Source organism: Actinophytocola sp. (assembly GCF_036002505.1).
Taxonomy (GTDB): Bacteria; Actinomycetota; Actinomycetes; order Mycobacteriales; family Pseudonocardiaceae; genus DASYTH01.
Map to the genome: position 1 here is coordinate 1 of NZ_DASYTH010000227.1, position 40,847 is coordinate 40,847.

Consider the following 40,847-nt stretch of genomic DNA (forward strand, 5'->3'; position numbering starts at 1 on the left):
ACCGCACGAGGATGTTGAAACGGATCTGCCCACCCTGCGCTCCGTGGCCGCTGCGACCGAACACGCCATTTCAATGGCCGCCCAGGCCGGTGTCACCGCTATCGGACTTCCGCTGCTGGCCACCGGCGCATTGGGTTTCCCCGTTGCAGAGGTTGCCTCGGTCGCCATTCCGGCCGTCAAGCGGGCGCTCCGGTCCAAGGAATATCCCGCGCTCGAATCGCTGGTGTTCATCTGCATCGACACGACGACGGCCGTGGCTGTACGGGACGCGTGGAACGCACCATCCTCGATAGACGAGCGCACCGCTGCGGAGCAAGCGCCCGCACCGGAGCCGGCAGGCGCGAAAAGCGCGCCGCCTCCGCAGGAGTTCTCCGACACGGAACTGGCCGGCGGTTTGTCGAGCGACCTGGTGAAACCGAATGAAGGAATTCCGCTGGCGCGGGATAATCTCGGTTTCGCGCCGTATGTGTCCATGCTGGCCACGGTGATCGCCGACCGGCAGACGCCGCTGCCCCTGTCGGTGGGAATCTTCGGGGAGTGGGGTTCGGGCAAGCGCTTCTTCATGGGGTTGCTGCGCAATCAGGTACGGGCGCTGACCGAGTCGGGTAGTCCAGCCTATTGCCGGCGCATCGATCAGATCGGGTTCAATGCCTGGCACTACGCCGACGCCAACCTGTGGGCCAGCCTCGGTGACGAGATTTTCCGGCAGCTGGCCGAACCCGGGCCCGGCGTGGAGATGCGGCGCGAGCGGCTTCGTGTCGAGCTCGCTGAGCGGCTGGTCGAGCGCAGGCAACTGGAGGCGACGACCAGGCAGGCGCGGGTCGAGGCGGCGGCCCTGCAGGCGAGCGTGGACGCGGCCGCCGCCAGCCGGGAGTCCGGAGCCCGTGAGTTGATCGTGGCGCTGAAACGGTCGGACACGGCCGGCAAGATGCTCAACCAACTCTGGCGCCGGCTCGGCGTCGCGGACGAAATCGAGCAGGGCAAGCTGCTCGCTGAGCAGATGCGCGGCACCCTGACCGAGGCCGAGGCGCTGCGCCGGGCACCATGGGACCGCCGCGGGAAGATCGCTCTGGCGGCGTGGTCACTGTACTGGCCGGCGCCGGGCTGGTCGCCGTCAACGCCGCCCGGGAAGGCCTGCGGAAGCTGCGGCAGCTCACCGAGGAACTCCATGCCGGGATGTCGCGGGCAGCCGAGGATATCCCGCCGGACGTCGCGGACAAGGTCGACGCGTTGCGCATGGCCGAAGCCGACCAGCGAATAGCCGAGGCACAGCTCAGTGAGGTCGTTTCCCGGATGGGTGTGCTCGGGCGTCAGCTCGCCGAGCTGACGCCGGGGCGGCGGCTCTACAAATTTCTCGCCGACCGGGCGCAGAGTAATTCTTACAGCGGCAACCTGGGCCTCATCTCGACCATTCGCAAAGATTTCGAGCAGCTCGTCGAATTGATGAAAGAATGGCGCGACGAAGGCGCGGATGCCTCGGTCGACGGGGACACACCGGTTGAACGGATTGTGCTCTATATCGACGATCTGGACCGGTGCAGCCCGAAACAGGTGGTCGACGTCCTGCAGGCGGTGCACCTCTTGCTCGCACTGGAATTGTTCGTCGTGGTGGTCGGGGTCGATCCACGGTGGCTGGTGCGCTCGCTGTGCAGCCACTATGACGAGATTCTCGAAGACGACGGGTCGGGCACCACACCGGACGGCTGGCACGTCACCCCTGAAGACTACCTGGAGAAGATCCTCAACATCCCGATCGTGCTTTCCGGTATGCCCTCGGGGAGCCTGAACCGGCTGCTGCGCTCGATGATCGACGACGGCGCGGCGCCCGCCCCGACGGACCCGCCGATCCCCGGACCACTGTTGCCGGCGGCCAACGTGGACCTCGGCCCGACGTCTCCGGAGGAGACGGAGATCCCGATCGAGGCCGGTTCCGAAGTCGAAGCCGTGCAGACGGCCATACCGGCACCGCGGATTCCCCGCCCGCTCACCGATCCCGAGGTCGAGCTCCTGACCGCGCTGGAGCCGCTGGTGGACACCCCGCGAGAGGCGAAACGGCTGGTCAACTTGTACCGGATGCTTCGGGCGACCCGGGATCTGTCGGAAGCGTCCCGGTTTCTGGGCACTGCCGACGTCCCCGGCGAGTTCCAGGCCGTTGTCGTGCTGCTGGGCCTGCTCACCGCACACGCCCGCCTGCTCGGCCGGGTGCTCGACACCGCGCCCGGGCATGACATCGGGGCGGTCTTGTCCATCGCCCATCGGCCACCCGCTGGGACGCGTTCGTGACCGACTTCAAGCCTCTGAACCCCGGCATGCCATGGACCAACGGGATCGTCGGCGCGGTGCCGGATAACGAGGTGGGTCATTGGTTCCGGCTGCACCGCAGCCTAGTCGCCGTCTCGGCCACGGTGACGCTGCCCGACCTGTCCTGCTTCCAGTTATGGGTTCCCCGGATCCGCCGGTTCTCCTACGTCCTGTCCCCCACCGGTGGTCAGCCGGCGTACTCGTAGAAGCCGCGGCCGCTCTTCTTGCCGAGGAGGCCGGCGTCGACCATGCGGAGCAGGAGCGGGGGCGGGGAGTAGAGCGGCTCCTTGAACTCGGCGTACATGGACTCGGCGATGGCCTTGGTGGTGTCCAGGCCGATCAGGTCGGCCAGGTGCAGCGGGCCCATCGGGTGGGCGCAGCCGAGGATCATGCCGTTGTCGATGTCCTCGGCGGAGGCGAAGCCGGACTCGAGCATCCGGATGGCCGAGAGCAGGTACGGGATGAGCAGGGCGTTGACGATGAACCCGGCGCGGTCCTGGGAGAGGATCACCTGCTTGCCGAGGACGTCCTCGACGAACCGCTCGGCGCGCTCGCGGGTGGTGTGGTCGGTGAGCAGCGACGGCACCAGCTCGACGAGCTTCAGCACCGGCACCGGGTTGAAGAAATGCACGCCGATCACGTGGTGCGGCCGGGAGGTGGCCATGCCCAGCTTCATGATCGGGATGGACGAGGTGTTCGAGGCGAAGATCGCCTCGGCGTCCTCGACCACCTTGTCCAGCGCGGTGAACACCTCGGTCTTGGCCTGCTCGGTCTCCACCACCGCCTCGATCACGAGTTGACGGTCGGCGAACATTCCCAGGTCGGTCGTGTACTGAATCCGGCCCAGCGCCGCGTCGCGCTCGTCCCCGGTGAGCTTCCCGTGCTTGAGCCCGCGACCCAATGACGCCTCGATGCGCCGGCGTCCGGCGGAAAGCGCGTCCGCGTTGACTTCGTTGACCAGCACGGAGAGCCCGGCCCGGGCACACACCTCGGCTATGCCGGAACCCATCAGCCCCACCCCGACGACACCGACCCGACTGATATCCACGGCTTCGTCCCTCCTGCGACGGCTCTGTCCGACCCGAGACTAGACGTTGCGCCGGTACTGGCCGCCGACCTCGAAGAAGGCCTCGGTGATCTGGCCGAGGGTGCAGACCCGGGCGGCGTCCATCAGCACCGCGAACACGTTCTCGTCGCTCGCGGCGGCCGCGCGCAGGCGGCGGAGCGCGTCGGCGGCCTCGGTGGTGTGGCGGCGCTGGAACTCGCGGGTGCGGTCCACCTGCGAGCGCTTCTCCTCCTCGGTGGCCCGGGCCAGCTCGAGGTGCGTCACGTGGTCCTCGGCGCCCTTCGCCGGCAGGAACGTGTTCACGCCGATGAGCGGCAGCGAGCCGTCGTGCTTGCGCTGCTCGTAGAGCATCGACTCGTCCTGGATGCGGCCGCGCTGGTAACCGGTCTCCATGGCGCCCAGCACTCCCCCGCGCTCGGCGAGCCGGTCGAACTCGGCCAGTACGGCCTCCTCGACGAGGTCGGTCAACCCGTCGATGACGAACGAGCCCTGCAGCGGGTTCTCGTTCATCGACAGGCCCCACTCCTTGCTGATGATCAGCTGGATGGCCATGGCGCGGCGCACGCTGGCCTCGGTCGGCGTGGTGATCGCCTCGTCGTAGGCGTTGGTGTGCAAGGAGTTCGCGTTGTCGTACAGCGCGCACAGAGCCTGCAGCGTGGTCCGGATGTCGTTGAAGTTCATCTCCTGCGCGTGCAGCGACCGGCCGGAGGTCTGCACGTGGTACTTCAGCTTCTGCGAGCGCTCGTTGGCGCCGTAGCGCTCCCGCATCGCGATCGCCCAGATCCGCCGCGCCACCCGGCCGATCACGCTGTACTCGGCGTCCATCCCGTTGGAGAAGAAGAACGACAGGTTCGGCGCGAAGTCGTCGATCTTCATGCCCCGGGCCAGGTAGGACTCCACATAGGTGAACCCGTTGGCCAGGGTGAAGGCGAGCTGGCTGATCGGGTTCGCGCCGGCCTCGGCGATGTGGTAGCCGGAGATCGACACCGAGTAGAAGTTGCGGACCTTGTTGGCGATGAACCACTCCTGGATGTCGGCCATCATCCGCAGCGAGAACTCGGTGGAGAAGATGCAGGTGTTCTGGCCCTGGTCCTCCTTGAGGATGTCGGCCTGCACCGTGCCGCGGACGTTGGCCAGCGTCCACGCGGTGAGCATCGCCCGCTCCTGAGCCGAAGGCTCGCGGCCCTGCTCGGCGGTGAACGCCTCGACCCGGGCGTCGATGGCGGTGTTGAGGAAGAACGCCAGGATGGTCGGCGCCGGGCCGTTGATCGTCATGGAGACAGACGTGTTCGGCGCGGTGAGATCGAAACCGGCGTAGAGCGCCTTCATGTCGTCGAGCGTGGCGATGGACACGCCGGAGGTGCCGATCTTGCCGTAGACGTCCGGCGGGGTGTCGGGGTCGCGGCCGTACAGCGTCACCGAGTCGAATGCGGTGGACAGCCGCGTCGCCTCGCCGTGCGCGAGCAGCTTGAACCGCCGGTTGGTGCGGAACGCGTCGCCCTCGCCGGCGAACATCCGGGCCGGGTCCTCGGTCTCCCGCTTGAACGGGAACACGCCCGCGGTGAACGGGAACGCGCCGGGCAGGTTCTCCTTGCGCAGGAAGCGAAGCAGCGTTGCGCCGTCGTCGAACCGGGGCAGCGCGACCCGCGGGATCCGGTTGCCGGACAACGTCTCCCGCCACAGCCTGGTGTGCAGTTCCTGGTCCCGCACGCTGACCACGAGCTCGTCCGCTGAGTACTCCGCGACGGTCTTCGCCCACCCGGCGAGCAGGTCGGCGTTGTCCCGCTCGACCCGCCGCGCGGCCTCCTCGGCCAGCGCGTCGAGATCCGAAGTGGACAGATCGTTCTCGGCAAGTGCCTGGCGCGCCTCGGTGAGCGCGGCGTGCCGGCGGACCGCGGCCACCTGCTCGCCGGTCTTCGCGTGGTAGCCGCGGACCGTCTCGGCGATCTCGGACAGGTAGCGCACCCGCGCGGGCGGCACGACCGTGGCGGCCCTGGTCGAGGTCCGGCTCTCGACCGGAGCCAGCGTGCCCTCGCTGACCGCGAGCCCCGCCTCGGCGAGCAGCGTCCGCAGGTGCTGGTAGAGCGCGGTCACCCCGTCGTCGTTGAACGTCGCCGCGCTGGTGCCGAACACCGGCATGCCCTCCCAGGACACCCCGAACGCCTCCCGGTTGCGCACCAGCTGCCGGGCCACGTCGCGGCGGGCGTCCTCCGCGCCGCGCCGCTCGAACTTGTTGATCGCCACCGCGTCCGCGAAGTCCAGCATGTCGATCTTCTCGAGCTGGGAGGCGGCGCCGAACTCGGGCGTCATCACATAGAGCGAGGTGTCCACGAACGGCACGATGGCCGCGTCGCCCTGCCCGATACCCGGCGTCTCGACGATCACCAGGTCGTTGCCGGCCGCCTTGCAGGCCGCGATCACGTCGGCCAGGCCCTCCGGCACCTCGGCGGCCGCGCCGCGCGTGGCCAGCGACCGGAAGAACACCCGGTCCCCATCCAAGCCGTTCATCCGGATCCGGTCGCCGAGCAGCGCCCCGCCGCCGCGCCGCCGGGTCGGGTCGATGGCCAGCACCGCGACGCGCAGCTTGTCCTGCTGGTCGACGCGGAACCGGCGGACCAGCTCGTCGGTGAGCGAGGACTTGCCGGAGCCGCCGGTGCCGGTGATGCCCAGCACCGGCACGTTCGCCCGGTCGGCAGCACCGGCGATCTGGGTGCGCACGGCGTCCGGGAGCCGGCCGGCCTCGATCAGCGTGATGGTCCGGGCCAGGGCGTTCTCGTCGCCGGCCAGCAGCGCGTCCACGCCCGGCGGGGCCTGCTCGGCAAGATCCACGTCGCACGCCCGCACCATGAGGTTGATCATGCGGGCGAGGCCGAGCTCCTGGCCGTCCTCCGGGGAGAAGATCCGGGCCACGCCCCGCTCGTGCAACAGCCTGATCTCCTCGGGGACGATCACTCCCCCGCCGCCGCCGTACACCTTGACGTGCCCGGCGCCGTGCTTGGCGAGCAGCTCCACCAGGTAGGTGAAGTACTCCACGTGCCCGCCCTGGTAGGCGCTGATCGCCACGCCCTGCACGTCCTCCTGGACCGCCGCCTGCACCACGTCGCGCACCGACCGGTTGTGCCCGAGGTGGATGACCTCGGCGCCCTGCGCCTGCAGGATCCGCCGCATGATGTTGATCGCGGCGTCGTGCCCGTCGAACAGGCTCGCCGCGGTGACGAACCGGACCGGGTGCGCCGGGCGGTGCAAGCTGCTGCTGGTCTTCGCCATATAAATAGTCTGACTTCCTACTATCGGACGTGCAACAAGTGTGGCCTGTGTCATCATGGCGGCCCCATGATCGTAACTGTGGAGACTCGGTGATCCCTCAATCCGTGCGTGTGATGTGGGACGGCGACGTGGCGTCCCGAGCCCTCGGGATGGAGCTGGTCTCGGCGTCGGAGGGCCGGGCGGTGGTGCGGATGCCGGTCACCGAGACCATGATCAACGGGCACGCCGTGGCGCACGGCGGCTACCTGTTCCTGCTCGCCGACAGCGCGTTCGCGTGCGCCTGCAACAGCCACGGTCCGGTCACCCTGGCCGCCGGCGCGGAGATCACGTTCGTCGCCCCGGTGCGGCGCGGCGACGTGCTCGAGGCGCACGCGACGGAACGGGTTCGCTACGGCCGGAGCGGGGTCTACGACGTTACGGTGTACCGGGGCGACGAGGTCGTCGCCGAGTTCCGTGGGCGCAGCCGAACGACGAACTGGAGGCCCGATGAAGGCCGGTGAGCTGGCACCCGACTTCGAACTGCCGGACGAGACCGGAAACACCCGCAGCCTCAAGGAGTTCCTGGCCGAAGGGCCGGTGGTGCTGTACTTCTACCCGGCCGCCATGACGCCGGGGTGCACCGCCGAGAGCTGCCACTTCCGTGACCTGGCCGCCGAGTTCGCCGAAGCCGGCGCCCAGCGCGTCGGCATCAGCCCCGACCCGGTCGACAAGCAGAAGCAGTTCTCCGACAAGCACTCCTTCGACTTCCCGCTGCTCTCCGACCCCGACGGCGCGGTCGCCACCCAGTTCGGCGTCCGCCGCGGCTTCGGTCCCCTGCTCACCAAGCGCCAGACCTTCGTCATCGACACCGACCGCACCGTGCTCGAGGTGATCAAGAGCGAGTTCCGGATGAGCGTCCACGCCGACAAGGCCCTCGCCACCCTCCGCGCCCGCACCACTCCAGCTGAGTAGCCGCCCTGCCCAGCCGCGCAGCACCGCTGGTCGGCTGGCAACCGCTCGGGCGATGGTTGTACCGTCAACCGACGACCGGGGGGAGTGGCCATGCAACGGCAGCCGCAGCACCAGCTCGAACCGTCGGATCCGGGCTACACCGTCGACGCCTCAGCCTTGACCACCTACGCCGATCGCACCAGGACGATGGCCGGCGAGCTCAAGCAACTCGCCAGGGAAAAGGTCAATTCGGTGCAGCGGATCGCCGAGGACAGCTTCGGCAAGATCGGCAAGGAGTCCGGCTTCGCCGCCGCGCTGAACCATTTCGCCGGCGCGCTCGAACACCAGGTGAACGGCATGGCCACGGACGTGAACAGGTTCGGCCGAGCCGTCGACCGGATCGCCGGCGGATACCAGGAGACGGACAGGCAGAGCGCCGACGGGTTCCGGAATCCGGACCGGCCGTCCGGGTCCTCGGGCCGGACCGTCATTCACTAGAACGAGGGTATGGGGATGAACAGCGACACCAGGGCCTGGGCGCTGAGTTTCGCGCAACAGATGCAGGCTCACCGCAACAGCCTCGCCGGCAAGGCCAAGGACGCGAACGAGGCGCACGTTGCCCTGCTGGACACGGCCGGGGCCATCGGCACGCACGCCAACGAGCACGCCGACTGGGCCTACACCGCCACCGAGCGCTGGACCGGCCGGTCGGCGGACACCTTCGACCGTCGCGCCGGCCGGGTGGGCAAGCACCTCGAGGCCACCGCGGAGGCTGCCCGCAAGGGCGCGACGATCGTCGAAACGGCCCACGCCCGGCTCGTCGCACGGCATGACGCGGTGGCCCGGCTGATCGACGAGTACGTGGACCGGGCGACGCGGATCGCCCAGGTTTCCGGAGCAGTGTCGCCGGGCGTGGTCAACAAGGTCCAGGGTGAGGTGCGCGCGATGAGCAACCGCTACACCCGCGAGTCCGCCAAACAGCTTGTCGCTGCCCAAGCCGAGCTCAAGGAAGCCGCCCGGCAACTGCGCGAGCTGGAACGAGCGGTCCGACACGACGGCGTCGCCGACCCCGACCGGGAGCCCAAGGCCGGCGGGCCAGGATCGCTGACCCGGCCACACAGGTCCGGCGAACGCGGCCGCAGGTCCGAGCCGGCGCCGCGCCGAAACCAGCCAGGAACCCAGCCGATTCAGCGGGACCAGCCCACCCAGCCGGACCGGCCCAGGTCGGGCGAACCGCACCCGGACCGTTCCGGCAGCCACGGCTCCGACGACCGGCACCGGCCGCCGCAGCGCCCGGTCCACGTGCCGCCCGAGGAGGCGTACCCCGGACCTGAGCGCCAACCGCCGAGGTCCGACGCTCAAGATGGCTACGAGGGCCTCCGGGACACACCATTCGACCGCGGGTTTCCTCGAACTCCGCGCATTGACCGGTAGCGATCGGCGGCAGCGACATGGACAAGATCACCGGTGGCGCACGGGCGCAGGGCGGGGCGGTCTCGGTCGAGGTGCTTCCCGGCGGGGCGCTCGCCTCGCTGGTGCTGACCCAGCCGGCGCTCAAACTCGGGCCGCGAGGCCTCGCGGACGCCATCCTGGCCGCGGTGGCCGAGGCGACCGCGGTGGCGAACCAGCGCACGAGGCACGCGCTTCGGGCGGAGTTGGCCGGTATGAACGAGCACGAGCTGGCGACGCTCGGCCTGGACTCCCCCGACTCACTCACCGAACGGGCTGAGTCCACCACCCCGGAGAGCTGGCGAACCTCATGACCAAGCGGAGCTTTGACGACTACACCGTCGACGAGCTGATCGCGGCGAGCGAGGAGCTCGACGAACGGGTCGACCACCTGCCAGAGCGCCTGGGCCGGATCACCGGGCGGGCCGGCGACCGCGAGCGCGGCATCGAGGTCACGGTCAACCTGGACGGCCGGATCACCGACCTGGAGCTGACCGACGCCGCGCTCCGGCTCGGCCCGGCCAGGCTGGCCGAGGAGGTCTTCCGGCTGACCCGGCGGGCGTCCGGCGCCGCCCTCGCCGACTGCACCAACCTGCTGCGCGAGGTCGCCGGCGACGAGGCAGGTGACTTGCTCGATCTCGCCGGTGCGCCATCGGCTGCGGAGCAACCGGTGGCGACCGTGACACCGCCGCCCGACGAGGACAACTCCCAGGTGAAGACCTGGGCGTTGCCGGGTTAACGCGGGGCGTCCACGATCGCCTCCTGCGGCACCGGCTGGTCGGTGCGCAGGGCGTCGAAGAGCTTGGTGGACTTGGCCTTGTCCCAGACGACGGCCGCGCCGCCGCCGCTGGTGCGGGCCGAGCCGCCGATCGGCACGGTGGTGGTGACCGTCTTGCCGCTGCTCGCGCCGCCGATGGCGAACGCCAGGCTGGGCAGGTTGTGCAGGTGGTCGCCTTCGTCCACGGTGAACGCGTCCGGCGCGTTGAAGATCAGCGGGAACAGCCGGAACGGGTTGAGCAGGGTGCCGGCGCTGGTGGCCTTGTCGGTCAGTGCGCCGATGAACTCCCGCTGGTGGATCACCCGGTCCAGGTCGGCCCGGGGCGTCGCCCGGGTCCGCACGTAGCCGAGGGCCTGCTCTCCGTTGAGCTCCTGGCACCCGGCCGGCAGGTTGATCCCGGCCAGCGGATCGTTGATCGGGGTCTTGAGGCACATCTCCACACCGCCGACCGCGTCCACCATGTCGGCGAACCCGCCGAAGCCGATCTCGACGTAGTGGTCGAGGTGCAGCCCGGTGTTCGTCTCGACGGTCTGCGCCAGCAGCTTCGGCCCGCCCAGCGCGTAGGCGGCGTTGAGCTTGTTCTTGCCCTTCCCCGGAATGTCCACATAGGAGTCGCGGAGCAGGCTGACCAGCGTCGGCTTGGTGTCGTTGTCCGGGATGTGCAGCAGCATCATGGTGTCCGTGCGCTGCCCTTTGGCGTCCCCGGTGGCCAGCCGCTCCTGCTCCTCGGCGGACAGGTCGGCCCGGCTGTCCGAGCCGACGATCAGCCAGTTGGTGCCGGCCGCGGCGGCCGGGCGGCCCTGATAGTCGCTCAGCGCCGCGACCCGGTTCAGGTTCAGCTCCAGGTACAGCCAGGTCGCGCCGATCAGCACCAGGAACGCCAGCACGATGATCAGCAGCACCCGGCCGAGCCGGCGCCTCCGCCGGGGCTTCGGTGGCGCACCGGAGCCGGCCGGTGGCGGTGGCTGCCGGCGCTCCGGCTCCTGAACCGGAGGCGGCGGTTGCCCGTACCCCTGCCATCTGCCCTGCGCCACCGGCGTCTCCATCCGCCGGGTACTGCCGTACCCCGGTCGGCTGGGGACGTCCGGCCCGTAGCTCATTCCGGTACTCCGCGGTGCATAGTTCATGGCTCCCCGACCTCCCACGCTCCTCACTGGGGACGTTTCGGACCGGGTCCGGGTTGTGTCGATACCGTAGTACCCAGCGCGCCGAGCACGAACCGGCGCACCAGCAGCGTCCAGAGCCGCGGCTTGCGCAGCATCGTGTGCCCCTCGCCGGCGATGTCCAGCTGCCGCACGGTGTCGTTGACCAGCCGGGCGCGCTCGGCGTAGGCGTGCGAGTCGGCCGGCTTGGTGGTGGTGTCCCGGTCACCGTGCGCGATCAGCACGGCCTTGCCGGCGAGCTGGTCGACGTGGTCTTTCGCGGTGGTCCACGGCGCGAGCGCGCACACCGCGACCACGTTCGGCTCGTCCGCCACCCGCAGCGCCACCCGGGCTCCCATCGAGTGCCCGACCAGCGCCACCGGGACCTCGCCGTGCCGGAAGCGGACCTCGGCGAGCGCCCACCGCGCGTCCGCCACCGGGTGCAGGTCCGGCTTGTTCCACCCCCGGTACCGGTAGCACAGCAACCACACCGCGACCCCGCTCCGCCGCCCGGCCCGCCACAGGTCGAGGGCGAACGGCAGCATCCGCAGGTACGCCGGCCGCAACCGGTGCGCCCGCGCGGTGCTCTCCTCCTGCCCGCCGTGCAGCACCAGCGCCACCGCCCGCACCGGTTCCCGCGGGCCGAGCACCTGGATCCGCGGGAAGGCTGGGCTCATGCCGCGAGACTACAAGCCGCGGTGGGAAGATCCCGGCGTGTCCACCCCACGCGTCGCCGGCCTGCTCCTCGCGGCCGGCGCCGGCCGCCGCTTCGGCATGCCCAAGGCGCTGGTGCGGCATCGCGGCGGCTTGTTCGTCGAGCACGCGGCGGCGGTGCTGCACGAGGCCGGCTGCGCGCCGGTGGTGATCGTTCTCGGCGCGTCCGCCGACGAAGTCCGTGCCACTGCAACACTTTCCGGGTCGTCGCTTGTGGACAATCCGGACTGGGAGTCCGGGATGGGTTCGTCGCTTCGGGCCGGGCTCGACGAACTGTCCACTTCGGACACTGTGGCCGCGGTGGTGCTTCCGGTGGATACGCCCGGGGTGACCGCGGCAGCTGTCCGCCGGCTCGCCGACCTCGCCGCGCCGGACGCGCTGGCCCGGGCCAGCTACGACGGCGCCCCCGGGCATCCGGTCCTGATCGGACGCGCCCACTGGCCCGGCGTGTGGGAGCTCGCGACCGGGGACCAGGGGGCGCGCCCCTACCTGCGCCGGCACGGGGGAACCGACGTCCCGTGCGCGGACGTCGGAGCCGGCACGGACGTCGACCGGCCGGAGGATCTGCGAATCGCGGGCGGCGACGACCCGGATACGCCATGATGCGGGCGGAACGGCCGAGGAGGGGTGAGTGATGAGCCGGGACCGGTTCTCCGTCAGGGCGTCCGACCTGAGCGAGTACGTCAGCCGCAACGGAACGCTGTCCGACGACGTCGGCGGCGCGGGCGCGAAACATCTGGCCGGCCACCAGTCGATCTCCGCGACGCTGTTCGGCGACCTCGGCCACGAGAGCGGGCTGCACGGCACGGTGCAGGACCACCTCACCCGGATGCACCACCATGTGCACCGGCTGGCCGGCTCGGTGCGCGACCTGGGGCACGCGGTCGACGGCGCGCGCGGCGACTACCTGGCCAACGAGGACCTGCACGCGGACACCTACCGCGGGCTGACCGACTGAGGGGGAACACGTGGCGATCGACCTCGCTCCCTACGAGGCACCGATCAAGGAGGCCGAGCAGAAGCTCGAGGCGGACACCGGCGCCGCCAGCCAGGCGCAGGCCGACCTGACCAGCCTGGCGCAGAGCCTCACCGGGTACAGCACCCAGCACGCCGGCGACGCGGGCCGGTTGCAGGGCAACTGGATCGGCGACCGCGGCGACCTGTTCGGGGTGCGCGCCAAGGAGCACACCGAGGCGCTGGACGAGGCCGCGGCCTGGGCCGGCCGCACGGCGCAGACCATCGGCGACGCGACCAGCCTGGTCCAGCAGGCCGAGCAGGAGGTCGAGAAGTTGCTCCGGGAGTTCGACGCCGACGCCCGGACGCTCGCCGACGCGGCGGCCGCGAGCAAGGATCCCGGCGCCGAGCAGCAGGCCCGGGCGGTGATCGCGGGCATGTCGGCCAGGTACGCCAAGGAGGCCGCCGACGTCGTCGACGCGGCCAAGGGCCGGCTCTCCCAGCTCACCTCGAACATGGGCGGGACGGCACCGTCCGGCTCGACGTCCTCCGGCCCGATCGGCAGCCGGGCCAGCGGGGGCGGCGGTGGCGGAGGCGGCGGCACGCACGCCTCGAGCGGCCCACCGATGACGTTCCCGCCGTCGGACCAGTACGGCAGCGGCACCCAGATCAAGCTGCCGGGCGGGCAGACCGTGAACGCGCCCAACGAGCGGGCCGCCATCGCCGTGCGCGCCGCGCTGAGCCGGCTCGGCCTGCCGTACGTCTGGGGCGGCACGGATCCCAACCGGGGCATGGACTGCAGCGGGCTGACCCAGTGGGCCTACGGCCAGGCCGGGATCAAGATCCCGCGCACGGCCGCGACCCAGACCGTCGGCCAGAAGGTGGACATCGGCCAGATCCAGCCCGGCGACCTGGTGATCTGGAGCGGGCACGTGGCCATGTACGTCGGCAACGGGCAGATGGTCGAGGAGCCGCACACCGGCTCGGTCTGCCACGTGGTGCCCCTCCGGACGTCCAACGCCGGCGAGCCCTTCTATGGTGTGTTCAGACCATCGGCCTAGGAGGAGCGCGCGGGCATGTCGGAGCAGCGGCACCGGCTGGAGGCGGCGCTCGCGGCCGCCGGCCCCATCATCGGCACCGCGTCCGGCGACGACGGCGCGGTCACCGTGGAGGTCGAGGTGGGCGGCCGGATCCGCGCGGTCCGGCTGACCCGGCACGCCCTGCGCTACGGCGGCAAGTTCCTGGCCGACACCGTGCTCAGCGTGGCGGCCAAGGCCACCGCGAAGGCCAACCAGCGCGCGCACCAGGTCTACGCCCAGGCCCTCGGCTCCCGCGGCGAGTCCTACCTGGACCAGCTCGGCCTGTCCTACGACCCCGCCCAGCTCGCCGACGAGCCCGCGCCGCCACCTCGCCGGGCGCCTGCCGCCCCTGGCGGAACGGCCAACGAGTACGGCGACGACCCCGCCGACTACCCGGAGACCTGGATGCGCCGCCGATGACCGAACCCCGCCAGCGCCGCACCACCGAGCAGCTCCTCGCCGACGCCGGGGAACGCCTCCGCGCCACCGCCGGCCTGCCGGGCCGCATGTCCGCCATTCGCGGCACCGCGGAGTCCGCCGACCACACCGTCCGCGCCACCGTCGACGTCCACGGCGCCCTCACCGCCCTGCACCTGCACGACGCGGCGCTGGGTGCCGGCCCCGACCGCCTCGGCGACCTGATCGTCCAGATCGCCGGCGACGCCCACCGCGCCGCCCTCCACCACGGCGCCGGCGTCCTCGGCGACACCCTCGGGGACGAGGCGGCCCTCGAAGCCCTCCGCTCCGCCAACCTCCCCACCGACCCCGACGCCCCCGTCCTCCCCTACACCCCCGGCGTCGACCCCAACGCCCACCGCTGGAACGTCATCCCCTAACCCCCGGCGAGTTCGACGCTCAGACACCTGAGTTCGACGCTCCAGCAAGCGAGTTCGACACTCCGGCAAGCGAGTCGTACGTTCCGGCAACCGCGCTTGGCCCGGGCCGACCCGGGCCAGCGCACTCTCAGGCCGCGGCCAGGCTGAACCGCTGGTTCTCGGCGTCGATCGCGAGAATCCTGACCGAGACGCGAGCGCCGACCGGCCAGGACTGCTGATGCGCGAGCCCGGTGAAACCGTCGGACTCGACGAACGAGCCGAACGGCACCTGGCTGGCCACCACGCCCTCGATCACGTCACCAACCCGGTGCCGCGCAAGGAAATCCTGCCAACTCAAAGAGAAGTCACCTCCCTCCGCCACGAGTGGTCGCCGAACCTCTCGGTAGCGGAGGCGGGCCGCGGGCCCGCGCGGTGATCAACCAGCTGCCGGGTGTCCGTCCTGTGTGCGGCGCATGGCCGACCCGGCAGTCACGAGCCGATCATAGCGGCTACGCGGCGGCCGGTTGCGTGGCAAATTGGGTCGTGTAGAGATCCGCGTAGCGGCCCTCGGCGGCGAGCAGTGATCCGTGGGTGCCGGATTCGACGATTTCGCCGTTCTCCACGACGAGGATCTGGTCGGCGGCGCGGATCGTGGACAGCCGGTGGGCGATCACGATGGCGGTGCGGCCGTCGAGCGCGTCGGCGAGGGCCTCCTGGACGGCCACTTCGGACTCGGAGTCGAGGTGGGCGGTGGCCTCGTCGAGGATCACCACGCGGGGCTGGGCCAGGAGCAGCCGGGCGATGGTGAGGCGCTGGCGTTCGCCGCCGGACAACCGGTAGCCGCGCTCCCCCACCACGGTTTCCAGTTTGTCGGGGAGGGACTCCGCAAGATCGGCGAGCCGGGCGCGGCGCAGGGCGTGCCAGATCTCCTCGTCGGTCGCCTCGGGGCGGGCGTAGGCGAGGTTGGCCCGGATCGTGTCGTGGAACAGGTGGCCGTCCTGGGTGACCACGCCGACGGTGTCCCGCAGCGCGTCGAAGGAAACGTCGCGGACGTCGATACCGGACAGTCGGATCCCGCCGGAGTCCACGTCATACAGGCGCGGGATGAGCGTGGCCATGGTCGACTTGCCGGCGCCGGAGGGGCCGACCAGGGCCACCATCTGCCCGGGCTCGGCGCGGAAACTGATGCCGTGCAACACCTCAGTGCCGCCGCGCTGATCCAGCACCGCGACATCCTCAAGGGAGGCAAGGGAAACCTTGCTGGCCGGCGGGTAGGCGAAGCGCACCTCGTCGAACTCCACCGAGACACCGCCCGGCGGCACCGGGCGCGCACTGGGCCGCTCGGTGATCATCGGCGGCAGGTCGAGCACCTCGAACACCCGCTCGAAGGAGACCAGCGCGGTCATCACGTCCACCCGGACGTTGGCGAGCGCGGTCAGCGGGGCGTAGAGCCGGGTGAGCAGCAGGGCCAGCGCCACCACGGTGCCCGGGGCGAGCTGACCGGTCAGCGCCAGGTACCCGCCGAGCCCGTAGACCAGGGCCTGGGCCAGCGCGGAGACGAGGGTCAGGCTGGTCATGAACCAGCGGGTGAACATGGCCCCGCGGATGCCGATGTCGCGCACCCGCGCGGCCCGCCCGCCGAACTCCTCGGCCTCCGCGCGCGGCCGGCCGAACAGCTTCACCAGCGTCGCGCCCGGGGCGGAGAACCGCTCGGTCATCTGGGTGGTCATCGACGCGTTCAGGTCGGCCGACTCGCGCTGCAGGTCGGCCATCCGCTTGCCCATCCGGCGCACCGGCAGCACGAACAGCGGCAGCAGGATCAGCGCCAGCCCGGTCACCTGCCAGGACAGGGTGAGCATCACGCCGAGCGAGAGGGCAAGCTGGATGACATTGGTGACCAGGCCGGACAGCGTCGAGGTGAAGGCCCGCTGCGCGCCCATCACGTCGCTGTTGAGCCGGCTCACCAGCGCGCCGGTGCGGGTGCGGGTGAAGAACGCCACCGGCATCCGCTGCACGTGCTCGAACACCGCGCGGCGCAGGTCGTAGATCAGCCCCTCGCCGATCCGCGCGGACTGCCAGCGCTCGGCCAGCCCCAGCCCGGCGTCCAGGATCGCGACCCCGGCGATGGCCACCGCCAGCCACACCACCACCGACGGGGCGCCCCGGCCGACGATGGTGTCCACCACCCGGCCGGCCAGCAGCGGCGTGCTCACCGCGAGCACCGCGGAGATCATGGTCAGCAGCAGGAACACCACGAGCTTCGGCCGGTGCGGCCGGGCGAACCGGAACACCCGGCGCACCGTGCCCTTGCGCAGCCCCTTCGGAGTGTCCGCGGCGTGCATGGCGCCCCGCAGGAACATCCAGGACCCATCCATGCCGGTCCTCCTCATCGCTCTTACTGGGGGCTCCGCCCCCAGACCCCGGCTGGGGCTCCCGCCCCACGACCCCCTACTGAACGGCCTCAACACCCGAGGCCCGGTAGAACTTCCCTGGATCGTTACCCTGCGGGCATGCCCGGGCCTACCACGGCGTTTCGCCTCGATGTCCTGTTCTACCTGCTAGGACTGACATTCGCGGCGGCGAGCGCGTTCGCCTCGGAGTTCTACGGCTACCGGGTGTGGGGAAACTTCGCCACCGTGGGTTACCTGCTGGCGCTTCTCATAACGATCGGCCGGCGGTCGTGGTCACGGTGGATCCCGGTCGGCGTCGCAAGCTTACTGGCCATCCTGGCGCCCCTGGCCATGCTGATCTTCCGGCGCGATCCGGGTTTCACCTGGGGCCCCTGGCCGTGGTCGTTTCCGGCGCAGCCCGAGGTCTGGGTGGTGGAGCGGGCCGCCCGGCTGCTGCTGGACCACGGCACGCCCTACCCCGACCTCACCGCGCTCGGCCGCGCGCCGGTGCCCGACGACTACACGCCGTACGGCCCGGTGATGGCCGTGTTCGGCCTGCCGCGCGCGCTGTTCGGCACCGGCCCGCTGACCGACGCCCGCGTCTGGTTTCTGCTCGGCGCCGCTGGGGTCGTGGTGCTGACCTGGCGCGTGCTCGGCTGGCCCCGTGCCCGGATCGGCGCGGCGCAGCTGGCCGTGATCAGCCCACTCACCGCGCTGATCGCCGCGACGGCCGGCGACGACCTCCCGGTGGTCGCGTTGATCGTGCTGGCCACCGTGCTGGTGTTCCGTGCGGGTCCGGTGCCGGCCGGCATCGCCTGCGCGCTCGTGGTGAATGCGAAGCTGACCGCGCTGCCGGCACTCGTCGTGCTCGCCGTGGCGGTGGCCGCGACCCGAGGGGCCAGGGCGCTGGCCGCGTTCCTCGGCACGGTGGCCGCCGCCACGGCGATCATCGTCACGCCGGTGCTGCTGCGCGGTCCCGGCGCGTTCGTCGAGCACGTGATCAGGTTCCCCGCCGGGCTGGGGCAGGCGCGATCACCGGCGGCGAGCCCGTTGCCGGGTCACCTGATCGCGGCCACCGGCCCGATCGGGCACGCGATTGCCGTGGCACTGCTCGGCATCGCCGCGTGCGCGATCATCGCCTGGTTGCTGCTCCGCCCGCCACACGCACCGGCGGACGCGCTCGGCCGCATCGCCGCCGGACTTGGCGCGGCGATCGTTCTCGCGCCGGCAACCCGTTGGGGCTACCTGATCTACCCGCTAGCCTTGCTCGGTGCCATGATCCAACTTGGCGCTCCGAGCAGTGTTCGAGCCGCCGAACCCCACGCGCACGGCGACACCCCAGTAGGACCGACCGAACCGGTCGCGAACCCCGACACCCACTGACTCTCCAGACGCGCGCAGAAGAAGAGCTGGCCTACTTCTTCTTCGTGCGCGTCGCACCACCACGCCCGCGCAGCGTGACGCCGGACTCCGACAGCACCCGATGCACGAAGCCGTACGAGCGGCCGGTCGACTCGGCGAGCGCCCGAATGCTGGCGCCTTTCTCGTACTTCTTCTTCAGGTCAGCGGCCAGCTTGTCGCGCGTGTTCCCGGTGATGCGCGCGCCTTTCTTCAGGTCAGCCACGTCATCCGCCTTCCGTTAACGTGTAACTGAGGTCCTTGCAACCCCTGCCGAGCAATGATCGAACAGGTCGGGCAGGAACGCCAGGCGAGATCGAAAATTCCCGACCAACATCCCCCAGACGCACCAAAGGAGCGCCCGCGACCACTCGTGTATCGCTCACCGCCGCTGCGGCGTAAGGGTGATTCTCAAGCCAGCTGAACGAGTTCGAGATAGTCGGCGGACCAGTGATCTTCGGTGCCGTCCGGCAGCAGGATCACCCGCTCCGGCTCCAGGGCCTCCACCGCTCCGGGATCATGGGTGACCAGAACGACCGCCCCGGAGTAGCGCCGCAGCGCGTCCAGCACCCGCTCGCGGCTGGCCGGATCCAGGTTGTTGGTGGGCTCGTCCAGCAGCAACACGTTGGCCGCGCCGGACACCAGCCCGGCCAGCGCCAGCCTGGTCTTTTCGCCGCCGGACAGGGTTCCGGCCGGCTGGTCCAACTGCTCGCCGCTGAACAGGAATGTGCCGAGGAGCGAACGCAGTTGCTGCTCCTGGGTGTCCGGCGCGGCGTGCCGCACGTTCGCCCAGACGCTCGCCTCGTGGTCGAGGGTCTCGTGCTCCTGGGCGTAGTAACCGATCCGCAGCCCGTGTCCGGGAACGACGGAGCCGGAGTCCGGTTGTTCCATGCCCCCAAGCAATCGGAGCAGCGTGGTCTTGCCGGCGCCGTTCAGCCCGAGCACCACGACGCGGGAGCCGCGGTCCACGGCCAGATCCACTCCGGTGAAAACCTCGAGCGATCCGTAGCTTTTGCTGAGTCCTTCCGCGGTGAGGGGGGTTTTCCCGCACGGCGCCGGCTCCGGGAAGCGGATCTTCGCGACCTTGTCCGCCTGCCGGACCTGGTCCAGACCGGACAGCAGCCGCTCGGCCCGCTTCGCCATGTTCTGCGCGGCCACCGCCTTGGTGGCCTTCGCGCGCATCTTGTCCGCCTGGGCCATCAGCGCGGAGGCCTTCTTCTCCGCGTTGGCGCGCTCCCGCCGGCGCCGCCGCTCGTCGGCCGCGCGCGCGTCGAGGTAACGCTGCCAGCCCATGTTGTAGAGGTCGACCTCGGCCCGCATGGCGTCCAGGAACCAGACCTTGTTGACCACGTCGGCGAGCAGGTCGACGTCGTGGCTGATCACCACCAGGCCACCGGTGTGCCCCTTGAGGAACGTGCGCAACCAGGTGACTGAGTCGGCGTCCAGGTGGTTGGTGGGCTCGTCGAGCAGCAGCACGGTGCCGGCGCTGGCATCCGAGGCGCCGAACAGGATCCTCGCCAGCTCCACCCGCCGGCGCTGCCCGCCGGAGAGCGTGCTGAGCGGCTGGCCGAGCACCCGGTCGGCGAGCCCGAGGTTGTGGCAGATCCGGGCCGCCTCGCTCTCCGCGGCGTACCCGCCCAGGGCGGCGAAACGCTCTTCCAGGCGCCCGTAGCGGCGCACCGCGCTGTTCTGCCGTCCCGCGTCGACGTGCTCGGCCATGGCGCTCTGGGCCTTCTCCAGCTCGCGCACCAGTTCGTCGAGGCCGCGGGCGGAGAGCACCCGGTCCTTGGCGGTGACGTCGAGGTTGCCCTCGCGGGGGTCCTGCGGGAGGTAGCCGTGCGGGCCGGAGCGGCGCAGCTCCCCCGCGTACGGCTCGCCCTCGCCGGCCAGCACCCGCAGCGTCGTGGTCTTTCCGGCGCCGTTGCGGCCGACCAGGCCGACCCGGTCGCCGGGCTGGACCCGCAGCGTGGCGCCTTCGAGCAGGATGCGCGAGCCTGCGCGCAGCTCGAGATCGGTGGCGGTGATCACGTCGGAGACTCCCCAAATGGCTGGTCGTGGACAGGGGTCAGCGGCCCGCCGGCCATGACCGGCGAGCTGGGCGACCTACACGTCCGTGAGAACGACCACGTGCGCCAGTGTACGGGTGGTACGCAACGCGGTTTGCCGCAGGCTCGCGGGTAAGCGCCCGCTTAGCTAGAGTGCACCGGCATGGAGCTTGCGGAATGCCGGGCGAGGGAGTTGGCCCACCGCGACGAGGGCAGGCCGAGGGACGAGGTCTGCCCGAGGAGCAGTTCGGTGACCCACCAGCCAAGGCGGCCCAAGACCATGGCCAACATTCCCGAGTTGGAGAACGCGAATGACAACGGAGCTCAGCGGCAGGACGGCGCTCGTCACCGGGGCGAGCCGGGGAATCGGATACGCGGTCGCGGCGGAGCTCGCCCGCGCCGGGGCCGCGGTGACGATCATGTCCCGCAAGGCGGAGGACATCGCCGCGGCCGGTGAGCGGCTCGCGTCGGAGATACCCGGTGCCCGGGTGCTGGCGGTGCCCGCGAACGCCGGGCGGGACGAGGACCGGGACGAGGTGGTGCGCCGTGCCGTCGAGGAGTTCGGCAGCCTGGACATCCTGGTCAACAACACCGGGATCAACCCGGTCTACGGGCCGCTGGTCGAGGCCGACCTCGGCGCCGTGCGCAAGATCTTCGACGTGAACGTGGTGGCGGCGCTGGGTTTCGTGCAGCTGGCGTGGAAGGCGTGGATGGCCGAGCACGGCGGCAACGTCGTCAACATGTCCTCGGTGGGCGGGCTGCGCTCCACCGGTGTGATCGCGGCCTACGGCGCGTCCAAGGCGGCGATGAACCACCTGACCGCGGAACTGGCCTGGCAGCTCGGCCCGGCCGTGCGGGTCAACGGAATCGCGCCGGCCACGGTGAAAACGCGATTTGCCGAGGCGCTCTACGTCGGCCGGGAGGACGAGGCCGCCCAGGCCTACCCGATGAAGCGCCTCGGCACACCCGAGGATGTCGCGTCGCTGGTCGTGTTTCTGGTGTCGGACAAGGCATCCTGGATCACCGGCGAGACCGTCCGGGTGGACGGCGGCCTGCTCGCCACCGGCACCCTCGGCTAACGTCCCGGCCGCTCTCCCCGGAAGGGACCGCCCCGGTCGCCCGGCGGCCCCGGGATGTAGTCGTGGTACCGGCCCAGGCCCGGGCGGTCGTTGCGATGATCGTTGGCAGCCCCGATGAAGTAACCGCCGACTCCGCCACCCAACAGCAGAACGGCGCCCACCACCGCGGCCACCCACGTCTTCATCGTGCTCGGCACCCGCACCCGGCTCCGTTGCGACTCCGGTTGCTGGGGAACGGGTTGCTCCGGCCCCGGCTGGTGCGGCCCGGGTTGCGCCGGAGGCGCCTGCGCCGTCCCGGCAGCCGCCTGTGGCTGCTCCACGGGACGCTCCGGTTGCGCCGGCACCTCCGCCCCCGACTCCTGCCCCGCACCCGTCTCCGGCTGCGGCCTGTCTGTCTCACTCACACCCCCAATTGTGGGACAGGATCCTGAGACCAACCTGAGTCTGACCTGTGGATTGTGGACACCCCGATCGAGCCGACTTTGGCCTGTGGACAACCATTTTGACGGACCCCATCGCGTGGCTACGCTCTGCGCCATGACCTCTCCACAGGACCTGGGGCAGCGAGTCGAACGGACCACACAGGAGATCGACGCGCTGTACGACATCACCCAGGAGACGCACCGGACCGTCAAGAAGATCGCGACTGTTCAGCAACATCACGGCAATCGCATGACCACCCTCGAGCGGACGCTCGATCACCACACCAACAAGTTCAACGTGCACACCAACAGGCTGAACAGCATCAGCAGTCGCCTCAATCACATCGAGGCCGCGCAACACATCCACACCGAAACATTGAACGCTCACAGCGAGAAGCTCGACAAGGTTGATGCCCGGCTCGACAAGGTAGATGGCCGGCTCGGCCGCGTCGAAACCGCTCAACAGGAACACAGTGAGAAGCTGGACAAGATCATCGACCTACTGGGCGCGAGGTAACTGGCCACGATGGAGATCGAGACCAAGGTGCGACTGCTCAACCACAGCGTTGACGGCCTCTGCGCGCAGCTGACCGGCGTCCTGGCCGCCCAGCAGAGGCAGGACGACAAGCTGGCAAAAATCGACCTCAGGCTGTCGGAGATCGAAACCAGTCAGCTCGACCAGCGTTCCCGAGTTGACTGGGTCGACGACCGGATATCGGAAATCAAAGCGGATCTGGCAGCAACATCGGCAATGCAACCCACTCTGAATTTGCTGCAGCGCAGCGACTAACCGTCGCGCCGGTGGGGATCGTCAACGACGACGATCTCCACCGAGCGGGCGCGCTGCGCGGCATCGTCGAGAACCGTGCGTCGGGGTTCCGCAGTGTCGAGAATGCGGGATTCGGCCCGGGCGAACACGTCGATCAGGCGGAGATCGGCACGGAGGGCGTCGAGGGCGCGGGTGTCGCCGCCCAGCACTACTCCATCCAAAGTGGACAACTGAGGTACGAGGACCTCGAACGCATCGGTTGCGGCGGCTTGGAGCGCTGCTCGGGCCTGGCCTTCGCGGCGGCGGGCGAAGCGGCCCTGCGACCAGCCGCCGGCGGCGGTGCGGCCCTGCAGCGGCCGGCGGTCGGTGCGGGAGTGCTCGATCTTCCCGTCATACGCGATGCCGACGCTGTGGCCGCCGAGGCGGACCAGGAACAGGCCGATGCGGCGGGGCCGGAGCACGTGGAGGGCGAGCACGGCGACGGCCAGGCGGGGGTCGTCGGGCGGAACGAGCGGTCCAAAGGGGACGGTCACGGTGGCGGTGGCGCCGTCGGTGGCGGTCACCGAGACGAGGTCCGGAGTGGCGGTGGAGTCGGCGATCCCGCCGTGGCGGTGGGCGAAGCGGTCGAACCAGCCGGTGACCCGTTCCGGGGGAACCTCGACCGCTCGCCCTCCTCCCGCTACCGCACGTGACCGGACCACGGCACGCACGGTACCTCGGTGATCAGGTGGTCGCATACACGCCCGTGACGAAGCGCGCGATCTGCTCGTCGCTCAGGTGCCGGGCCAGGTCGGCCTCGCTGATCATGCCGACCATGCGCTGGTTCTCCAGCACCGGGACGCTCCGGATCCGGTGGTTGCGCATGGTGCGCACGACCTGCTCGGCGTCGGCGTCGGCGCACCGCGGCGCGCCGTTGGCCAGCTCGCCCGCGGTCATCTCGGCGGGGTTGCGGCCCTCGGCGCACACTTGATCACGATGTCCCGGTCGGTGATCATACGGTCCCGCCTCTCCGGGCCTAACTGCTGTGGTTACGTTCCAGCTGGCGGTGCGGTTGTCGGGTGAATCGTGGTCAAGTTGCATCACGGTCCCCCGAGGTTCCGTTTGGTGGGCGAGGCTATGTCAACCTTCGCGAAGATCCATCAGACCGGCCCTAAAGGACGAACGCGTCCGACCAGGGCGCCCCGCCGCGCCCGGACAGCGCGTCGAGCAGGGCGACCGTCTGGCCGTCGGTGAGCGAGGCGACGAAGTCGATCACAGCGCGGCCCTCCGCCAGCTCCCGTGTCGGGTACTCCGCGGCGGCCAGCTCGGCCAGGTCGTGCAGCCGCCGGGGCAGCCGCACCGCCTCGTACCGGTCACGCAGCCACTCGTCCAGCGCCGCCACCAGCGAGGTGACCAGGCGCGCCTGACCCCGCTGGTGCAGCGCGAGATCCGGGCGCAGCAACACGAACCGCTTGTGCACGAACTTGAGCACCTGCACCTCGTGCCACTGTGCGGGCGCCAGCACCACGTGCCCGGACCGGGTCGGCGGATCCATGATCACCCCGATGCCGGCCACCAGCCGCGCCGTCCACCGCGCGGAGAACCGGCCGACCGCCTGCTCGGCCTCCACCGAACCGTCGAACGGGGTGGCCAGCAGGTCGTCCACCAGCTCCGTGCGCACCCGGGCCACGGCCGCGACGAACGCGTCGTCGTCCACGATCCACGAGTCCCGCCGGTGCAGGTGCCGGCGCAGCTCCTCCAGCGAGCGCCCCGGGCGCCGCGAGGACGCGGCCAGCTCGGCGTCGTCCAGCCCGGCGAAGTCCAACGCGCCGGCCAGCCACTGGCCGAGCTCCGCGGACACCGGCGCGTGCTGCAGCACCCCGATCCGGTGAAAGTCCTCAAGATCATGGATGGCGTACGCGATGTCGTCCGCGGTGTCCATCACGGACGCCTCGACCGTCTGCTGCCAGTCCGCGATCCGCCCGGCGAAGGGTTCCCGGGCCTGCACCAGATCGTCCAGATCGGACACGTACGCGGAGAACTTGCTCGACCCTGAGCCCGGCTCGCCGGCCGGCTCGGCGGCGCCCCGCGGCGGCTTCGGCAGCGCCCGCGGATGCGGCTCCGGAAAGAAAGGGGGGTCTGGGGGCTGAGCCCCCATGGGGGTCTGGGGGCTTGCCCCCAGGAGAGGCAGCCGGGTCCACGGGTACTTCAGCATGGCCGCGCGCACCGCCGCGGTCAGGTCGAGGCCGCGCCCGCCCGGCCCGCGGGTGTCGGTCGTGGTGACGATCCGGAAGCTCTGCGCGTTGCCCTCGAACCCGTCCGCGAGGTGGAACCGCTGCCGCGCCAGCCGGTCCAGCACCTGCTCGCCGAGGTGCCCGAACGGCGGATGCCCGAGATCGTGCGCCAGCGCCGCGGCCTCCACCACGTCCGGGTCACACCCGCCGAGCTTGTCCAGCACCGGCACGATCTCCGCCTGGGTGGCGAACCGCTCCACGATCGCCCGCGCCACCATGGCCACCTTGAGGCTGTGCGTCAGCCGGTTGTGCAGCAGCGCCGACCCGCTCGCGCTGACCACCTGCGTGACCCCGCCCAGCCGCGCGAAGAACGGCGACGCCACGATCCGGTCCCGGTCCGCCCGGAACGGACTCGCCGCGAGATCCGCCGGCGCACCCCCACGCCCCGCGGAGCGCCGCGCCTCCCGCCGGTCAACCAGATCGCCACCCACGATCCCGACCCTAATCCCAGCCCGCCGACCCCATCGGACGGCACGCCCACCCCCACACCAAGATCGCCGCGCCTACCTGTACCCCAGCCCCCACCACTCCCGGGGGGCGGCCCCTGACCAGTCTATCGGGTGCGGGTGACGGAGACGGGGTTGATGATCTTGCATGTGGACAGATTGGCGAGTGACGTTCTGGTCGTTGGTGCAGGTCCGGCCGGGTGGGCGGTGGCCGCGGGGTGCGCTGAGCGGGGGCTGGACACGTTGCTCGTGGATCCGTATCCACAGCGGCGGTGGGCGGCGACGTACGGGATGTGGGCGGAGGAGTGCGCGCTGCTCCCGGCCGGGAGCCGGTGGGTCGAGGTGGGGGCGCGGGTGGTGGCGGTGACGGAGCGGGTGCTGGCACGGCGTTATGCGGTGCTGGACAACGAGTCGGTGCAGGCGGCGGTGGGCGGCCGGGGGGTCAGGGTGGTCGAGGGCGCGGTCGCGGCGGTGGCGCACGGGCCGCGGGGGAACGCCGTGGCGCTGACAAGCGGGCGGCTGCTCGCGGCGGCGGCGGTGGTCGACGCGTCGGGGGCGGGGCGCGTGCTGTCCGGCGGACCGGTGCCGGGGCAGCGGGTGGAGCAGACCGCGTTCGGGGTCGTGATCGAGGAGCAGCGCGCCGAGGCCACGTTCATGGACTGGCGGCCGCCGCCGGGGTTTGACGGGTCGACGTTTCTTTACGCGGTGCCGCTGCCGAACGGGCGGACCCTGGTGGAGGAGACGTCGTTGGCCCGGCGGCCCGGAATGACAGTGGGCGAGTTGCGGGCCCGGCTGGCCGCGCGGGGAGTTCCGCTCACGGGGGAGGTGGAGTGGGTGCGGTTTCCGGTCGACCTGCCGCCGCCGCGCGCACGGGCCGGGGTGGTTCCGTTCGGGGTGGCGGCTGGGCTGGTCCACCCCGCGACCGGGTACAGCGTCGCGGAGGCGTTCCGGCTGGCGCCCGGGGTGGCCGCGGCCATCGCAGACGCGCTCGACAGAAGCACGCCGGACCGGGCGGTTCGGGCGGCGCGGCGGGTGGTGTGGACGCCGCGGGCCCGGGTGGTGCGGGGGCTGCGGCGGCGGGGGTTGGCGGTGTTGCTGGGGCTGCCGCCGGATCGGGTCGCCGAGTTTTTTGAGGTGTTCTTCGGCCTGCCGGTGGAGTTGCAGCGGCGGTATCTTGGCGGGCGAGAGGATGTCGGCGGCACGGCCGCGGCAATGGCGCGAGTCTTTGCCGGCGCGAGCCCGGCGTTGCGCGGTCTCATTGTGCGACATGCGTTTCGCCCACCCGGTGTGGTCTGATCGTGTGAATTTTCGCTGCGCCAAATCGGTGAAACCGCGGCACGGAACAGTTGACAACAGGTGACACCGTTGCCCTGGCCTCGGCGGATCGGCACGATGACTGCGTGGCCGGGGTGCCCCAGGTAAATTTCGCGTTTCAGCCGTTGCTGAGTACGCGCACGGGCGAACCCGTTGCCGTCGAGGCGCTCGCCCGGCCCGACTCCGGGTCGGTCTACGATCTGCTGTGCGACGCGGGTGACGCCGGCCAGCTCACCTCCGCCGACGTGGCCCTGGCCAGCAGCGCCGTGCTGGCCGCCGGCGCGCAGGGCAACCGGCTGCCGCTGCACGTCAACCTGCTGGCCAGCACCGCCGCGCGGGCCGGGAAGCTGTTGCCGTTCCTGGACGTGGCCCTGCGCCGGACCGGGCGGCGGCCGGAGGAGATCACCCTGGAGATCACCCCGCCGTTCTGCCGGACCGCCCGCCCCGACCTCATCCATGGACTGGAAACCTTGCGGCAGAGCGGTTTCCGCCTGGCCTACGACGCGGTCGGGCACGGCGACCTGCCACTGTCCATGCTCGTCGACCTACCGCCGGACCTGATCAAGCTCGACCCGCACCTGGTCGGCGGACTGCCGGCGGACACCGGCGCGTTCGCGGTGATCGAGGCGCTGGTGGGGCTCGCCAACCGGGGCAACATCCAGGTCGCCGCGGTCGGCGTGGAGACCGAGCACCAGCTCGTCACGGTCGCCCGGCTCGGCGTGCGGCTGGCTCAGGGGAACCTGATCGCCGCGCCGGACCACCGGCCCGGGCCGGTCGCGCGGCTCTCCCCCGCCGCGGTCGAGCTGGTCACCACCGACGCCGGCGCCGCGCCCGGCCCGCTGGTCGCCGAACTGGTGCACGAGGCGGTCACCATGCCCGAGCCGGTGACCGCCGACGAGGTGCGCACCGCGTTCGTGCGGCAACCGGACATCAACGGCGTGGTGCTGGTCGACGCGGAGCACCGGCCGTGCGCCACGGTGGACCGCAACCGGTTCCTGCTGGCGATCACCGGCCCGTACGGGCATGCCCTGCACGCCAAGCGGTCCGCCCGGAAGCACGCCGACGCGCCGCGGCTGATCCGGTGGGACGCGACCGCGCTGCAACTGCTGGAGATGATCGGCGAGGCGGACCGCGACCGCACCGGGGACGACGTGGTCGTGGTGGACGAGGACGGCCGGTGCGCCGGGATCGTGCGGCTCGGCGAGGTGGTGCGGTGCGTGGCCGAGGCGAAGGTCGAGCAGGCGGCCGCGCTGAACCCGCTCACCCGGCTGCCCGGCACCGACACCGTGGCCAGGGAGATCGACCGGCGGATCGCCCGCGCCGAGATGTTCGTGGTGGCCTGGCTGGACATCGACGCGTTCAAGACGGTCAACGACACGGCCGGGTTCGCCGCCGGGGACGACCTCATCAGGATGCTCGGCCGGGTGCTCGGCGACGCCGAGGCCGGCATGCCGGGCACCCTGGTCGGCCACGTCGGCGGCGACGACTTCCTCGCCGTCACCGACGTGGACGAGATCGCCCCGCTGGCCGAGCGCCTGGTCGATCCCTTGTGGACAGTCGAGGGCCTGACCGTGAGCGTCTCGCTGGCCTCGCTGGTGTGCGGGACCAACACCGTGCACTCCTACCGCGACGCGGCCAGACTCCTTGCCCCGCTGAAGAAGCAGGCCAAGGCGGTGCCCGGCTCGAGTTGGGTCCTCGGCCGCCCGGACTCCGACCGGGTCGACGTCCTGCGCGGCCGGGCCCGCCAGCCCCGCGCGGTCAGCTGAGGATCTTGCCCAGCGCCGCGATCGCGGCCTCGAGCTGCTCGTCGGACAGATACGGCGCGGGGCCGAACCGGAGGTACCCGCCGCGGGAGTCGGTGCTGACGCCGTGCTCGGCGAGCGCCCGCTGGAGCTCGGCGGCGCGCACGGAACGCAGGGCGAGGAAGCCGCCGAACGCCTCGCGCGGGGCGGAGCGGTCGCGGGCGATCACGTTCTCGTCGGCGCCCAGCGCGTCGAACGCCTCGGCCAGGAACGTCGTCTGGTGCAGGGAGATCTCCCGGAGGAAGTCCGGGATGAGCGTCTCGTCCTGGAAGAACTGCATCACCCGGGCCGCGCGGTAGTGGCTGGTGGGATCGTAGGTGGAGCCGGCGAACCGGTTGCCGCCGCGGGCGTAGGCCACCTGGCCCGGCCGGGTCGCGTCGGCGATGGCCTCGAACTCGGCGAACCAGCCGGTGATCACGGGCCGCATTCCCTGGGCGTGCGCGGGGAGGCGCAGGAAGCAGTTGCCCTCACCCAGCTGCAGGTACTTGTAACCGCCGCCGGTGATCCACGCCGAGGACAGACCCAGCGCGGGCACGGAGAACGGCACGACGCCGAGCGCGTGGTAGGCGTCGACGAGCAACTCGACGCCCCGGTCCGCGCAGCCGGCGGCGAGCGCACCGAGGTTGGGCACGATCCGCGCGGTCTCGAACAGCACCGCGGAGACCAGGACGGCGCTGGTCCGGTCGTCCACGGCGGCGAGCAGGCGCTCGGCGAGCGTGTCCGCCGGGTCGGCCGGCACGCGCACCACCTCGACGCCCTCCTCGGCCAGCCGGGCGAGCTGGCGGCGCAGCGTGTGGAACTCGCCGTCCGTGGTGACCAGGCGAGGCTTGCCGCCCAGGTCGAGCGCGGACAGGAACCGGATCACCAGCGCATGCGTGTTGGCGTCCAGGGCGATGTCCGCGGAGCGGTCGTCGAGCAGCCGGCCGAACCCGACCCGGACCAGGTCGGCCTGCTCGAAAGCGCGCTCCCACTTGGTGTCCACGGCCTCCGCGGCGTCGGCGAACGCGGCGAGCTGCCCCTCCAGCGCGACGTCCGGCCACGCCTGGTGCGAGTGGCCGGTGAGCAGCAGCCGCTCCCCCACCCGGAACTGCGAGTACTTCAACGCCAACGCGTTCGGAGACTTCCGCAGATCATCCAAGTTCACAGTGCTCAATCCAATGTGAGGTTTGTATGGCAACATGGCACGTCAGGTGCGGCAGTCCGCCGGCAGGCCCACCGATTCCTCGGGCGGGCCTCCGGCCAGCCGTCGGAACCGGTACCCCTCACAACTCACTCCGCACTGCCCAGAGGTCGGGAAAAGCCGGGTGGAACAATGTGGATCGGAGGTAGGCGGCGCCGGAGGAGCCACCGGTGCCGGGTTTCCCACCGATCGTGCGCTCAACCATCTTGACGTGCCGGTAGCGCCACTCCTGCAGGCCCTCGTCCAGGTCGACGAGCAGCTCGGCGACCGTGGACGGGCCGGCGTCATCCCGGTACACCTCCAGCAGCACATGCTGGATGTCCTCGGACGGTTCGGCCGGCAGCGCGAAGTCGCGCTCGGTCAGCACCTGATACCCATGCACGGCAAGGAAACGCAGGAACGAGTCGAAAAGGGACGGTCGGCGCATGGCCTGCGCGATCCGCTCGCGGGCGGGGCTCTCCTCCGGGTAGTTGTCCAGCACCCGCAGCTCCCGGCGGCCGAGAACCGCTTCCAGCTCACGGAACTGCGCGGACTGGAACCCGCTGGAGGCCTCCAGCCGGGCACGGAAACTGGTGAACTGGCGCGGGGTCATCGTCTCCAGCACGTCGATCTGGGCGACCACGACCTTGAGGATGGTCAGCGCGCGGCGCAGCGTCCGGATCGAGTGCGCCGCGTCGCCCTTCTCCAGCCGCAGCTGCAGGTGCGTCAGTTCGTGCAGGAGCTGCTTGAACCACAGCTCGTACACCTGGTGGATCACGATGAACAGCAACTCGTCGTGGTCGTCGGAGCGCGGCCGCTGCGCCCCGAGGACCTCGTCGAGCGCGAGGTACGAGGTGTAGGTGAGCGCGGCGGCGTGCCGGCCCGGATCGGTGTTCATGGCGTGGTCACCTCGTCAAAGTAGCGTTGCGCGGCGGGCGCGAGCGCCGGGTAGAGGTCGTGGAAGAGCCACACGGCGTCGGCCCGGTAGTGCGGCGCGGGCACCAGGTCCTCCGGCAGTTCCGGGTCCAGGAACGGGAACTCGCGGAACGTGTGCACGAGGCGGCTGCGTAACAGCAAGGCCTGGCGGTCGTCACGGACGACCTGGCCGCGGAACTGGATGACGAAGGCCTTGTAGCGCTCGGCGAGCCCGTCGAGGTCCCAGACCCGCATGGCCCAGGCGGCGAAGTCCACCTCGGTGGACGGCCGGCCGAGCATGACCCCGACGTGCTCGGCCACCCCGAGCTCCTTGACCAGCTCGGCCACCTCCCGCTCGCGGTCGTGCGCGGCCAGCCAGGTGCCGTCCTGCATGGAGCCGAAGCCGAGGAAACGCAGCCGCCGCACCAGCCGGGCCCGGGCATCCCGGCGGTGCTCCGGGATGGCGTGCCAGAGCACCGTCCACTTGGCACGGCGGCGCGGCGACCGGCCGAGCGTGAAGATCCGCTGATCGCCCTCGGCCAGCACGGAGATCGCCCGCAGGGTGAGCGTGTAGTGCACCAGCCGGCCTTTCCGGGTCGGCTCCAGGAGATCACGGGCGGCCAGCCGGTTGAGCGCGACCCGCGCGGCGCCGGGCGAGAAGCCGAACTCATCGAGCAGCCGGACCAGCCCGCCGGACCAGACCCGGCGCCGGCGGCGCGGGTTCACGTACGCGCCGAGCAGCGTGAGCACCAGGTCCTGCGGGGCCGGATCGAACCCGCGCAGCAGGTCAGGCATGCTTCGCATCATAGTTGACGGTCCAGACCGGTCAACCGTAAACTATCGCGGGTGAAGGTGGGCATCGGGTTGCCCAGCACCGTTCCCGGCTGCGACGGCGACCTCCTGGTCGAGTGGGCGCGCCGCGCGGACGCCGGGCCGTTCGCCACCCTCGGCGTGCTGGACCGCATCGTCTACGACAGCCTCGACCCGTTCACCGCGCTGGCCGCGGCGGCGGCGGTGACGTCCCGGGTCCAGCTCGCGACGATGATCGCCATCGGGCCGCTGCGGGCTCCGGCCGTGCTGGCCAAGCAGGCGCTGTCGGTGGACGCGATCTCCGGCGGGCGGTTGACCCTGGGACTGGCGGTCGGGGCCCGGCGGGACGACTACGAGGCGGCCGGGGTGGATCACCGCCGGCGTGGCGCCCGGCTGTCCGAGCAGCTGGCCTATCTGCGCGGGGAGCTGGATGGTTCAGGCGTCGGACCGTCGCGCCCGGGCATCGAGTTGCTGGTCGGCGGCGGCAGCGGGCCGGCGTACGCGCGGATGGCCCGGTACGCCGACGGGTACGCGCACGGCGGCGGGCCGCCGCGGGCGTTCGGCTCGGCGGCCACTCGGGCCCGGGCGGCCTGGCGGGACCATGAGCGGCCGGGCGAGCCGCGGCTGTGGGGCCAGGGGTACTTCGCGTTCGGCGACCCGGAACGGGGTGGCGATTACCTGCGTGACTACTACGCGTTCACCGGCCCGTTCGCGGACAAGATCGCCGCCGGGAACCTGACGAGTGCCCGTGCGGTCAAGGACTTCGTGCGCGGCTACGAAGCGGAGGGCTGCGACGAGCTGATCCTCTTCCCCACCGTGGCCGACCTCGACGATCTGGACCGGCTGGCCGAGGTGCTGTCCACATGAGAGTTTCGGTGGTCGGCGCCGGGCCTGCCGGGTTGTATCTGTCGATCCTGCTGAAGAAGGCCGACCCGGGCCACGAGGTCACCGTGGTGGAGCGGAACGCGCCGGACGCCACCTTCGGCTGGGGCGTGGTGTTCTCCGAGGAGACGCTGGGCGCGCTGCGGGACGCGGACTACAAGACGTACGTGGAGATCACCGACTCGTTCGCCCGGTGGGCATGCGTGGACATCCGGTACCGCGGCCAGCTGCTGCGGTCGGGCGGGCACACGTTCTCGGCCATCAAACGCACGCACCTGCTGGACATCCTGCAGCGGCGCTGCCGGGAGCTGAGCGTGGAGCTGCGGTTCGGCGTCGAGGCGGAGCGGGTGCCGGACGGCGACCTGGTGGTGGCCGCGGACGGGGCGAACAGCACGCTGCGCCAGGCGTTCGACTTCGGCACGTCGGTGGAACCGCAGGGCTGCAAGTACGTGTGGTTCGGCACCGACCTGGTGTTCGACGCGTTCACGTTCATCTTCCGGGAGACCGGGTTCGGGCTGTTCCAGGTGCATGCCTACCCGTTCGACGAGCGGACCAGCACGTTCATCGTGGAGTGCCCGGAGCGGGTGTGGCGGCGGGCGGGCCTGGACGCGATGAGCGAGGAGGAGAGCATCGCGTTCTGCGAGCGGCTCTTCGCCGAGGACCTCGCCGGGCACCGGCTGCTCTCCAACCGCTCGCTCTGGTTGAGCTTTCCGTTGGTGCGCAACGCTTCCTGGCATCACGGGACGACCGCGCTGATCGGCGACGCGGCGCACACCGCGCACTTCTCCATCGGCTCGGGCACCAAGCTCGCCATGGAGGACGCGATCGCGCTGGCCAACGCGTTCATCCGGCACCCAGGAGACCGGGAGGCCGCGCTGGTCGACTACGAGCTGGAGCGGCAGCCGGTGGTCGAGCGGTTCCAGCAGGCCGCCGGGGACAGCGCGGCCTATTTCGGCCGGGTGAGCGACTACCTGCGGTTCGAGCCGATCCAGTTCGCGTTCAACCTGCTGACCCGCAGCGGCCGGATCAGCCACGCCAACCTGACGCAGCGGGACCCGGACTTCATGCGCGTGCTCGACGCCTGGTTCGCCGGGGCGACCGCGATCGCTCCCCCGCCGGCGTTCGTGCCGCTCCGCGCCGGCGAGGTGCTGATCGGCAACCGGATGGTCGCTTCTTCATCCACTGTGGACGGTCTGGTGGCGGCGGCCCGCGGCGGGGCCGGGCTGGTGCTCACCGGGTTGGTGTCGCCGGCCGCGGACGGGCGGGTGTCGCCGGACTCGCCGATGCTGGACCTCGACTGGGCGCCGGTGGTGGACAAGGTGCACGACGCCGGCGCGCTGATCGGGCTGCGGCTCGGGCATGCCGGGCGCCGCGGGGCGACCCGGCCGCGTGCCCAGGGGTTGGACATTCCGTTGCGGGACGACGGGTGGCCGCTGCTGTCCGCGTCGGCGCTGCGCTACGGGCCGTTCGGGCCGGAACCCAAGGCCATGGACGAGGCCGACCTGGACCGGGTGCGGGCGGCGTTCGCCGACGCGGCGGCGCTGGCGGCGCGCGCCGGGTTCGACGTGCTCGAGGTGGACATGTCCGACGGGTACCTGCTGGCGAGCTTCCTGTCGCCGCTGACGAACCGGCGTACCGACGAGTTCGGCGGGTCACCGGGCAACCGGGCGCGGTTTCCGGCGTCGGTGCTCGACGCGGTGCGCGCGGTGTGGCCGGCCGAGCGGCTGCTCGCGGTCCGGCTCACGGTCACCGACTGGACGCCCCGCGGGCTCGACCTCGAGGAGGGCATCGAGATCGCCAGAACCATGGCCGGGCACGGCGCCGAGCTGGTCCACGTGCGGGCCGGGCAGACCGTGCCCGAGGCGCGACCGGAGTACCGGCGCGGGTTTCTCACCACGCTGTCCGACCGGGTGCGCAACGACGCGGGCGTGCGCACCCTGGTCGGTGGGTACCTCACCACCGTGGACGAGGTGAACACGATCGTCGCGGCCGGGCGGGCGGACCTGTGCCTGCTGGACGTCCCGCGGACCGAGCTGGCGCGTACGGTGTTGGGCTCATGACACGGTTCGCCGACCTCACCTCGCCGCAGGTTGCCGCGTTGTTGACATCCGAACGTCAGCCGGTGCTGCTGCTCCCGGTCGGCTCGGTGGAGCCGCACGGCCCGCACGGTCCGCTGGCCACCGACTGGCTCATCTCATCCGGGGTCTGCGATCGGGCGGCGCGGCGGCTCGAGGACGACTCCGAGATCCGGGTGCTGATCCTGCCGGCGGTGCCGTACGGGGTCACCCGGTACGCCTCGGCGTTCGCCGGTGCGGTGTCGATCAGCGAGGAGACCCTCTACGGGCTGGTTGTCGACATCGGGACATCGCTTGCGGGTCAGGGGTTCCGGCATCTGGTGGTGGTGAACAACCACTTCGAGCCGGAGCACGTGGCGGCGATCCGGCGGGCGGTGGACACGCTCGGCGCCAGCTACCTGGACATCCTGCGCCGGTCCAACGCGGCGCGGCTGACCGAGGAGTTCCGGTCGGCTTCGTGTCACGGCGGCCGGTACGAGACCTCGCTGGTGCTGGCCGACCACCCGGACCTTGTCGACATCCCGACAATGCGAGGGCTGCCGGAGCTGTTCGTCGACATGGCCGGGGAGATCCAGGCCGGGCGGTCGGACTTCCTGGCCATGCGGATGGACCGGGCCTACTGCGGCGCGCCCGCCCAGGCCACCGCGGATGAGGGAATGTCAACATTCGACATGTTGACCGAGATGCTGATCGAGGTCATCCGGGACGTCGCGAGGAGGCCGTGATGCTGTCCTACGAGGACATCCCCGAGCGGTTCAACATCGCCGGGCACTTCGTGGACCGCAACCTCGCGGAAGGCCGGGGCGAACGCACCGCGCTGATCACGAACAGCGGGACGACCACGTACGCACAGCTCGCCGCGCTGGTGAACCGGGTCGGCAACGTGCTGCGTGACCTCGGTGTCCAACGTGGACAGCGGGTGCTCATCGCGCTCTCCGACGGGGTGGAGTTCGTGGCCACCTGGTACGCCGCGCAGAAGATCGGCGCGGTGACCGCGGAGGTCTACACGTTCCTGCCCGCCAAGGACTACGCCTACTTCCTCGGCTACACCGCGGCCGAGGTCGTCGTGGTGGACACCGTGACGCTGGACCGGATGCGCGAGGCGGCCGCGGGCGCCGGCAACGTCCGGCACCTGCTCGTGGTCGGTGGCGGCGCGGTCGACCTGCGGGACGGCGAGCACGACTTCGCCACGCTCGCCGCCCACGCGCCGGACACCCTCGAGGCCGCGTCGACGTCGAAGGTCGACATCGCGATCTGGAAGTTCACCACCGGCAGCACCGGCGCGCCCAAGGCCTGCGTGCACCCGGCCCGGAGCCCGATCCTCAGCCACGACTGGTACGCCCGCGGGGTACTGGACATCCGGGCCGGCGACGTCGTGCTGCCGGTGCCCAAGCTGTTCTTCGGCTACGCGCGCGACCTCACCGCGCTCTACCCGTTCGGCGTCGGCGGCGCCGGCATCGTGTTCCCCGAGCGCACCACCGCCGAGCGGATCTTCGAACTGATCGCCCGGCACCGGCCGACGATCCTGGTCAACGTGCCGACCATGATGAGCGCGATGGTCAGTCACCCGGCCGCGGCCGAGCAGGACCTGAGCTGCCTGCGCCTGTGCACCTCGGCAGGTGAGGCGCTGCCCGCCGAGCTGCACCGCAAGTGGGACAACGCGTTCGGCGTCGAGGTGGTGGACGGCATCGGGTCCTCGGAGGCGTACCACATCTACGTCTCCAACCGGCCCGGCGAGGCGCGTCCGGGCAGCGTCGGGCGGGTGGTGCCCGGCTACACCGCGCGGATCGTCGACGAGAACGATGCCGACGTGCCGGACGGCGAGACCGGCGTGCTGGAGGTCAGCGGCGGCACGGTCGCGCTGGAGTACTGGCAGGACAAGGAGAAGTCGGCCGGCACGTTCCGCGGCGAGGCCGTGCACACCGGGGACCTGTTCAGCCGGGACCCCGAGGGGTTCTTCCACTACCAGGGGCGAGCCGACGATCTGCTGAAGGTGAGCGGGATCTGGGTGGCGCCCAGCGAGATCGAGCACTGCCTGATCGGCCACGACAATGTCCTGGAATGCGCGGTGGTGGGGCACGAGACCGCCGGCCTGGTCCGGCCACGTGCTTATGTGGTGCCGCGGGTTTCGGGAAGCGAGGAACTGGCCGGAGAATTGCGGGAATACGTGCGGGCCCGGCTCTCGCCGCACAAATGCCCGCAGGACGTCGTTTTCGTCACCGATCTTCCGCGCACCACCAACGGAAAGCTCGACCGTCGGGCATTGCGCGCGCTGGACGCGTCAGCTCGGTGACACGTCCATTTCCCGCAACGCCTCGTTCGCCAGGTTCACGAAGCGCCGCAACGACTCGGCATCGAAGCCGAACTCGAAGTATTCCGGTTGCGAGCCGAACATGAAATCCACCGTGTCGCCGTTGTCGTCGACCTTGTAGTTGATGGCGGCGAACCCGAAGGCGCCCGCCCCCGTCTTGACTTCCACGTTCGGGTACACCCGATCGGGTGGGAAATATTTGCCAGGGGGCGTCAAAGGACATGAAGACCCCCAGAGGCCGCGCACTCGGCAAGGCGCTGCGGGACGCGCGGGAGGAAGGCGGCCGGAAGCTCCGGGCACTTGCCGACGAGCTCGGGCGCGACCCCGGCATGCTGTCCCGCTGGGAGACCGGCGAGCGCACACCGACTCCCGAACAGGTGGCCCAGATCCTCACGCACGTCGGGGTGAAGGGTGACCGGCTCGACGAGATCATCACGCTCTCCCGCGGCATCGAGGACCCGCGCTGGCTCGCGATTACCCTTCCCGAGCGACGCCAGCAGTTCGCCGCCCTCCTCGACCTGGAGGAGACCGCGAAGCGGAGCCCTGAACCAAGTCGTCGGCAGTGCGGAGATCATGGCCGGGCAGTTCCGGCACCTGGCCGGCATGTCGCAATGGTCCAATGTCGACGTTCGGGTGATGCCGTTCGGCAGCGGTTGGCATCCCGGCTTGGAGGGCCCGTTCGTGCTCATCGAGCCGAGGCAGGCCACGGCCGCCGTGCAGCTGGAGAGCCGCCGGTCGCTGCTGCTCCTGCACGAGGAGGCGGACGTGGTATCCAACATGGCGTTGGGCGAGGACGATTCGGCCAAGCTCATCGCCGAGTGAACCCCGCCGCCGCGCTCACCGTCCCCGCCCTGGCCCGCTTCGTCGCCCTCATCAAGTCCCGGTGGTGACTGGCCGGGCCTAACTCACCAGGACGAACAACGCTGCAACGGCCAGCGCACCCAGGGCGAAGCCGGTGATGGTCAGTATCCCGAACATGTTTGCCTTGCTCAGCAACCAGGTGATGACCAGGCAGCTGCCCAGCACACCGGTTGCGACAGCGCTCGTGCCGTTCATGACTCGGCTCCTTGGAGGTGATCGAGCAGCTCGAGATCAGCATGTCTGCCTGTCTGCATACAGATCTTAGGGTAGCTGGACTATTACCCTGAGGACAAGGAGCTCTGTATGGGGACATACAGAGTTCGGCTACGGTTGGCGGCCGTGAGCAGTGGACCGACAGACGCACGACCGCTCCAGATCCGCGTGGTCGACGAGCTGCGGCGCCGGATCGAGGTCGGCGACTACCGGCCGGGGCAGCAACTGCCGACCCTGGATGAACTGGCCGATCAGTTCTCGTGCTCGCTGGCCGTGACCCGGAGAGCGGTCGATCTGCTCAAGCAGCAGGGACTCGTGGTGACGGTTCAGGGCAAGGGCACCTTCGTCCGGGAGCGGCCACACGCCCGCCGGCATGCCATGGAGCGCTACTCGCGGCAGAGACGGCAGCGAGGAGAGGCGATTCTCGTCGCCGAGGCACAGGAGCAGGGCCACACCGTCAACCAGCTCATTCGAGAGCTCGCCGAGGTTCCCGCTCCCGTCCGGGTCGCGGAACGGCTACGGATCACCCGGGGAACGCCGGTCTGGGTGCGCCGTCGCACGACGTTGATCGACGGTCGGCCGAGCCAGCTCGAGGACAGCTACTACGAGCTGGCGGTCGTCGACGGAACCCGGATCAGAGAGGAGGACACCGGTCCCGGTGGTTCGCTCGCGCGCCTCGAGGACATGGGTTTCCTCCTCGATCAGATCGAGGAGGAGATCGATGTCCGGATGCCCACAGGGCCGGAAAGCGTCGCACTCCGACTACCCGCCGGAACACCGGTATGGGAGCTGCGGCGCACGGTGTACGACACCACCGGCCGGCCGGTCGAGGTGACGCTCGCCGTGATCGCCGGCGACATGACCACGTTCACCTACCGCTTCAAGTTCCCCGACTGAGAGGCCACGATGCAGGTCTCCTTCGCCACCGAGCCGGCGCCGGGTCGCCCCAACGAGGATTTCGTCGGCGCGGGCGCGGACTGGGCCGTGGTGCTGGACGGTGCCACCGCGCCGGCCGGGGTGGACAGCGGATGCGTGCATGACGTGCGCTGGCTGGTGCACCGGCTCGGTGCCGAGCTGGGCCGGCTGCTGTTGCTGGAACCCGCGGTCGCCTTGGCGGACCTGCTGGAGCGGGCCATCGCCCTCGTGCGCGCGGCCCATGGGTCATCGTGCGATCTGGAGAATCCGGACAGTCCTTCGTCGACGGTCACGCTGCTGCGGGCGTCTGAGAAAGCGGTGGACTACCTGGTGCTCTGCGACTCGCCGCTGGTCGTCGAGGTGGGCGGCGCCGTGCGGGTCGTGCTGGATGGGCGCGCGTCCCGGCTGCCGGAGCGCACGATCAGCGGCGTCAGCGCGGCACGGAACCGGCCCGGTGGGTTCTGGGTCGCCTCCACCGATCCGCGGGCGGCGCATGAAGCGCTGCACGGCTCCTTCGACCGGGCCGCCGTCGGGCGCGTTGCGCTGCTCAGTGACGGGGCGAGCCGGTTTGTCGAACGGTTTCACCTCGGTACCTGGTCCGACCTCCTTGACCTGCTGGAGAAGGCCGGGCCGGGCGAGCTGATCCGGCGGGTCCGGGCGGCCGAGTCCGTGGACCCCGGCCGGGGGAAGATCCATGACGACGCGACCGCCGTGTTGATCGGCCTGTCGGAAGGAGGCATGAGCGGATGAGCCCGTTCCGTGCGTCGCCGGGGTTCACGTCGAGCTGGCGGCACTTCGACTTCGAGGTGTCCGGCGGGGTGGCGACGGTGACGTTGAACCGGCCGGAGAAGCTCAACGCGTTGACCTTCGACGTGTACGCCGACCTGCGGGATCTGCTGGGCGAGCTGCCGCACCGGGGGGACGCGAGGGTGGTGGTGCTGACCGGGCGGGGGCGCGGGTTCTGCTCGGGCGGGGACGTCGAGGAGATCATCGGCGAGCTGCAGCGGATGGAGCCCGCGCAGCTGCTGGAGTTCACCCGGATGACCGGCGCGGTGGTGAAGGCGCTGCGGGAGTGCCCACTGCCGGTGATCGCCGCGGTGAACGGGGTGGCCGCGGGCGCCGGCTCGGTGATCGCGCTGGCCAGCGACTTCCGGCTGCTGGCGCGGTCGGCGTCGTTCGCGTTCCTGTTCACCCGGGTGGGGCTGGCCGGCGCGGACATGGGCTCGGCGTACCTGCTGCCGCGGCTGGTCGGGCTGGGCCGGGCGACGGAGCTGCTTGTGCTCGGCGATAAGGTCGGCGCCGAGCGGGCGGAGCAGATCGGCCTGGCGACCCGGGTGGTGGACGATTCCGAGCTGCCCGAGGCCGCGTCCACCCTGGCCAGGCGGCTGGCCGACGGTCCCGCGCTCGCCTACTCCACCACGAAGGTGCTGCTGACGCGGGAGCTGGACATGGATCTCGGCAGCGCCATCGAGCTGGAGGCGATGACCCAGGCGCTGCTCATGAAGAGCGCCGACCACGCCGAGTTCTACGCCGCCTGGTCGCAGGGAAGGAGTCCACAGTGGACGGGGCGCTGACCCCCCACCGGATCGTGCCGGTACCCGAGCTGATGGAGCCGACCGGGTTCGCGCACGCGATCCTCGCCGCGCCCGGCCACACCGTGCACCTCGCCGGCCAGACCGCGCACGGCGACGACGGCATCATCCAGGGCACAACCCTGGCCGAGCAGTTCGACGCCGCCGCCTGGAACGTCGTCACCGCGCTGCGGGCCGCCGGCGCCCTCCCCGGCCATCTCGTCTCCATGATCATGTACGTCACCGACGTCACCGAATACCGCACCTCCCTCCGCGACCTCCTCCCCATCTGGCGCAAACACTTCGGCCGCTACTACCCTGCCGCCGCCCTCATCGGCGTCTCCGAACTCGTCGACCCCGCGGCCAAAGTAGAACTCGTCTGCACCGCCGTGATCCCCGTTTGACCCAGTTGCTGGAAGGTACAACTCACTTGCTGGAGCGTATGACTCACTTGCTGGAGCGTACGACTCGCCGACCAGGACCGAACCCACCGGCGAGTTGTACGTTCGGGCAACCGAGTCGTACTCCGGAGCAACCGAGTCGTAGGTTCGGGCAACTACTCCGAACTCGAAGTCCCGACCGTCGAACTCAGTTTCCCTGCACCGAACTCGCGACAGTGAACGAAGATCATGAGTTTCAATCGCGCGCACCTGTGCGTGTCAGCCCCAACAGCTCCCGCAGGCGGCCCACGAACCCACCCCC

46 protein-coding genes and 1 pseudogene are annotated in these 40,847 nt (G+C 70.7%); 30 read left to right on the forward strand and 17 right to left on the reverse strand.

Features of this window, described 5'->3' with window-relative positions; genetic code table 11:
* The 3 genes from VGR06_RS20145 to VGR06_RS20155 form a co-directional block, all read left to right on the forward strand.
* Positions 1–1,261, forward strand: a 1,261-nt coding sequence (locus VGR06_RS20145; RefSeq protein WP_327560655.1) for a P-loop NTPase fold protein, incomplete at its 5' end; no start/stop codon positions are given.
* Positions 1,237–2,283, forward strand: coding sequence for a P-loop NTPase fold protein (locus tag VGR06_RS20150; protein ID WP_327560656.1), 1,047 nt, complete (start codon positions 1,237–1,239; stop codon positions 2,281–2,283). The genes VGR06_RS20145 and VGR06_RS20150, both read left to right, overlap by 25 nt.
* Positions 2,280–2,507, forward strand: coding sequence for a hypothetical protein (locus VGR06_RS20155; protein WP_327560657.1), 228 nt, complete (start codon positions 2,280–2,282; stop codon positions 2,505–2,507). The genes VGR06_RS20150 and VGR06_RS20155 overlap by 4 nt, the downstream gene beginning before the upstream one ends.
* Here the strand turns inward: VGR06_RS20155 and VGR06_RS20160 are convergent.
* Together VGR06_RS20160 and icmF are read right to left on the reverse strand one after the other, a co-directional pair.
* On the reverse strand, positions 2,489–3,349 hold the full coding sequence (locus VGR06_RS20160; protein ID WP_327560658.1) for a 3-hydroxybutyryl-CoA dehydrogenase: 861 nt from the start codon (positions 3,347–3,349) through the stop codon (positions 2,489–2,491). The two genes, VGR06_RS20155 and VGR06_RS20160, sit on opposite strands and share 19 nt — an antisense overlap.
* Positions 3,350–3,388: 39 nt before the next feature.
* Positions 3,389–6,634, reverse strand: a complete 3,246-nt coding sequence (gene icmF / locus VGR06_RS20165) for a fused isobutyryl-CoA mutase/GTPase IcmF (protein ID WP_327560659.1) — start codon at positions 6,632–6,634, stop codon at positions 3,389–3,391.
* A gap of 113 nt (positions 6,635–6,747) precedes the next feature.
* On the opposite strand from icmF, the gene paaI reads away from it, so the two are divergent.
* The 6 genes from paaI (at position 6,748) to VGR06_RS20195 (ending at position 9,752) form a co-directional block, all read left to right on the forward strand.
* Positions 6,748–7,134, forward strand: coding sequence for a hydroxyphenylacetyl-CoA thioesterase PaaI (gene paaI / locus VGR06_RS20170; RefSeq protein WP_327560699.1), 387 nt, complete (start codon positions 6,748–6,750; stop codon positions 7,132–7,134).
* Positions 7,121–7,585, forward strand: a complete 465-nt coding sequence (locus tag VGR06_RS20175; protein WP_327560660.1) for a peroxiredoxin — start codon at positions 7,121–7,123, stop codon at positions 7,583–7,585. Before paaI ends, VGR06_RS20175 begins: the two co-directional genes overlap by 14 nt.
* A gap of 90 nt (positions 7,586–7,675) precedes the next feature.
* A complete protein-coding gene (locus VGR06_RS20180) occupies positions 7,676–8,062 on the forward strand; it encodes a type VII secretion target (RefSeq protein ID WP_327560661.1) in 387 nt (128 codons plus the stop codon).
* A 15-nt stretch (positions 8,063–8,077) separates the two neighbouring features.
* Positions 8,078–8,998, forward strand: a complete 921-nt coding sequence (locus tag VGR06_RS20185) for a hypothetical protein (protein WP_327560662.1) — start codon at positions 8,078–8,080, stop codon at positions 8,996–8,998.
* A gap of 17 nt (positions 8,999–9,015) precedes the next feature.
* Positions 9,016–9,327 carry a YbaB/EbfC family nucleoid-associated protein gene (locus VGR06_RS20190; protein WP_327560663.1) on the forward strand — a complete coding sequence of 104 codons (312 nt, stop codon included), beginning with the start codon at positions 9,016–9,018 and terminating at the stop codon, positions 9,325–9,327.
* Entirely contained in the window at positions 9,324–9,752 is a 429-nt protein-coding gene (locus VGR06_RS20195) for a hypothetical protein (RefSeq protein ID WP_327560664.1), read from the forward strand. Before VGR06_RS20190 ends, VGR06_RS20195 begins: the two co-directional genes overlap by 4 nt.
* Here VGR06_RS20195 and VGR06_RS20200 read toward each other — a convergent pair.
* Positions 9,749–10,918 carry an LCP family protein gene (locus VGR06_RS20200; protein ID WP_327560665.1) on the reverse strand — a complete coding sequence of 390 codons (1,170 nt, stop codon included), beginning with the start codon at positions 10,916–10,918 and terminating at the stop codon, positions 9,749–9,751. The two genes, VGR06_RS20195 and VGR06_RS20200, sit on opposite strands and share 4 nt — an antisense overlap.
* 23 nt (positions 10,919–10,941) lie before the next feature.
* Positions 10,942–11,610, reverse strand: a complete 669-nt coding sequence (locus tag VGR06_RS20205; protein ID WP_327560666.1) for an alpha/beta hydrolase — start codon at positions 11,608–11,610, stop codon at positions 10,942–10,944.
* Between VGR06_RS20205 and VGR06_RS20210 the strand changes: the two genes are divergently transcribed.
* Genes VGR06_RS20210 through VGR06_RS20230 form a run of 5 tightly spaced genes read left to right on the forward strand, consistent with a single transcriptional unit; the run spans position 11,609 to position 14,516 of the window.
* Positions 11,609–12,250, forward strand: a complete 642-nt coding sequence (locus VGR06_RS20210; protein WP_327560667.1) for a nucleotidyltransferase family protein — start codon at positions 11,609–11,611, stop codon at positions 12,248–12,250. The genes VGR06_RS20205 and VGR06_RS20210 overlap by 2 nt on opposite strands.
* 31 nt (positions 12,251–12,281) lie before the next feature.
* Positions 12,282–12,605, forward strand: coding sequence for a hypothetical protein (locus VGR06_RS20215; protein ID WP_327560668.1), 324 nt, complete (start codon positions 12,282–12,284; stop codon positions 12,603–12,605).
* A 10-nt stretch (positions 12,606–12,615) separates the two neighbouring features.
* On the forward strand, positions 12,616–13,662 hold the full coding sequence (locus VGR06_RS20220; protein WP_327560669.1) for a C40 family peptidase: 1,047 nt from the start codon (positions 12,616–12,618) through the stop codon (positions 13,660–13,662).
* Positions 13,663–13,677: 15 nt separating this feature from the next.
* Positions 13,678–14,100, forward strand: a complete 423-nt coding sequence (locus tag VGR06_RS20225; RefSeq protein WP_327560670.1) for a YbaB/EbfC family nucleoid-associated protein — start codon at positions 13,678–13,680, stop codon at positions 14,098–14,100.
* The gene (locus VGR06_RS20230; protein ID WP_327560671.1) at positions 14,097–14,516 is read left to right on the forward strand and encodes a YbaB/EbfC family nucleoid-associated protein; all 420 of its coding nucleotides are present in this window, start codon (positions 14,097–14,099) and stop codon (positions 14,514–14,516) included. The genes VGR06_RS20225 and VGR06_RS20230 overlap by 4 nt, the downstream gene beginning before the upstream one ends.
* A 127-nt stretch (positions 14,517–14,643) precedes the next feature.
* On the opposite strand, the gene VGR06_RS20235 is transcribed toward VGR06_RS20230, so the two are convergent.
* The gene (locus tag VGR06_RS20235) at positions 14,644–14,853 is read right to left on the reverse strand and encodes a S1 RNA-binding domain-containing protein (RefSeq protein ID WP_327560672.1); all 210 of its coding nucleotides are present in this window, start codon (positions 14,851–14,853) and stop codon (positions 14,644–14,646) included.
* Positions 14,854–15,004: 151 nt separating this feature from the next.
* Positions 15,005–16,870, reverse strand: coding sequence for an ABC transporter ATP-binding protein (locus VGR06_RS20240; RefSeq protein ID WP_327560673.1), 1,866 nt, complete (start codon positions 16,868–16,870; stop codon positions 15,005–15,007).
* 135 nt (positions 16,871–17,005) lie between these two features.
* Here VGR06_RS20240 and VGR06_RS20245 point away from each other — a divergent pair, with 135 nt between their 5' ends.
* Complete coding sequence (locus VGR06_RS20245) at positions 17,006–18,268, forward strand: glycosyltransferase family 87 protein (protein WP_327560674.1); 1,263 nt, start codon at positions 17,006–17,008, stop codon at positions 18,266–18,268.
* Positions 18,269–18,299: 31 nt separating this feature from the next.
* Here the strand turns inward: VGR06_RS20245 and VGR06_RS20250 are convergent, their stop codons facing one another.
* Positions 18,300–18,509: a helix-turn-helix domain-containing protein gene (locus tag VGR06_RS20250; protein WP_325160150.1), complete on the reverse strand. Its 210-nt coding sequence runs from the start codon at positions 18,507–18,509 to the stop codon at positions 18,300–18,302.
* A 185-nt stretch (positions 18,510–18,694) separates the two neighbouring features.
* Entirely contained in the window at positions 18,695–20,311 is a 1,617-nt protein-coding gene (locus tag VGR06_RS20255) for an ABC-F family ATP-binding cassette domain-containing protein (protein WP_327560675.1), read from the reverse strand.
* Positions 20,312–20,639: 328 nt separating this feature from the next.
* Between VGR06_RS20255 and VGR06_RS20260 the strand changes: the two genes are divergently transcribed.
* The gene (locus VGR06_RS20260; RefSeq protein WP_327560676.1) at positions 20,640–21,407 is read left to right on the forward strand and encodes an SDR family oxidoreductase; all 768 of its coding nucleotides are present in this window, start codon (positions 20,640–20,642) and stop codon (positions 21,405–21,407) included.
* On the opposite strand, the gene VGR06_RS20265 is transcribed toward VGR06_RS20260, so the two are convergent.
* On the reverse strand, positions 21,404–21,811 hold the full coding sequence (locus tag VGR06_RS20265) for a hypothetical protein (RefSeq protein ID WP_327560677.1): 408 nt from the start codon (positions 21,809–21,811) through the stop codon (positions 21,404–21,406). The two genes, VGR06_RS20260 and VGR06_RS20265, sit on opposite strands and share 4 nt — an antisense overlap.
* A 133-nt stretch (positions 21,812–21,944) precedes the next feature.
* Between VGR06_RS20265 and VGR06_RS20270 the strand changes: the two genes are divergently transcribed.
* The gene (locus VGR06_RS20270; RefSeq protein ID WP_327560678.1) at positions 21,945–22,346 is read left to right on the forward strand and encodes a hypothetical protein; all 402 of its coding nucleotides are present in this window, start codon (positions 21,945–21,947) and stop codon (positions 22,344–22,346) included.
* A gap of 9 nt (positions 22,347–22,355) precedes the next feature.
* Entirely contained in the window at positions 22,356–22,619 is a 264-nt protein-coding gene (locus VGR06_RS20275; RefSeq protein ID WP_327560679.1) for a hypothetical protein, read from the forward strand.
* Here the strand turns inward: VGR06_RS20275 and VGR06_RS20280 are convergent.
* The 3 genes from VGR06_RS20280 to VGR06_RS20290 form a co-directional block, all read right to left on the reverse strand.
* Positions 22,616–23,299: an acVLRF1 family peptidyl-tRNA hydrolase gene (locus VGR06_RS20280; protein WP_327560680.1), complete on the reverse strand. Its 684-nt coding sequence runs from the start codon at positions 23,297–23,299 to the stop codon at positions 22,616–22,618. The genes VGR06_RS20275 and VGR06_RS20280 overlap by 4 nt on opposite strands.
* 22 nt (positions 23,300–23,321) lie before the next feature.
* Entirely contained in the window at positions 23,322–23,564 is a 243-nt protein-coding gene (locus VGR06_RS20285) for a CBS domain-containing protein (RefSeq protein WP_327560681.1), read from the reverse strand.
* A gap of 184 nt (positions 23,565–23,748) precedes the next feature.
* Positions 23,749–25,290 carry a dGTP triphosphohydrolase gene (locus VGR06_RS20290; RefSeq protein ID WP_327560700.1) on the reverse strand — a complete coding sequence of 514 codons (1,542 nt, stop codon included), beginning with the start codon at positions 25,288–25,290 and terminating at the stop codon, positions 23,749–23,751.
* A gap of 177 nt (positions 25,291–25,467) precedes the next feature.
* On the opposite strand from VGR06_RS20290, the gene VGR06_RS20295 reads away from it, so the two are divergent.
* Together VGR06_RS20295 and VGR06_RS20300 are read left to right on the forward strand one after the other, a co-directional pair.
* A complete protein-coding gene (locus VGR06_RS20295) occupies positions 25,468–26,613 on the forward strand; it encodes a lycopene cyclase family protein (protein ID WP_327560682.1) in 1,146 nt (381 codons plus the stop codon).
* A 104-nt stretch (positions 26,614–26,717) separates the two neighbouring features.
* On the forward strand, positions 26,718–28,397 hold the full coding sequence (locus tag VGR06_RS20300) for a GGDEF domain-containing protein (RefSeq protein WP_327560683.1): 1,680 nt from the start codon (positions 26,718–26,720) through the stop codon (positions 28,395–28,397).
* Here the strand turns inward: VGR06_RS20300 and VGR06_RS20305 are convergent.
* The 3 genes from VGR06_RS20305 to VGR06_RS20315 all read right to left on the reverse strand — a co-directional run bounded on the left by VGR06_RS20305 (position 28,390) and on the right by VGR06_RS20315 (position 31,302).
* The gene (locus VGR06_RS20305; RefSeq protein ID WP_327560684.1) at positions 28,390–29,613 is read right to left on the reverse strand and encodes a kynureninase; all 1,224 of its coding nucleotides are present in this window, start codon (positions 29,611–29,613) and stop codon (positions 28,390–28,392) included. The genes VGR06_RS20300 and VGR06_RS20305 overlap by 8 nt on opposite strands.
* 82 nt (positions 29,614–29,695) lie before the next feature.
* Positions 29,696–30,490 (reverse strand): tryptophan 2,3-dioxygenase, encoded by a 795-nt coding sequence (locus VGR06_RS20310; protein ID WP_327560685.1) that lies wholly within the window; start codon positions 30,488–30,490, stop codon positions 29,696–29,698.
* Positions 30,487–31,302, reverse strand: a complete 816-nt coding sequence (locus VGR06_RS20315; RefSeq protein WP_327560686.1) for a PaaX family transcriptional regulator C-terminal domain-containing protein — start codon at positions 31,300–31,302, stop codon at positions 30,487–30,489. The genes VGR06_RS20310 and VGR06_RS20315 overlap by 4 nt, the downstream gene beginning before the upstream one ends.
* A gap of 51 nt (positions 31,303–31,353) precedes the next feature.
* Here VGR06_RS20315 and VGR06_RS20320 point away from each other — a divergent pair, with 51 nt between their 5' ends.
* Genes VGR06_RS20320 through VGR06_RS20335 form a run of 4 tightly spaced genes read left to right on the forward strand, consistent with a single transcriptional unit; the run spans position 31,354 to position 36,567 of the window.
* Positions 31,354–32,184 (forward strand): LLM class flavin-dependent oxidoreductase, encoded by an 831-nt coding sequence (locus tag VGR06_RS20320; RefSeq protein WP_327560687.1) that lies wholly within the window; start codon positions 31,354–31,356, stop codon positions 32,182–32,184.
* Complete coding sequence (locus VGR06_RS20325; protein ID WP_327560688.1) at positions 32,181–34,259, forward strand: FAD-dependent monooxygenase; 2,079 nt, start codon at positions 32,181–32,183, stop codon at positions 34,257–34,259. Before VGR06_RS20320 ends, VGR06_RS20325 begins: the two co-directional genes overlap by 4 nt.
* Positions 34,256–34,999 (forward strand): creatininase family protein, encoded by a 744-nt coding sequence (locus VGR06_RS20330; protein WP_327560689.1) that lies wholly within the window; start codon positions 34,256–34,258, stop codon positions 34,997–34,999. The genes VGR06_RS20325 and VGR06_RS20330 overlap by 4 nt, the downstream gene beginning before the upstream one ends.
* Complete coding sequence (locus tag VGR06_RS20335; RefSeq protein ID WP_327560690.1) at positions 34,999–36,567, forward strand: benzoate-CoA ligase family protein; 1,569 nt, start codon at positions 34,999–35,001, stop codon at positions 36,565–36,567. The genes VGR06_RS20330 and VGR06_RS20335 overlap by 1 nt, the downstream gene beginning before the upstream one ends.
* On the opposite strand, the gene VGR06_RS20340 is transcribed toward VGR06_RS20335, so the two are convergent.
* Positions 36,556–36,753, reverse strand: a complete 198-nt coding sequence (locus VGR06_RS20340) for a hypothetical protein (RefSeq protein WP_327560691.1) — start codon at positions 36,751–36,753, stop codon at positions 36,556–36,558. The genes VGR06_RS20335 and VGR06_RS20340 overlap by 12 nt on opposite strands.
* A gap of 53 nt (positions 36,754–36,806) precedes the next feature.
* Here VGR06_RS20340 and VGR06_RS43940 point away from each other — a divergent pair.
* A pseudogene (locus VGR06_RS43940) lies at positions 36,807–36,953 on the forward strand (helix-turn-helix domain-containing protein); the annotation flags it as partial.
* A gap of 205 nt (positions 36,954–37,158) precedes the next feature.
* Positions 37,159–37,407, forward strand: a complete 249-nt coding sequence (locus VGR06_RS20350) for a Scr1 family TA system antitoxin-like transcriptional regulator (protein ID WP_327560693.1) — start codon at positions 37,159–37,161, stop codon at positions 37,405–37,407.
* A gap of 78 nt (positions 37,408–37,485) precedes the next feature.
* On the opposite strand, the gene VGR06_RS20355 is transcribed toward VGR06_RS20350, so the two are convergent.
* Positions 37,486–37,641: a hypothetical protein gene (locus VGR06_RS20355; protein WP_327560694.1), complete on the reverse strand. Its 156-nt coding sequence runs from the start codon at positions 37,639–37,641 to the stop codon at positions 37,486–37,488.
* A 144-nt stretch (positions 37,642–37,785) separates the two neighbouring features.
* Here VGR06_RS20355 and VGR06_RS20360 point away from each other — a divergent pair, with 144 nt between their 5' ends.
* From VGR06_RS20360 to VGR06_RS20375, 4 genes are read left to right on the forward strand one after another with little or no spacing between them, the layout of a single operon-like run.
* Positions 37,786–38,556 (forward strand): GntR family transcriptional regulator, encoded by a 771-nt coding sequence (locus VGR06_RS20360; RefSeq protein WP_327560695.1) that lies wholly within the window; start codon positions 37,786–37,788, stop codon positions 38,554–38,556.
* 9 nt (positions 38,557–38,565) lie between these two features.
* Positions 38,566–39,324: a protein phosphatase 2C domain-containing protein gene (locus VGR06_RS20365; RefSeq protein WP_327560696.1), complete on the forward strand. Its 759-nt coding sequence runs from the start codon at positions 38,566–38,568 to the stop codon at positions 39,322–39,324.
* Positions 39,321–40,148 (forward strand): enoyl-CoA hydratase family protein, encoded by an 828-nt coding sequence (locus tag VGR06_RS20370; RefSeq protein ID WP_327560697.1) that lies wholly within the window; start codon positions 39,321–39,323, stop codon positions 40,146–40,148. The genes VGR06_RS20365 and VGR06_RS20370 overlap by 4 nt, the downstream gene beginning before the upstream one ends.
* Positions 40,133–40,549: a RidA family protein gene (locus VGR06_RS20375; protein WP_327560698.1), complete on the forward strand. Its 417-nt coding sequence runs from the start codon at positions 40,133–40,135 to the stop codon at positions 40,547–40,549. Before VGR06_RS20370 ends, VGR06_RS20375 begins: the two co-directional genes overlap by 16 nt.
* The last annotated feature ends 298 nt before the right edge of the window (positions 40,550–40,847 follow it).

Coding starts and splice junctions, on each gene's coding strand:
- VGR06_RS20150 (WP_327560656.1), top strand. CDS start 1,237: ATGGCCGAAGCCGACCAGCGAATAGCCGAGGCACAGCTCAGTGAGGTC.
- icmF (WP_327560659.1), bottom strand. CDS start 6,634: ATGGCGAAGACCAGCAGCAGCTTGCACCGCCCGGCGCACCCGGTCCGG.
- paaI (WP_327560699.1), top strand. CDS start 6,748: ATGTGGGACGGCGACGTGGCGTCCCGAGCCCTCGGGATGGAGCTGGTC.
- VGR06_RS20175 (WP_327560660.1), top strand. CDS start 7,121: ATGAAGGCCGGTGAGCTGGCACCCGACTTCGAACTGCCGGACGAGACC.
- VGR06_RS20180 (WP_327560661.1), top strand. CDS start 7,676: ATGCAACGGCAGCCGCAGCACCAGCTCGAACCGTCGGATCCGGGCTAC.
- VGR06_RS20185 (WP_327560662.1), top strand. CDS start 8,078: ATGAACAGCGACACCAGGGCCTGGGCGCTGAGTTTCGCGCAACAGATG.
- VGR06_RS20190 (WP_327560663.1), top strand. CDS start 9,016: ATGGACAAGATCACCGGTGGCGCACGGGCGCAGGGCGGGGCGGTCTCG.
- VGR06_RS20195 (WP_327560664.1), top strand. CDS start 9,324: ATGACCAAGCGGAGCTTTGACGACTACACCGTCGACGAGCTGATCGCG.
- VGR06_RS20200 (WP_327560665.1), bottom strand. CDS start 10,918: ATGAACTATGCACCGCGGAGTACCGGAATGAGCTACGGGCCGGACGTC.
- VGR06_RS20210 (WP_327560667.1), top strand. CDS start 11,609: ATGCCGCGAGACTACAAGCCGCGGTGGGAAGATCCCGGCGTGTCCACC.
- VGR06_RS20205 (WP_327560666.1), bottom strand. CDS start 11,610: ATGAGCCCAGCCTTCCCGCGGATCCAGGTGCTCGGCCCGCGGGAACCG.
- VGR06_RS20215 (WP_327560668.1), top strand. CDS start 12,282: ATGAGCCGGGACCGGTTCTCCGTCAGGGCGTCCGACCTGAGCGAGTAC.
- VGR06_RS20225 (WP_327560670.1), top strand. CDS start 13,678: ATGTCGGAGCAGCGGCACCGGCTGGAGGCGGCGCTCGCGGCCGCCGGC.
- VGR06_RS20230 (WP_327560671.1), top strand. CDS start 14,097: ATGACCGAACCCCGCCAGCGCCGCACCACCGAGCAGCTCCTCGCCGAC.
- VGR06_RS20240 (WP_327560673.1), bottom strand. CDS start 16,870: ATGGATGGGTCCTGGATGTTCCTGCGGGGCGCCATGCACGCCGCGGAC.
- VGR06_RS20245 (WP_327560674.1), top strand. CDS start 17,006: ATGCCCGGGCCTACCACGGCGTTTCGCCTCGATGTCCTGTTCTACCTG.
- VGR06_RS20260 (WP_327560676.1), top strand. CDS start 20,640: ATGACAACGGAGCTCAGCGGCAGGACGGCGCTCGTCACCGGGGCGAGC.
- VGR06_RS20270 (WP_327560678.1), top strand. CDS start 21,945: ATGACCTCTCCACAGGACCTGGGGCAGCGAGTCGAACGGACCACACAG.
- VGR06_RS20275 (WP_327560679.1), top strand. CDS start 22,356: ATGGAGATCGAGACCAAGGTGCGACTGCTCAACCACAGCGTTGACGGC.
- VGR06_RS20305 (WP_327560684.1), bottom strand. CDS start 29,613: ATGTTGCCATACAAACCTCACATTGGATTGAGCACTGTGAACTTGGAT.
- VGR06_RS20310 (WP_327560685.1), bottom strand. CDS start 30,490: ATGAACACCGATCCGGGCCGGCACGCCGCCGCGCTCACCTACACCTCG.
- VGR06_RS20315 (WP_327560686.1), bottom strand. CDS start 31,302: ATGCCTGACCTGCTGCGCGGGTTCGATCCGGCCCCGCAGGACCTGGTG.
- VGR06_RS20325 (WP_327560688.1), top strand. CDS start 32,181: ATGAGAGTTTCGGTGGTCGGCGCCGGGCCTGCCGGGTTGTATCTGTCG.
- VGR06_RS20330 (WP_327560689.1), top strand. CDS start 34,256: ATGACACGGTTCGCCGACCTCACCTCGCCGCAGGTTGCCGCGTTGTTG.
- VGR06_RS20335 (WP_327560690.1), top strand. CDS start 34,999: ATGCTGTCCTACGAGGACATCCCCGAGCGGTTCAACATCGCCGGGCAC.
- VGR06_RS20350 (WP_327560693.1), top strand. CDS start 37,159: ATGGCCGGGCAGTTCCGGCACCTGGCCGGCATGTCGCAATGGTCCAAT.
- VGR06_RS20355 (WP_327560694.1), bottom strand. CDS start 37,641: ATGAACGGCACGAGCGCTGTCGCAACCGGTGTGCTGGGCAGCTGCCTG.
- VGR06_RS20365 (WP_327560696.1), top strand. CDS start 38,566: ATGCAGGTCTCCTTCGCCACCGAGCCGGCGCCGGGTCGCCCCAACGAG.
- VGR06_RS20370 (WP_327560697.1), top strand. CDS start 39,321: ATGAGCCCGTTCCGTGCGTCGCCGGGGTTCACGTCGAGCTGGCGGCAC.